The organism is Salmonella sp. SA14318, from assembly GCF_029866905.1.
GTDB lineage: Bacteria > Pseudomonadota > Gammaproteobacteria > Enterobacterales > Enterobacteriaceae > Salmonella > Salmonella enterica.
This window is the reverse complement of record NZ_CP123282.1, coordinates 2,069,719-2,127,389: the sequence shown is the minus strand read 5'-3', so window position 1 is coordinate 2,127,389 and position 57,671 is coordinate 2,069,719. Positions and strand designations below refer to the sequence as shown.

Annotated in this window: 51 protein-coding genes, 2 tRNA genes and 4 other RNA genes (2 of these 57 only partly in view); 35 read left to right on the top strand and 22 right to left on the bottom strand. The window is 51.9% G+C overall.

The genetic code is table 11. The features are described 5' to 3' along the window. Positions 1–260, bottom strand: the beginning of a protein-coding gene (gene oppA, locus QEN32_RS10160) for an oligopeptide ABC transporter substrate-binding protein OppA (protein WP_265322393.1). Its footprint begins 1,372 nt before the window's first position; the window shows 260 of its 1,632 coding nt (coding positions 1–260); it begins with the start codon at positions 258–260; its stop codon lies beyond the left edge, outside the window. 776 nt (positions 261–1,036) lie between these two features. Beyond that, the gene (locus QEN32_RS10155; protein ID WP_000615840.1) at positions 1,037–1,684 is read right to left on the bottom strand and encodes a YchE family NAAT transporter; all 648 of its coding nucleotides are present in this window, start codon (positions 1,682–1,684) and stop codon (positions 1,037–1,039) included. A gap of 476 nt (positions 1,685–2,160) precedes the next feature. Here QEN32_RS10155 and adhE point away from each other — a divergent pair, with 476 nt between their 5' ends. After that, entirely contained in the window at positions 2,161–4,839 is a 2,679-nt protein-coding gene (adhE, locus tag QEN32_RS10150; protein WP_000301678.1) for a bifunctional acetaldehyde-CoA/alcohol dehydrogenase, read from the top strand. Positions 4,840–5,034: 195 nt separating this feature from the next. On the opposite strand, the gene tdk is transcribed toward adhE, so the two are convergent. Continuing rightward, positions 5,035–5,652 (bottom strand): thymidine kinase, encoded by a 618-nt coding sequence (gene tdk / locus QEN32_RS10145; RefSeq protein ID WP_000068097.1) that lies wholly within the window; start codon positions 5,650–5,652, stop codon positions 5,035–5,037. 662 nt (positions 5,653–6,314) lie between these two features. On the opposite strand from tdk, the gene hns reads away from it, so the two are divergent. Further along, positions 6,315–6,728 carry a histone-like nucleoid-structuring protein H-NS gene (hns, locus tag QEN32_RS10140; RefSeq protein WP_001287383.1) on the top strand — a complete coding sequence of 138 codons (414 nt, stop codon included), beginning with the start codon at positions 6,315–6,317 and terminating at the stop codon, positions 6,726–6,728. A gap of 133 nt (positions 6,729–6,861) precedes the next feature. On the opposite strand, the gene galU is transcribed toward hns, so the two are convergent. The 3 genes from galU to rssA form a co-directional block, all read right to left on the bottom strand. After that, positions 6,862–7,770 (bottom strand): UTP--glucose-1-phosphate uridylyltransferase GalU, encoded by a 909-nt coding sequence (gene galU / locus QEN32_RS10135; protein ID WP_000729450.1) that lies wholly within the window; start codon positions 7,768–7,770, stop codon positions 6,862–6,864. A 202-nt stretch (positions 7,771–7,972) separates the two neighbouring features. Next, positions 7,973–8,986, bottom strand: coding sequence for a two-component system response regulator RssB (gene rssB, locus QEN32_RS10130; protein ID WP_000193434.1), 1,014 nt, complete (start codon positions 8,984–8,986; stop codon positions 7,973–7,975). 90 nt (positions 8,987–9,076) lie between these two features. Then, positions 9,077–9,982 carry a patatin-like phospholipase RssA gene (gene rssA, locus QEN32_RS10125; RefSeq protein WP_001230575.1) on the bottom strand — a complete coding sequence of 302 codons (906 nt, stop codon included), beginning with the start codon at positions 9,980–9,982 and terminating at the stop codon, positions 9,077–9,079. A gap of 110 nt (positions 9,983–10,092) precedes the next feature. Here rssA and QEN32_RS10120 point away from each other — a divergent pair, with 110 nt between their 5' ends. The 9 genes from QEN32_RS10120 to QEN32_RS10080 all read left to right on the top strand — a co-directional run bounded on the left by QEN32_RS10120 (position 10,093) and on the right by QEN32_RS10080 (position 13,182). Then, positions 10,093–10,551, top strand: a complete 459-nt coding sequence (locus tag QEN32_RS10120; protein ID WP_001540172.1) for a YchJ family protein — start codon at positions 10,093–10,095, stop codon at positions 10,549–10,551. Positions 10,552–10,601: 50 nt separating this feature from the next. Then, complete coding sequence (gene purU, locus QEN32_RS10115) at positions 10,602–11,444, top strand: formyltetrahydrofolate deformylase (protein WP_001191156.1); 843 nt, start codon at positions 10,602–10,604, stop codon at positions 11,442–11,444. 163 nt (positions 11,445–11,607) lie between these two features. Then, positions 11,608–11,692 (top strand) — tRNA-Tyr (locus QEN32_RS10110). A gap of 44 nt (positions 11,693–11,736) precedes the next feature. After that, positions 11,737–11,868, top strand: a non-coding RNA gene (locus QEN32_RS10105) — RtT sRNA. A gap of 34 nt (positions 11,869–11,902) precedes the next feature. Continuing rightward, positions 11,903–11,987, top strand: a tRNA-Tyr gene (locus tag QEN32_RS10100). 44 nt (positions 11,988–12,031) lie between these two features. Then, a non-coding RNA gene (locus QEN32_RS10095) (RtT sRNA) lies at positions 12,032–12,162 on the top strand. A 43-nt stretch (positions 12,163–12,205) separates the two neighbouring features. Then, positions 12,206–12,337: non-coding RNA, RtT sRNA (locus QEN32_RS10090), on the top strand. A 43-nt stretch (positions 12,338–12,380) separates the two neighbouring features. After that, positions 12,381–12,511, top strand: a non-coding RNA gene (locus QEN32_RS10085) — RtT sRNA. A gap of 116 nt (positions 12,512–12,627) precedes the next feature. Then, a complete protein-coding gene (locus QEN32_RS10080; RefSeq protein WP_058110558.1) occupies positions 12,628–13,182 on the top strand; it encodes an AAA family ATPase in 555 nt (184 codons plus the stop codon). A 166-nt stretch (positions 13,183–13,348) separates the two neighbouring features. On the opposite strand, the gene narI is transcribed toward QEN32_RS10080, so the two are convergent. The 5 genes from narI to narK form a co-directional block, all read right to left on the bottom strand. Next, positions 13,349–14,026, bottom strand: a complete 678-nt coding sequence (gene narI, locus QEN32_RS10075) for a respiratory nitrate reductase subunit gamma (protein ID WP_000545594.1) — start codon at positions 14,024–14,026, stop codon at positions 13,349–13,351. Further along, positions 14,026–14,736 (bottom strand): nitrate reductase molybdenum cofactor assembly chaperone, encoded by a 711-nt coding sequence (gene narJ, locus QEN32_RS10070; RefSeq protein WP_064044442.1) that lies wholly within the window; start codon positions 14,734–14,736, stop codon positions 14,026–14,028. The genes narI and narJ overlap by 1 nt, the downstream gene beginning before the upstream one ends. Beyond that, a complete protein-coding gene (gene narH / locus QEN32_RS10065) occupies positions 14,733–16,268 on the bottom strand; it encodes a nitrate reductase subunit beta (protein ID WP_000702629.1) in 1,536 nt (511 codons plus the stop codon). The genes narJ and narH overlap by 4 nt, the downstream gene beginning before the upstream one ends. Then, the gene (locus QEN32_RS10060; protein ID WP_015405906.1) at positions 16,265–20,008 is read right to left on the bottom strand and encodes a nitrate reductase subunit alpha; all 3,744 of its coding nucleotides are present in this window, start codon (positions 20,006–20,008) and stop codon (positions 16,265–16,267) included. Before QEN32_RS10060 ends, narH begins: the two co-directional genes overlap by 4 nt. Positions 20,009–20,395: 387 nt before the next feature. Next, positions 20,396–21,793: a nitrate transporter NarK gene (gene narK / locus QEN32_RS10055; protein WP_000019848.1), complete on the bottom strand. Its 1,398-nt coding sequence runs from the start codon at positions 21,791–21,793 to the stop codon at positions 20,396–20,398. Between the two features lie 340 nt (positions 21,794–22,133). On the opposite strand from narK, the gene narX reads away from it, so the two are divergent. Together narX and narL are read left to right on the top strand one after the other, a co-directional pair. Next, complete coding sequence (gene narX, locus QEN32_RS10050) at positions 22,134–23,930, top strand: nitrate/nitrite two-component system sensor histidine kinase NarX (protein ID WP_000476244.1); 1,797 nt, start codon at positions 22,134–22,136, stop codon at positions 23,928–23,930. Beyond that, a complete protein-coding gene (narL, locus tag QEN32_RS10045) occupies positions 23,923–24,573 on the top strand; it encodes a two-component system response regulator NarL (protein ID WP_001064598.1) in 651 nt (216 codons plus the stop codon). Before narX ends, narL begins: the two co-directional genes overlap by 8 nt. On the opposite strand, the gene QEN32_RS10040 is transcribed toward narL, so the two are convergent. Beyond that, a complete protein-coding gene (locus QEN32_RS10040; protein ID WP_265322391.1) occupies positions 24,574–25,998 on the bottom strand; it encodes a YchO/YchP family invasin in 1,425 nt (474 codons plus the stop codon). It abuts the gene before it with no gap. Positions 25,999–26,174: 176 nt separating this feature from the next. Between QEN32_RS10040 and QEN32_RS10035 the strand changes: the two genes are divergently transcribed. Further along, a complete protein-coding gene (locus QEN32_RS10035) occupies positions 26,175–26,528 on the top strand; it encodes a DsrE/DsrF/TusD sulfur relay family protein (RefSeq protein WP_001179794.1) in 354 nt (117 codons plus the stop codon). A 79-nt stretch (positions 26,529–26,607) separates the two neighbouring features. Here the strand turns inward: QEN32_RS10035 and chaB are convergent, their stop codons facing one another. After that, positions 26,608–26,838, bottom strand: a complete 231-nt coding sequence (gene chaB, locus QEN32_RS10030) for a putative cation transport regulator ChaB (protein WP_001519701.1) — start codon at positions 26,836–26,838, stop codon at positions 26,608–26,610. Between the two features lie 266 nt (positions 26,839–27,104). Between chaB and chaA the strand changes: the two genes are divergently transcribed. Continuing rightward, positions 27,105–28,205: a sodium-potassium/proton antiporter ChaA gene (gene chaA, locus QEN32_RS10025; protein ID WP_000148418.1), complete on the top strand. Its 1,101-nt coding sequence runs from the start codon at positions 27,105–27,107 to the stop codon at positions 28,203–28,205. 53 nt (positions 28,206–28,258) lie between these two features. Here the strand turns inward: chaA and kdsA are convergent, their stop codons facing one another. The 6 genes from kdsA to hemA are packed head-to-tail and all read right to left on the bottom strand — an operon-like array spanning position 28,259 to position 33,562. Further along, positions 28,259–29,113 carry a 3-deoxy-8-phosphooctulonate synthase gene (gene kdsA, locus QEN32_RS10020; RefSeq protein WP_000811046.1) on the bottom strand — a complete coding sequence of 285 codons (855 nt, stop codon included), beginning with the start codon at positions 29,111–29,113 and terminating at the stop codon, positions 28,259–28,261. A gap of 37 nt (positions 29,114–29,150) precedes the next feature. Then, complete coding sequence (gene sirB1 / locus QEN32_RS10015; protein ID WP_001257065.1) at positions 29,151–29,960, bottom strand: invasion regulator SirB1; 810 nt, start codon at positions 29,958–29,960, stop codon at positions 29,151–29,153. A gap of 3 nt (positions 29,961–29,963) precedes the next feature. Then, positions 29,964–30,353 (bottom strand): invasion regulator SirB2, encoded by a 390-nt coding sequence (gene sirB2, locus QEN32_RS10010; protein WP_000150667.1) that lies wholly within the window; start codon positions 30,351–30,353, stop codon positions 29,964–29,966. Then, positions 30,350–31,183 (bottom strand): peptide chain release factor N(5)-glutamine methyltransferase, encoded by an 834-nt coding sequence (gene prmC / locus QEN32_RS10005; RefSeq protein ID WP_000347312.1) that lies wholly within the window; start codon positions 31,181–31,183, stop codon positions 30,350–30,352. Before prmC ends, sirB2 begins: the two co-directional genes overlap by 4 nt. Next, entirely contained in the window at positions 31,183–32,265 is a 1,083-nt protein-coding gene (gene prfA, locus QEN32_RS10000) for a peptide chain release factor 1 (RefSeq protein ID WP_000804703.1), read from the bottom strand. Before prfA ends, prmC begins: the two co-directional genes overlap by 1 nt. Before the next feature lie 40 nt (positions 32,266–32,305). After that, positions 32,306–33,562 (bottom strand): glutamyl-tRNA reductase, encoded by a 1,257-nt coding sequence (gene hemA / locus QEN32_RS09995; protein WP_000173208.1) that lies wholly within the window; start codon positions 33,560–33,562, stop codon positions 32,306–32,308. A gap of 313 nt (positions 33,563–33,875) precedes the next feature. Between hemA and lolB the strand changes: the two genes are divergently transcribed. The 4 genes from lolB to dauA all read left to right on the top strand — a co-directional run bounded on the left by lolB (position 33,876) and on the right by dauA (position 38,370). Beyond that, positions 33,876–34,499 (top strand): lipoprotein insertase outer membrane protein LolB, encoded by a 624-nt coding sequence (lolB, locus tag QEN32_RS09990; protein WP_000174484.1) that lies wholly within the window; start codon positions 33,876–33,878, stop codon positions 34,497–34,499. Further along, entirely contained in the window at positions 34,496–35,347 is an 852-nt protein-coding gene (gene ispE / locus QEN32_RS09985) for a 4-(cytidine 5'-diphospho)-2-C-methyl-D-erythritol kinase (RefSeq protein WP_000988260.1), read from the top strand. Before lolB ends, ispE begins: the two co-directional genes overlap by 4 nt. Before the next feature lie 265 nt (positions 35,348–35,612). Beyond that, the gene (gene prs, locus QEN32_RS09980) at positions 35,613–36,560 is read left to right on the top strand and encodes a ribose-phosphate diphosphokinase (protein ID WP_001518537.1); all 948 of its coding nucleotides are present in this window, start codon (positions 35,613–35,615) and stop codon (positions 36,558–36,560) included. Between the two features lie 124 nt (positions 36,561–36,684). Then, on the top strand, positions 36,685–38,370 hold the full coding sequence (dauA, locus tag QEN32_RS09975) for a C4-dicarboxylic acid transporter DauA (RefSeq protein WP_001037186.1): 1,686 nt from the start codon (positions 36,685–36,687) through the stop codon (positions 38,368–38,370). A gap of 44 nt (positions 38,371–38,414) precedes the next feature. On the opposite strand, the gene ychH is transcribed toward dauA, so the two are convergent. Continuing rightward, on the bottom strand, positions 38,415–38,693 hold the full coding sequence (gene ychH / locus QEN32_RS09970; RefSeq protein WP_000823878.1) for a stress-induced protein YchH: 279 nt from the start codon (positions 38,691–38,693) through the stop codon (positions 38,415–38,417). A 275-nt stretch (positions 38,694–38,968) separates the two neighbouring features. Between ychH and pth the strand changes: the two genes are divergently transcribed. The 4 genes from pth (at position 38,969) to QEN32_RS09950 (ending at position 42,632) form a co-directional block, all read left to right on the top strand. Beyond that, the gene (gene pth, locus QEN32_RS09965; protein ID WP_000985595.1) at positions 38,969–39,553 is read left to right on the top strand and encodes an aminoacyl-tRNA hydrolase; all 585 of its coding nucleotides are present in this window, start codon (positions 38,969–38,971) and stop codon (positions 39,551–39,553) included. 116 nt (positions 39,554–39,669) lie between these two features. Continuing rightward, positions 39,670–40,761 (top strand): redox-regulated ATPase YchF, encoded by a 1,092-nt coding sequence (gene ychF / locus QEN32_RS09960; RefSeq protein ID WP_000505850.1) that lies wholly within the window; start codon positions 39,670–39,672, stop codon positions 40,759–40,761. 756 nt (positions 40,762–41,517) lie between these two features. Next, positions 41,518–42,138 (top strand): hypothetical protein, encoded by a 621-nt coding sequence (locus QEN32_RS09955; RefSeq protein WP_176452585.1) that lies wholly within the window; start codon positions 41,518–41,520, stop codon positions 42,136–42,138. A 38-nt stretch (positions 42,139–42,176) separates the two neighbouring features. Beyond that, entirely contained in the window at positions 42,177–42,632 is a 456-nt protein-coding gene (locus QEN32_RS09950) for a hypothetical protein (RefSeq protein WP_000487335.1), read from the top strand. A gap of 475 nt (positions 42,633–43,107) precedes the next feature. On the opposite strand, the gene QEN32_RS09945 is transcribed toward QEN32_RS09950, so the two are convergent. Then, positions 43,108–44,373 carry a DUF4427 domain-containing protein gene (locus tag QEN32_RS09945; protein WP_265322390.1) on the bottom strand — a complete coding sequence of 422 codons (1,266 nt, stop codon included), beginning with the start codon at positions 44,371–44,373 and terminating at the stop codon, positions 43,108–43,110. 495 nt (positions 44,374–44,868) lie between these two features. On the opposite strand from QEN32_RS09945, the gene hyaA reads away from it, so the two are divergent. From hyaA to QEN32_RS09890, 11 genes are all read left to right on the top strand, one after another. Then, positions 44,869–45,987 carry a hydrogenase 1 small subunit gene (gene hyaA / locus QEN32_RS09940; protein WP_001058311.1) on the top strand — a complete coding sequence of 373 codons (1,119 nt, stop codon included), beginning with the start codon at positions 44,869–44,871 and terminating at the stop codon, positions 45,985–45,987. Further along, complete coding sequence (gene hyaB, locus QEN32_RS09935) at positions 45,984–47,777, top strand: Ni/Fe-hydrogenase large subunit (protein ID WP_000070982.1); 1,794 nt, start codon at positions 45,984–45,986, stop codon at positions 47,775–47,777. The genes hyaA and hyaB overlap by 4 nt, the downstream gene beginning before the upstream one ends. Before the next feature lie 18 nt (positions 47,778–47,795). After that, positions 47,796–48,527: a Ni/Fe-hydrogenase b-type cytochrome subunit gene (gene hyaC / locus QEN32_RS09930; protein ID WP_000147036.1), complete on the top strand. Its 732-nt coding sequence runs from the start codon at positions 47,796–47,798 to the stop codon at positions 48,525–48,527. After that, on the top strand, positions 48,524–49,120 hold the full coding sequence (gene hyaD, locus QEN32_RS09925) for a hydrogenase 1 maturation protease (RefSeq protein WP_197905840.1): 597 nt from the start codon (positions 48,524–48,526) through the stop codon (positions 49,118–49,120). The genes hyaC and hyaD overlap by 4 nt, the downstream gene beginning before the upstream one ends. Next, complete coding sequence (gene hyaE / locus QEN32_RS09920; protein ID WP_001262580.1) at positions 49,110–49,514, top strand: hydrogenase-1 operon protein HyaE; 405 nt, start codon at positions 49,110–49,112, stop codon at positions 49,512–49,514. The genes hyaD and hyaE overlap by 11 nt, the downstream gene beginning before the upstream one ends. Further along, entirely contained in the window at positions 49,511–50,359 is an 849-nt protein-coding gene (locus tag QEN32_RS09915; protein WP_000063377.1) for a hydrogenase expression/formation protein, read from the top strand. Before hyaE ends, QEN32_RS09915 begins: the two co-directional genes overlap by 4 nt. Positions 50,360–50,433: 74 nt before the next feature. Further along, positions 50,434–51,978, top strand: a complete 1,545-nt coding sequence (gene appC / locus QEN32_RS09910) for a cytochrome bd-II oxidase subunit 1 (RefSeq protein ID WP_000263613.1) — start codon at positions 50,434–50,436, stop codon at positions 51,976–51,978. A gap of 11 nt (positions 51,979–51,989) precedes the next feature. Next, complete coding sequence (appB, locus tag QEN32_RS09905) at positions 51,990–53,126, top strand: cytochrome d ubiquinol oxidase subunit II (RefSeq protein ID WP_000888110.1); 1,137 nt, start codon at positions 51,990–51,992, stop codon at positions 53,124–53,126. Positions 53,127–53,138: 12 nt separating this feature from the next. Then, positions 53,139–53,228, top strand: coding sequence for a cytochrome bd-II oxidase subunit CbdX (cbdX, locus tag QEN32_RS09900; protein WP_000270301.1), 90 nt, complete (start codon positions 53,139–53,141; stop codon positions 53,226–53,228). Between the two features lie 394 nt (positions 53,229–53,622). Continuing rightward, positions 53,623–54,897 carry a Glu/Leu/Phe/Val dehydrogenase gene (locus tag QEN32_RS09895; protein ID WP_001526439.1) on the top strand — a complete coding sequence of 425 codons (1,275 nt, stop codon included), beginning with the start codon at positions 53,623–53,625 and terminating at the stop codon, positions 54,895–54,897. 213 nt (positions 54,898–55,110) lie between these two features. Next, complete coding sequence (locus QEN32_RS09890) at positions 55,111–56,823, top strand: alpha,alpha-trehalase (RefSeq protein ID WP_023206954.1); 1,713 nt, start codon at positions 55,111–55,113, stop codon at positions 56,821–56,823. Positions 56,824–56,885: 62 nt separating this feature from the next. Here QEN32_RS09890 and QEN32_RS09885 read toward each other — a convergent pair whose 3' ends face one another. Beyond that, on the bottom strand, positions 56,886–57,140 hold the full coding sequence (locus QEN32_RS09885) for a GlsB/YeaQ/YmgE family stress response membrane protein (protein WP_000511323.1): 255 nt from the start codon (positions 57,138–57,140) through the stop codon (positions 56,886–56,888). Positions 57,141–57,308: 168 nt separating this feature from the next. Between QEN32_RS09885 and ycgR the strand changes: the two genes are divergently transcribed. Beyond that, positions 57,309–57,671: the 5' portion of a flagellar brake protein YcgR gene (gene ycgR / locus QEN32_RS09880; protein WP_023203199.1), read on the top strand. The gene runs 372 nt beyond the window's last position; the window shows 363 of its 735 coding nt (coding positions 1–363); the start codon lies at positions 57,309–57,311; its stop codon lies off the right edge, out of view.

The window sequence follows — 57,671 nt, the reverse complement described above, 5'->3', positions numbered from 1 at the left end:
GCGACGCCCGGTGAAGGATGCCCCTCGACATCACTAATTAATAAGCCTTCAAAGAGATCACGGCTGACGTTCGATTCCGGCACGCCTTCAATTTTATGCGGGTCGAGAGACTGCACTTCTGATCCATTATTACGTACCAACGTTTGCTTGTCGGCTAACTGAACACCGGCGGGCACGTCTGCCGCAGTCGCGGCGCTGGCGGCGATGAGCGCAGTGAGTATTCCCGCTGCAATTAAACTTTTTTTCGTGATGTTAGACATTGTGTTTGTACTCCACTCATTATAATTACTGGTTTTTACCAGCCTGTTTAATCCCGTCAGGGCTCCTGTACAGCACTGGTGGTGTACTGCCAGGTCTGTCACTGCTTTTGCTATCACCGACTTTATTTATTCTGACGATTCGTTCGATCGCCTTTCGTCGATTCGGTATACGACGTACCTGCCCACGTCGCACGTTATTTCTGACAACCATGTAAATGAAAATAGTTATCAACAATGTGAAATCTTCTGCAAAATGTTTGGCCGAAAAGTATCAAATGCGTTTCTGAACCGCCAATTCATTTTACAATTTTGTTAACCAATTCTCTTTTATGGAAAATTTCCTGCCCAGAAAAACAGTTAAAGAATGTTAAAAATCTTTAATTTATTCTTTATAATCAATAACTTGCAAGAAAATCATCTCTCTGTCATATCGTAGATCATGCCTTCGGCAGAAAACACACACAAATTTAACAAATGCTCATTATTTAGCACATTCATCTACGATGGAGCTGAAACAACTAATAACATTTCAATAATCCTTCATCAAGCCCCAGAGTATGGTGTGAATAAAATAACAGACCTACCGCTTCTCACGGACTCAGTAATGTTCATAATAGTTTGATTAATAAAAATAAATAGCGTTAAATTATATTAGTATTTTTTATCATTTAAACGCTGAATGTTTATCAAAGTAAGAAGTGTTACGTGGGAATGTCACTGGGAATGTCACAAGGCGGCCCCCTTAGGGCGCCGCCTGTAAATCAACAGGTGGGAGTTTAGTTGAGCAAGCCGGGGAAAATGCCTTTTATTCCTGTGACAATAAATTCGATGCCGAGCGCCATTAACAACAACCCCATGATTCGGGTAATAACGTTGATACCGGTTTGCCCCAGCAAACGAACCAGCCACGGCGCCATACGGAACACGCCCCAGCAGCAAAGCGCAAAAAGCGCAATGGCAACTGAAAAACCAAGCAAATGCGCGATGCTGTGATAACGCGTCCCCCAGACGATAGTGGAGCTAATCGCCCCTGGCCCCGCCATTAACGGCAGCGCTAACGGCACAACACCAATGCTCTCGCGTATGGCCGTCTCTGACTTTTCTTGCTTGTTTTGTTTATCTTCCCCCAGCTTCCCGCTGATCATCGACATTGCAATGGTGACAACCAGGATACCGCCCGCAATTCTGAACGAATCAATAGAAATACCAAAGAGTTGCAGGATGCCATCGCCGAGGAATAAGGAACTCCACAAGATAATCGCAACCGACAGATTCGCGGTGAGGTTAGTTTTATTACGCGCCGTGGCCGTCTGGTAGCTGGTCATGCTGATGAAAACGGGGATAATCCCCACCGGGTTAACCAGCGCAAAGAGCCCGATAAAGAACTTAAAGTAAACAGGAAAATCAAAAAGCGGTTGAATCACGGTTAGCTCCGAAGCGTTAGCCGGATGAAGTCAATGTTCGTTAATGATCAAAACGCGCAGAAGATACGCCTTTTATTCGCATAGTTCACCTCTTATCTACACCTAATTTCATCCATTCATCGCTGTTATTTATATGTACTCGTTATGCTAATCCACTTACTCTTCATGACAACGATCTCTTAACAATTTACATAAAAGGCTAAAATGGCCTGCTGAAAGGTGTCAGCTTTGCGTAATCTTGATTTAGATCACACAATCGCTACTCAGAAGTGAGTAATCTTGCTTACGCCACCTGGACGTAACGCGTTAGAGTTAAATGATACTAACGCAGAAGCTCTTTTAGTAAATCAGAGCGAAACGGACGTTAAGTAACCACCTGAATTTCAGGCATTTATACAAAGTATCGTCGATCTGTCTATACTCACGTATCGCGCAGATGATTTACTAAAAAAGTTTAACATTATCAGGAGAGCATTATGGCTGTTACTAATGTCGCTGAACTTAACGCACTCGTAGAGCGTGTAAAAAAAGCCCAGCGTGAATATGCCAGTTTCACTCAAGAACAGGTCGACAAAATCTTCCGCGCCGCCGCTCTGGCAGCCGCTGATGCCCGCATTCCGCTGGCCAAAATGGCCGTCGCCGAATCCGGTATGGGTATTGTGGAAGACAAAGTGATTAAAAACCACTTCGCTTCTGAATATATTTACAATGCCTATAAAGATGAAAAAACCTGCGGCGTGCTGTCTGAAGACGACACCTTCGGGACCATCACCATTGCTGAACCTATCGGCATTATTTGCGGTATCGTTCCAACCACTAACCCGACCTCTACCGCGATCTTCAAATCGCTGATTAGCCTGAAGACCCGTAACGCCATCATCTTTTCTCCGCATCCGCGCGCTAAAGAGGCAACCAACAAAGCGGCAGACATCGTTCTGCAAGCGGCTATCGCTGCCGGCGCGCCGAAAGATCTGATTGGCTGGATCGATCAACCTTCCGTAGAACTGTCTAATGCGCTGATGCACCACCCGGATATTAACCTGATCCTCGCCACTGGCGGTCCAGGCATGGTTAAAGCTGCATACAGCTCCGGTAAACCGGCAATCGGCGTAGGCGCAGGTAACACCCCGGTTGTCATTGATGAAACCGCTGATATCAAACGCGCTGTGGCGTCTGTTCTGATGTCTAAAACCTTTGATAACGGCGTAATCTGTGCTTCTGAACAGTCTGTTGTCGTTGTTGATTCCGTCTATGATGCCGTTCGCGAACGTTTCGCCAGCCACGGCGGCTACATGCTGCAGGGCCAGGAGCTGAAAGCAGTTCAAAACGTTATCCTGAAAAATGGCGCCCTGAACGCCGCTATCGTCGGTCAGCCAGCCTACAAAATTGCTGAACTGGCAGGCTTCTCCGTACCAGAAACCACCAAGATTCTGATCGGTGAAGTTACGGTCGTTGATGAAAGCGAACCGTTCGCACACGAAAAACTGTCTCCGACTCTGGCGATGTACCGTGCGAAAGATTTCGAAGAAGCGGTAGAAAAAGCAGAAAAACTGGTCGCTATGGGCGGTATCGGTCACACCTCCTGCCTGTACACTGACCAGGATAACCAGCCAGAACGCGTTGCTTACTTCGGTCAGATGATGAAAACCGCGCGTATCCTGATCAACACCCCGGCCTCTCAGGGTGGTATCGGTGACCTGTACAACTTCAAACTCGCACCTTCCCTGACGTTGGGTTGTGGTTCCTGGGGTGGTAACTCCATCTCTGAAAACGTTGGTCCGAAACACCTGATCAACAAGAAAACCGTTGCTAAGCGAGCTGAAAACATGTTGTGGCACAAACTTCCGAAATCTATCTACTTCCGCCGCGGCTCTCTGCCCATCGCGCTGGATGAAGTGATTACTGATGGCCACAAACGTGCGCTCATCGTGACTGACCGCTTCCTGTTCAACAACGGCTACGCAGACCAGATCACCTCTGTGCTGAAAGCGGCTGGCGTTGAAACCGAAGTCTTCTTCGAAGTTGAAGCCGACCCGACGCTTTCCGTTGTTCGCAAAGGCGCTGAGCTGGCTAACTCCTTCAAACCGGACGTGATTATCGCGCTGGGCGGTGGTTCCCCGATGGACGCCGCGAAAATCATGTGGGTCATGTACGAACACCCGGAAACTCACTTCGAAGAGCTGGCGCTGCGCTTTATGGACATCCGTAAACGTATCTACAAGTTCCCGAAAATGGGCGTGAAAGCGAAAATGATCGCCGTCACCACCACTTCCGGTACCGGTTCTGAAGTCACACCGTTTGCGGTTGTGACCGACGATGCAACCGGTCAGAAATATCCGCTGGCTGACTACGCCCTGACCCCGGATATGGCGATTGTCGACGCCAACCTGGTGATGGATATGCCGAAGTCCCTGTGTGCGTTCGGTGGTCTGGATGCGGTAACTCACGCACTGGAAGCTTATGTTTCCGTACTGGCTTCTGAGTTCTCTGACGGTCAGGCTCTGCAGGCTCTGAAACTGCTGAAAGAAAACCTGCCGGCGTCTTACCACGAAGGGTCTAAAAACCCGGTTGCGCGTGAACGTGTTCACAGTGCAGCGACTATCGCCGGTATCGCGTTTGCCAACGCCTTCCTCGGTGTATGTCACTCCATGGCGCACAAACTGGGCTCTCAGTTCCACATTCCGCACGGTCTGGCGAACGCCCTGCTGATTTGTAACGTTATCCGCTACAACGCGAATGACAACCCGACCAAGCAGACCGCTTTCAGCCAGTACGATCGTCCGCAGGCACGCCGTCGTTACGCTGAAATTGCTGACCACCTGGGCCTGAGCGCGCCGGGCGACCGTACCGCCGCTAAGATTGAAAAACTGCTGGCATGGCTGGAAAGCATTAAAGCTGAGCTGGGTATTCCTAAGTCTATCCGTGAAGCAGGCGTACAGGAAGCTGACTTCCTGGCACACGTTGACAAACTGTCTGAAGATGCCTTCGATGACCAGTGCACCGGCGCTAACCCGCGTTATCCGCTGATCTCCGAACTGAAACAGATTCTGCTGGATACCTACTACGGTCGTGATTTCACCGAAGGTGAAGTTGCAGCGAAGAAAGACGTCGTTGCCGCACCGAAAGCAGAGAAAAAAGCGAAAAAATCCGCTTAATTCGTTATCTGCTTTAGCATGACAATAACGGCCTCAATTGAGGCCGTTTTTTTGTTTTACCTGTTTATCTGATGCCTGAAGGCGCTATGCTGATCATCTGGCCTACGCGCTCACGGCACGCCCTTCGTCAGGAGGCCTGAATAATGACCTCCAAAGCGCTACAGGGCGTTTTATAAGCCGATCGTTACCTCGGTATCATATGTGCCGATGACGCTCCTGAATCGCCGTCAGTGAGCCCTCCTCCAGCGCGTCCTTATAATGCTTACGGCAAACTGAAACGTAGCGTTCATTCCCGCCAATAACCACCTGTTCGCCTTCGTTATAAGGCCTGCCGTCCTGATCAAGGCGCAGCACCATACTGGCTTTACGACCGCAGAAACAGATAGTTTTTAATTCCACCAGCTTATCTGACCATGCCAGCAAGTATTGACTGCCGACAAAGAGCTCCCCACGAAAGTCTGTTCGTAGCCCATAGCAAAGTACTGGAATATCTAATTTGTCGACAACCTCGGATAATTGATAAACCTGCTGGCGAGTCAAAAACTGGCTTTCGTCGACTAACACGCAATGTATTGTCTGCCGCGCGCTCTCGGCACGAATCTCTTCAAACAAGGATGTATTTTGGTTAAACAATTTTGCCGGCGACGACAAACCGATACGAGAGCTGACTTTGCCTGCGCCGAAACGATCGTCGATTTCCGCCGTATATACGACGGTACGCATCCCGCGTTCCTGATAATTGTATGAAGATTGCAGCAGTGCAGTCGACTTACCCGCATTCATTGCCGAATAGTAGAAATATAGCTGTGCCATTGGTCGCAGGACCTCACCTGAGTGAAATAAAGATTGGCGGGATTGTACCATAATTTACCGACGCGACGGCGCGGCTCGCGCTCCGGTGAGTATTAAGAATTGTACAAACATCGCTCACTATACCCAAAATAATTCGCGTTGCTTAAAGGGGGCAAGGGAGTGAGTCCCCAGGAGCATAGATAACTCTGTGGCTGGGGTGAGCGAGCGTAGCCAACACATAAGCAACTTGAAGTATGAAGGGTATATACACATTCCTTCACAAATTATGCCGTTAAAATTCATCAACAATGCTTATCATCACCCGCCAATATGAAAACCTTGTACTTATTGTTACCGTTACTCATACCCGGTGCAAAGTAATAGGGTTTTCTTGTAAGGAAAGCTAATACAAGAGATTGATATCTCTGCAATGAGATCGTATTTCATCATGATAAAATGTGACCTGACTCCTAAATTTTTAGCGACAGACGGTGAGTATCCCCCCTGCCAATAAGCTCTTTTTTGTGCGGCGCCTCAAGGAAAATTTAAGTTGAGATAATTAAAACGTGTGCTTAATAAAGCGTAATTTTGAATTCCTTACATTCCTGGCTATTGCACAACTGAATTTATCGCTCTATTATTAGCTCAACAAACCACCCCAATATAAGTTTGAGATTACTACAATGAGCGAAGCACTTAAAATTCTGAACAACATCCGTACTCTTCGTGCGCAGGCAAGAGAATGTACTCTGGAAACGCTTGAAGAAATGCTGGAAAAATTAGAAGTTGTCGTTAATGAGCGTCGTGAAGAAGAAAGCGCTGCTGCTGCTGAAGTGGAAGAACGCACTCGTAAACTGCAACAGTATCGTGAAATGTTAATTGCCGACGGCATTGACCCGAATGAACTGCTGAATAGCATGGCTGCCGCTAAATCCGGCACCAAAGCTAAACGCGCAGCTCGTCCGGCTAAATATAGCTACGTTGACGAAAACGGTGAAACTAAAACCTGGACTGGCCAGGGTCGTACACCGGCTGTAATCAAAAAAGCAATGGAAGAACAAGGTAAGCAACTGGAAGATTTCCTGATCAAGGAATAATTTACTTCCTGGATGCTTAAAATCCCGCCGCTGGCGGGATTTTTTTTATGCCTGAGTTCTCCGCTGACGACCCCAGGCATAAAAAAAGCGCCGGATTTACCAGCGCTTCTGTTAAAAAATTTATAACGTATCGTTACTTCTTAATACCCATTTCTTCTTCAAGCCAGGCTTTAAATTCAGCACCCAGCGAATTATGACGGATGCCATATTCAACGAATGCCTGCATATATCCTAACTTATTACCACAGTCATGGCTTTTACCCTTCATGTGGTAGGCTTCAACCGTTTCTTTTTCGATCAGCATATCGATAGCATCGGTCAACTGAATTTCATCCCCGGCGCCCGGAGGGGTTTTCGCCAGCAATGCCCAGATATCCGCGCTCAACACATAACGCCCGACAATCGCAAGGTTAGACGGCGCGACATCCGCTTTTGGTTTTTCAACCACGCCAACCATCGGCACACTTTCGCCCGGCGCCAGCTCAACGCCTTTGCAATCGACCACGCCGTATGCAGTCACATCTTCTACTGGCTCAACCATAATCTGGCTATTGCCGGTTTCGTCGAAGCGGCGGATCATTTCAGCCAGGTTATCCTGAGACAGGTCGGACTCATATTCGTCAAGAATAACGTCTGGCAGAATAACAGCGACAGGTTCGTTTCCGACAACGGGATGCGCGCACAATACGGCATGGCCCAGGCCTTTTGCCAGCCCTTGACGTACCTGCATAATAGTGACATGCGGAGGGCAAATAGACTGAACCTCCTCCAGAAGCTGACGCTTAACGCGTTTTTCCAGCATCGCTTCCAGCTCAAAACTGGTATCAAAGTGGTTTTCAATAGAGTTTTTAGACGAGTGCGTAACAAGCACGATTTCAGTAATGCCAGCAGCGATACATTCGTTCACGACGTACTGAATTAATGGCTTATCAACCAGCGGCAGCATCTCTTTCGGGATAGCTTTGGTCGCTGGCAGCATCCTGGTTCCCAATCCCGCGACCGGGATAACGGCTTTTTTGACTTTCGAATTAAGGGCAGCCATTTAAAATTCTCCTGGACTGTTCATGTATTGAACGTGTTCATTAATCTGTATCGTGTTCCAGTATATCAGTACCAGAACAAGCCTCAGGTCCAAAAAGGACTTATATTGGTATAATTAAGACAAATACTTATAAATCTGCCGCAGATAGTAACACTCGTCGGGAAAGGCCGGTAAAGCAATTTCCGCTCACTCTTCCGTTTGGTCATTCCGCAGACAACATCAATCGCAGACGCCCTCCTGCGCCCCATATTTGACACTGCCACGAGTCGCAACGCTGGCTTAATTGGTTAAGGTAGGCGTTACCCAATGTTCCTAGCGGCACGCCGCTGCTAATTTGAACCTGATGAGCGCCCGTATTTAAGGTGGCGTTCAATCCGGCGGAAACGAGAATCAAATTTTTGAGCTCACTGTGATAGTAGCCGACAAATAGCGGGAATTGCCCAGGTAAATTGGCTTGTCTGAGCAGATGATTTACCTGTTTTAATAGCGCGCCTAACTCCGGTAAACGGTGCTTTTGTTGGCCGAGCTGATCCTGCAATAAGCCGTTAAATAGCGCCCGCAGCAACAATGCGGCTAACACGCCGTTATCGCCCGCCCGGGTGACATCCAGGCAATAAAATGCCAGTTCGTTATCAGATAGCGGCGCAATATCCAGCACCAGTCCTGGCTGATTGGCGGAGACGAGCTGCCGGTAATTAATGCGGCAATGAGAAATCACCTGCTGTACCGGGGGCTGCAATTCCTGCAACAATTGCGCTGCGGCGGTCGGATTACTCACCATTGCATCCCAGTCACGAAACAGGCGTTCTTCTTCTTCAACCCGCGAGTTAAACATATTAGGGTATAAGCAAGCGAATACGGTTTCCCGCAAGCGGTTGAGATCTTTTACCGGCTTCAGCAAGACATCTTCAACCCCAAGGCGTAACGCTTTGGCGATATCCGCCATATTTTCTGTTGCGGAAATAACCAGAATAGGCGTCTGGTCTCCGCGATTACGTAAGTTTTCTACCAGTTTGAGACCGTTCATTCTCGGCATAGCGATATCACATATCATGAGATCAGGGGTAAAACGCCCCATCAACTCCAGGGCATCCACCCCGTCGCCTGCCAATGCCGTTGTCGCTCCCAAAGAGGAAAACCACGAATCCAGAAGCGAGCGAAATACAGGCTCGTCTTCAACAATAAGAATCTGTTTTCCGACCAATGGCTGCGTCATGTTCTCTCCCCTGACTGGCTTTAATCAATAGTGGCATGGTATTGCCGCTTGCGCCTGTCAGAATTTGCTTAAGTGATCGTAAAAGGTACATTAAACGTCGGTACGCACCAAGGGTATAAGTTCGTCCATCTTTTTCTCTACGGCTAACTGACCCGCCGCAATAGCGGCATGGGCGCGATGAAAATCCAGCGTAGAGATTTGCGGACAGAATGGTTGAATGAGAATATCAGGCGGATCGCCAGCCATACGGTTACGTTTAAGACGATTTTCCAACACCTGAATGGAGGTTGTCATGATTTCCATTGCCCCAGGCGAACTCACGCCACGGCGTGAAGTCAGGCTACTGAAACGTTCTTTTAAACGCTTATGCCAGGGCAGCGCATCATCGCTCTCTTCATTGATATTCCCGACATTTACAGAGAGCAAATCTTGCTGCATGAGGTGGGCATCATGTTGCAGGTCTACCGCAATAACGATATCAGCCCCCAGCGCCCTGGTTAACGAAACAGGTACCGGATTAACGACTGCGCCATCTACCAGCCAGTAACCGTTATGCTCAACCGGAGACATCAGCCCTGGCATACTGCACGACGCGCGTACAGCAAGGTGTAGATCGCCTTCAGTAAACCATAGCTCTCGTCCCGTGCTAAGATTCGTCGCGACCGCGCCAAAACGTCTTGAACAGTGGTCAAAATCCGTGACGGGCATAATATCCCGATAGTGATTAAATACGCGTTCGCCGCGAAGCAACCCTCCTCTGCCCCAGGATACATCCATCAGGCGTAAAACATCCCAGTAGCGGAATGAACATACCCACTGTTCAAGCGCCGATAATTTATTACAGGCATACGCGGCGCCGACCAGTGAACCTATTGAGCATCCTGCAACGATATCAATATCAATGCCTGTTTGCTTGAGGGCTTTGATGACCCCAATATGAGACCATCCTCTCGCTGCGCCAGATCCCAGCGCCAGCCCTATTTTCATTTTTCTCATCGTACTTAACGACTTCCCCTGGCTTCAAGACGTAGCAACATCGCCACTGCTCAGTTAACATAATGCCACCCTGGCGTTCAACGCCGTTTTTTATATTCAGGGAGATTATTGTGTCTCAGCCTTGTCCCTGTGGTAGCGCTGACGAGTATAGCCTATGTTGTGGTCGTATTGTGTCCGGAGAACGAGTAGCACCCGATCCGTCACATCTCATGCGCTCTCGTTACTGCGCTTTTGTGATGAAAGACGCAGATTACTTAATTAAGAGCTGGCATCCAACCTGCAATGCGGCCGCGTTTCGTGATGATATCATCGCCGGATTTGCCAATACCAGGTGGCTCGGCCTGACTATTTTTGAACATACCTGGTCAGAAGCAGAAAATACAGGGTATGTTAGTTTTATCGCGCGTTTTTCCGAACAAGGGAAAACCGGGGCGATTATCGAACGTTCTCGTTTTATCAAAGAAAACGGTCAGTGGTATTATATTGACGGTACCCGCCCGCAGTTGGGTCGAAATGATCCCTGCCCGTGCGGTTCAGGCAAAAAATTTAAAAAGTGCTGCGGCCAGTGACGCCTGACAGTATCGATACAGCAAACACTCTCAACAGGATTTTTCCGGCAATGCAATCACTACAACGTAAAGTTCTGCGTACTATTTGTCCCGATCAAAAAGGCCTTATCGCGCGGATTACCAACATTTGCTATAAGCACGAGCTTAATATTGTGCAAAACAATGAATTTGTGGACCATCGCACCGGTCGCTTTTTTATGCGGACCGAGCTGGAAGGCATCTTCAATGATTCCACTCTTCTGGCCGATCTGGACAGCGCCTTACCGGAAGGCTCTGTTCGTGAACTCAATCCCGCCGGACGCCGTCGGGTAGTGATTCTGGTTACCAAAGAGGCGCATTGTCTGGGCGACCTGCTGATGAAAGCCAACTATGGCGGGCTGGATGTTGAAATCGCCGCGGTCATTGGCAACCATGAAACGTTACGCTCGCTGGTTGAACGTTTTGAGATCCCTTTCGAACTGGTCAGCCATGAGGGATTAACGCGTGAAGAGCATGACACGAAGATGGCGGACGCCATTGATGCCCATCAACCGGACTATGTGGTGCTGGCCAAGTATATGCGTGTTTTGACGCCAGGTTTTGTGGCGCGCTTCCCGAACAAAATTATCAATATCCACCACTCATTCCTGCCGGCATTTATCGGCGCGCGCCCTTATCATCAGGCCTATGAGCGCGGCGTGAAAATCATCGGCGCTACCGCGCACTATGTGAATGATAATCTGGATGAAGGCCCAATCATTATGCAGGACGTGATTCACGTCGATCACACCTACACCGCAGAAGATATGATGCGTGCCGGGCGCGACGTTGAGAAAAACGTATTAAGCCGCGCGCTGTATCAGGTGCTGGCGCAACGCGTTTTCGTTTACGGTAATCGCACGATTATTCTTTAATCGTTAGCGAAATGAATTGATTAGCTTTAACCCGTTGCGGATAAAAAGCAGGCAAACAGTTCATTTTCGATAAACGAATGCTTTACAGCGGCGCGTCATTTGATATGATGCGCCCCGCTTCCTGAGAAGGAAGCAGGCCAGTAAAACCAAGCATTCCCCCAGTGGTGGGGTTCCCGAGCGGCCAAAGGGAGCAGACTGTAAATCTGCCGTCATCGACTTCGAAGGTTCGAATCCTTCCCCCACCACCATTATTCACTACAGCGATGTAGTTAACTCGATGAGCAATGCAGAAGTTTGCACTTGTCGGGGAAGGGTGAGAACCTTCGATTAAGGTTCGACTCGAGCGAAAGCGAGAGAACGTTGCCAACGGCAACGGCCCGTAGGGTGAGGAGCGAAGCGACGAATAATCCTTCCCCCACCACCATCTTCAAGCTTTACCTACAATTTGAATTACCCCTGGTGGGGTTCCCGAGCGGCCAAAGGGAGCAGACTGTAAATCTGCCGTCATCGACTTCGAAGGTTCGAATCCTTCCCCCACCACCATCACTCCCGTCGCGTATCTTATCCCCGTTAAGCACAGTGTCTCATATCTCTCCGTACGGGGAAGGATGAGAAGCTTCGACTAAGGTTCGATTCGAGCGCAGCGAGAAAGCGTTGCCGCAGGCAACGACCCGAAGGGCGAAGCGCGCAGCGCTGAGTCATCCTTCCCCCACCACCATCACTTCCGTCGCGTATCTTATCCCCGTTAAGCACACTGTCTCATATCTCTCCGTACGGGAAGGATGAGAAGCTTCGACTAAGGTTCGATTCGAGCGAAAGCGAGAAAGCGTTGCCGCAGGCAACGGCCCGAAGGGCGAAGCGCGCAGCGCTGAGTCATCCTTCCCCCACCACCATCACTCCCGTCGCGTATCTTATCCCCGCTAAGCACAGTGCCTTATATCTCTCTGTACGGGAAGGATGAGAAGCTTCGACTAAGGTTCGATTCGAGCGCAGCGAGAAAGCGTTGCCGCAGGCAACGACCCGAAGGGCGAAGCGCGCAGCGCTGAGTAATCCTTCCCCCCTCATCCTCTGCTAAACACATCTATTCCAAATCACGTTCTTCACATCCGAAAGCCTCTGCCTTCAGATCTTTTTCAACACCTACACCCAATTTCCTCACTACAAATGCATAAAGGTTATTGCTATGAATTCACGCATTATCATTACTGGCGGGCCCGGCGCGGGTAAAACTACGCTGATTACGGCTCTGGAAAAAAGTGGTTTCCACTGTCAGCCCGAATCCGGGCGTGCTGTTATCAAACAACAAATGGACATAAACGGCGATGCGCTGCCGTGGCGTTCTCCGGCGCGATTTGCAGAAGCCATGCAGGCAATGGATATTAATGCCTGGTATCAGGCCGAACAGTCCGATCTTCCCCTCTTCTACGACCGTGCGCTGCCGGATATTGCTGGCTATCTTACGCTTGTGGGCGAACCAATACCCAACCGGTTACATCGTGCTATTAACCAATTTCGCTATGCCACTGACGTTATTATTCTCCCGCCATGGAAAGCGATATATAAGCAGGATAACGAACGAACACAATCGTGGGAGGAAGCGGTACGGACATATGAGGCAATGAGAGAAATATATCCACGTTATGGTTATCGGCTCCACTTGTTGATGCCTGCATCAATTCAGGAGCGCGTAAATCGGCTTCTGGGGCTTATTAACGTCATATTACCCAGCCGAAAATAAGGCGCCGAGCTGTTCAACGTGTGCTTATCCCCGCTCACGCAGGGAAAAATGGGCAAGAAGTGCGAAAAAACGGGCAGGAAGTCAGCCTCCATGCCCGTGCTATTTTTTCTGCTATATTGCTGAATACATCTCAGTATTACAGTAACTTAAGCTTGCCAACGCACAATCAGTGACGCGCACGTACAATCTGGTATTTGCGGGTCAGATACTCGACCGGCACGCTCCAGATATGCACCAGGCGCGAGAATGGGAACAACAGGAACAGCGTCATCCCCAGTACCAGGTGCATACGGAAGATAAAGGCCACACCGTCCAGATGTGCGGATGCGCCACCGTGGAAGGTCACAACTGACTGCGCCCACCCGACCAGCTTCATCATTTCACTCCCGTCCATATGCTGGGCGGAGAACGGAATGGTCAGCAGGCCCAGCGCGCACTGAATCACCAGCAGCGAGAGAATCAAAATATCTGCGCCGGTAGTGGTGGCGCGGACACGTGGGCTAAACAGACGACGCTTGAGCAGTAAAATACCGCCAACCAGCGTCAGCACGCCGCAGGCGCCGCCGGCAATCATCGCCATCTTCTGTTTCACGTCGACCGGCAGAAAAGCTTCATACATCCAGTGCGGCGTTAACATGCCCAGGAAGTGACCGGCGAAAATACCCAGAATCCCAATGTGGAACAGGTTTGACGCCAGGTTCATTCCTTTGCGATCCAGCATCTGACTGGAAGCCGCCCGCCAGGTGTACTGGCCGTAGTCGTAACGTAACCAGCTACCGATCAGAAATACCGATCCGGCAATGTACGGGTAGATATCAAAGAAGAACATATTCAGGAAGTGCATTAGTGCTGTCCTCCGGTGGTGATATTCAGATATTGCGGCGCCACGGCCCCGGCAAAACGACGCTGGTGAGCGGAGATTTCCGACTCGCCACACCCTTGATCGGCGAAGAATTTCACCTGCTCTTCTTCCCAGACCGCATCCAACGCCTGTGGGGTATCATCACGTGCTTCATTCGCAATTTTTTCAGCCACTTTGTCGCTGTCGATAACGGTATTCGCCAGTTTTAACAGCAGATCGAACAGCACCGCATAACGGCTGTCACGCTGTTGCAAACGTGCGCTGAGCAACGCCAGAATCGGCGCGATATCCTGTAACCCCCCTAACGCTTCGCTTTTCGGCAACTGCGCAAGGTATTCCAGATACAGCGGCAGATGATCGGGAAGTTCGCGGCTGTCGAGCTGCAAACCGTGCTGCTCATACTGTGCCATCAGGTCAACCATCGCCTGACCGCGATCGCGGGATTCCCCGTGTACATGTTCAAACAGCAGCAGCGATGTGGCGCGACCACGGTCAAACAGTTCGCTATAAGCGGCCTGTACATCCAGCATGTCCTGCGCGGTTAAATCGCGCAGGAAAACGCCCAGAGTCTGGGCATCCTCTTTATCCAGGTTCTCAGATGACGCGAGCGCATCGAACAACTCCTGCTGATGCTGCCACAGGGCAACATCCGGGTACTCGAGCAGACGCGAAACAATGACGAGTTCAATCATGCGTGCGGCTCCGTTTTGCTGGTCACATCAACAGCGTCGATGCGGCGGCTGTTGAACAGATTGAATTTGGTATCAGACCCGTGGCAACCATCGCCGAAGGTAAAGCCACAACCGCTTTTCTCCGGGAATGCGTCACGCGCCAGTTCACGATGGCTGCTCGGCACCACAAAGCGATCTTCATAATTAGCAATCGCCAGGTAACGATACATTTCCTGCGCCTGGGCTTCGCTTAAACCCACCTCTTCCAGCGCGCGGGTATCCACTTTACCGTCTACGGTTTCCGCACGTTTGTAGTGACGCATCGCCAGCATCCGTTTCAGCGCCAACAGTACCGGCTGAGTGTCGCCAGCGGTCAACAGGTTCGCCAGGTACTGCACCGGGATACGCAGACTGTCTACATCCGGCAGAATACCGTTGCTGCCAAGTTCGCCCGCGTCGGCTGCAGACTGAATCGGTGACAAAGGCGGCACGTACCAGACCATCGGCAGCGTGCGGTATTCCGGATGCAGCGGCAGCGCCAGCTTCCAGTCCATCGCCATTTTGTACACTGGCGATTGCTGCGCCGCATCGATCACGCTCTGCGGTACGCCGTCCTTCAGCGCCTGCTCAATGACAGCCGGATCGTTTGGATCGAGGAACACGTCCAGTTGACGCTGGTACAGATCTTTTTCGTTTTCCGTACTGGCGGCGCTTTCAATGGCATCTGCGTCATACAGCAGTACGCCGAGATAACGGATACGGCCCACGCAGGTTTCGGAGCAAACGGTCGGCTGACCAGCTTCGATACGCGGGTAGCAGAAGATGCACTTCTCGGACTTGCCGCTCTTCCAGTTGAAGTAAATTTTCTTGTACGGGCAACCGGTGATGCACATCCGCCAGCCGCGGCACTTGTCCTGGTCGATCAGCACGATGCCATCTTCTTCACGCTTGTAGATGGCACCGCTTGGGCAGGTCGCCACGCACGCCGGGTTGAGACAGTGCTCGCACAGGCGCGGCAGGTACATCATGAAGGTGTTTTCGAACTGGCCGTACATCGCCTTCTGCATGTTTTCGAAGTTCTGGTCTTTGGCGCGTTTTTCGAACTCACCGCCCAGAATCTCTTCCCAGTTTGGCCCGCTGGTAATTTTGTCCATCCGCTGGCCGGTAATCAGCGAGCGCGGACGCGCGATTGGCTGATGTTTGCTTTCCGGCGCGGTATGCAGGTTCTGGTAGTCGTAATCAAACGGCTCGTAGTAGTCGTCGATGCCCGGCAGATGCGGGTTAGCGAAGATTTTACCCAGCAGCAGCGCCCGGTTGCCCATGCGCGGCTGTAGTTTGCCGTTGATTTTGCGGATCCAGCCGCCTTTCCATTTTTCCTGATTTTCCCAGTCATTCGGAAAACCAACGCCAGGCTTACTTTCTACGTTGTTGAACCACGCGTATTCCATACCTTCGCGACTGGTCCAGACGTTTTTACAGGTCACTGAACAGGTATGACAGCCGATGCACTTATCGAGATTCAGCACCATGCCGACTTGTGAACGAATTTTCATTTTACGCTCTCCTGTACCTGGTCATTGCCTTCGCCATCCAACCAGTTAATGTTCTTCATCTTACGTACCACCACAAACTCATCGCGGTTGGAGCCGACGGTACCGTAGTAGTTAAAGCCGTAGGCTAACTGCGCATAGCCGCCGATCATATGGGTCGGTTTCGGCGTAATGCGCGTCACCGAGTTATGAATACCGCCGCGCTGCTGGGTAATTTCCGACCCCGGCAGGTTTACGATACGTTCCTGCGCGTGGTACATCATGGTCATGCCCGCCGGTACACGCTGGCTGACCACTGCGCGTGCGGTCAATGCGCCGTTGCTGTTAAAGACTTCGATCCAGTCGTTATCTTCAATGCCCAGCTCTTTGGCGTCGGTTTCGCTCATCCATACAATCGGGCCGCCACGCGACAAGGTCAGCATCAACAGGTTATCGCTGTAGGTCGAGTGGATACCCCATTTCTGGTGCGGCGTCAGGAAGTTGAGCGCCTTCTCCGGATTACCGTTGGATTTACGCCCCATCACCGCTTTCACCGAGCGGGTGTCGATCGGTGGACGATACACCAGCAAACTTTCGCCGAAGTCGCGCATCCACTGGTGATCCTGATACAACTGTTGGCGACCAGACAGCGTACGCCACGGGATCAGCTCGTGAACGTTGGTATAACCGGCGTTATAAGAAACGTGCTCATCTTCCAGACCAGACCAGGTCGGGCTGGAGATAATTTTGCGCGGCTGGGCCTGAATATCGCGGAAGCGGATTTTCTCTTCTTCTTTATTGGTCGCCAGATGCGTATGGTCGCGACCGGTAAACTCGCTCAGCGCCGCCCAGGCTTTCACCGCCACCTGACCGTTGGTTTCCGGCGCTAACGTCAGGATCATTTCTGCCGCGTCAATCGCCGTGTTGAGCATCGGCTGGCCTTTCGCCGGACCGTCCGCTTTGGTGTAATTGAGCTTACGCAGCAAGTCCATTTCGCTTTGCGTGTTCCAGGCAATCCCTTTCCCGCCGTTGCCGATTTTCTCCATCAGCGGGCCGATAGAGGTAAAGCGTTCGTAAGTCGCCGGGTAATCGCGCTCGACGGTCATGATGTGCGGCGCGGTTTTCCCTGGAATCAGATCGCATTCGCCTTTTTTCCAGTCTTTCACGTCCAGCGGCTGCGCCAGTTCAGCGGCAGAATCGTGCTGGATCGGCAACGTCACGACGTCAGTCTCTTTACCCAGGTGGCCTACACAGACTTCGGAGAATTTCTTCGCAATGCCTTTGTAGATTTCCCAGTCACTTTTCGATTCCCAGGCCGGATCTACGGCGGCAGACAGCGGATGAATAAACGGATGCATATCCGAGGTATTCATATCGTCTTTTTCATACCAGGTGGCGGTCGGCAGTACGATATCGGAGTACAGGCAGGTGCTCGACAGGCGGAAGTCCAGCGTCACCACCAGATCCAGTTTGCCGTCCAGGCCATTGTCACGCCACTCCACTTCTTCCGGCTTCACACCGCCCTGTTTACCCAGATCCAGCCCCTGAATACCATGCTCAGTACCCAGCAGATATTTCAGCATATACTCGTGACCTTTACCGGAAGACCCAAGCAGGTTAGAACGCCAGATGAACAGGTTACGCGGGTGGTTTTTACCGTTTTCCGGCTGCTCGGCGGCAAAGCGAATCGAACCCTCTTTCAGGGATTTGACGGTATAATCTACCGGTGTCATACCGGCTTTTTCCGCTTCACGCGCAATATACAGCGGGTTAGTGCCTAACTGCGGCGCCGACGGCAACCAGCCCATACGCTCGGCGCGCACATTGAAGTCAATCAGATGACCGCTATAGCGGGATTTGTCCGCCATCGGCGACAGTAACTCCTCGGCGGTCACCGTCTCGTAGCGCCACTGGCTGGAGTGGTTATAGAAGTAAGAGGTGCTATTCATGTGACGCGCCGGACGCTGCCAGTCAAGGGCAAACGCCAGCGGCTGCCAGCCGGTCTGCGGACGCAGTTTTTCCTGGCCGACGTAGTGCGCCCAACCGCCGCCGCTCTGACCAACGCAACCACAGAACACCAACATATTGATCAGCCCGCGATAGTTCATATCGAGGTGATACCAGTGGTTCAGACCGGCGCCAACGATAATCATTGAACGCCCGTGCGTTTTGTCCGCGTTATCGGCGAACTCCCGTGCGATACGGATGATCTGCGCCCGCGGCACGCCGGTGATCTGCTCGGCCCATGCTGGCGTATATGCTTTGGTATCATCATAACTGGCGGCACAATTTTCATCGTTGAGGCCGCGTTCCAGACCATAGTTCGCCATGGTCAGGTCATACACGGTGGTGACTAACGCGGTAGAACCATCGGCCAGTTGCAGACGTTTAACCGGCAGTTTATGCAGCAGGACGTTATCCAGCGCCACATGATTAAAGTACTCTGAACCTTCGCCGCCGAAATACGGGAAGCCCACGTCAGCAATCTCATCCTGGCTGCCCAGCAAGCTGAGCTGCAATTCAGTTTCTGCACCGGTAGTCCCGTCGCGCTGTTCGAGGTTCCATTTGCCTTTTTCGCCCCAGCGGAAACCAATTGAACCGTTTGGCGCCACCATTTCACCGTTGCTGTTAATGGCGACGGTTTTCCATTCCGGGTTATTTTCCTGCCCCAGCGAATCAACGAGATCGGCAGCGCGCAGCATACGACCTGCGGCATAATAACCATCACGCTCTTCAAGCATCACCAGCATTGGCATGTCGGTATAGCGACGGACATAATCGGTGAAGTACTGGCGCGGGTTGTCGAGGTGGAATTCGCGCAGCATGACGTGGCCCATCGCCAGCGCCATCGCCGCATCGGTCCCCTGCTTCGGCGCCAGCCACAGATCGCACAGTTTGGCGATTTCGGCATAGTCCGGCGTCACCGCGACGGTTTTAGTGCCTTTGTAACGTACTTCGGTAAAGAAGTGGGCGTCCGGCGTACGGGTTTGCGGCACGTTAGAGCCCCAGGCGATAATATAGCTGGAGTTGTACCAGTCAGCGGATTCCGGCACGTCGGTCTGCTCGCCCCAGGTTTGCGGGGAGGCTGGCGGCAGGTCGCAGTACCAGTCGTAGAAGCTCAGGCAGGTACCGCCAATCAGCGAAAGATAACGTGCGCCGGAAGCGTAGGAAACCATCGACATCGCCGGAATGGGTGAGAAGCCCGCGACGCGGTCAGGGCCATAGGTTTTCACGGTGTACACGTTGGAAGCGGCGATCAGCTCGTTCACTTCCTGCCATGAGGAGCGAACAAAGCCGCCACGACCACGCGCCTGTTTGAAGCTTTTGGCTTTATCGGCATCTTCAATGATGGAGGCCCATGCCTCTACCGGATCGCGATGCAGTTTTTTCGCCTCGCGCCACATCTTCATCAGACGTTTGCGCATTAGCGGATATTTCAGTCGGTTAGCGCTGTAGAGATACCAGGAGTAACTTGCCCCGCGCGGGCAGCCGCGAGGTTCATGGTTTGGCATATCAGGACGGGTGCGCGGGTAATCGGTTTGCTGTGTTTCCCAGGTCACCAGACCATTTTTGACATAAATTTTCCAGCTACAAGAACCGGTGCAGTTCACCCCATGGGTTGAGCGCACAATTTTGTCATGCTGCCAACGTTGGCGGTATCCGTCCTCCCAGTCCCGGTTTGTTTCGAGAAGCTGGCCGTGCCCATCGGCAAAGGTTTCGCCCTTCTGCTTGAAGTAGCGAAACCGGTCCAGGAATTTACTCATCGGGTTTCTCCTGTGTGGAACCTTACGGCTCTCTGATAAATCGACATTGCTTAACTAAGGGCGAAGGTAACGCGCTGAATGGGCGTGAGAATTGATAACGATCAAGGCGGACAGGGATGCAAATGGCGCGCAAACCTTCTGCATACTCCTTTAGGAGGAGTGTGTTTATTTGTATATCTTACTGATTTAAATGCATAAAATTAAATTTACGCACAACATGAATGTTAAATTTTCAACAAGTGGGTATTAAGGGGTATCCCCCTGGATGACCGATAAAGATGTGCGTGGTCAGCCCTGTCGCGCCTCTCTTCTTGACTATAAGTATGTTGTAACTAAATGCGGGTAAAAAAAAGCGCGGTCTAACGCCGCGCAAAGGATAATCAAAAGTTACTTTTTATTTTTAGAATGACGTCCATATACCGCCCAGGTAATAACGACGCAGGCGATATAGAAAATAAGAAAGACCTTCATCGCGCCGACTGGAGAACCGGTTAATGCTAAAGATGAACCAAACGCTTTCGGAATAAAAAAGCCGCCAATCGCGCCAATCGCGGAAATAAAGCCCAGCGCCGCCGCCGTATCGGTCGCCGCTTCACGCATGGCTCTTTCGTCCGACCCGCCTTCCGCTTTAACCCGGTCCATCGTCAGTTTACGGAAGATAACGGAGATCATCTGGAAGGTAGAACCACTCCCCAGCCCCGCCGTCAGGAATAGCGCCAGAAATACCCCGTAGAACGCGATAAAGCTACCGCCAACGCCGCCAGTAGGTAATGTCAGGAACAGCAGACCGCTGAAAATCGCCATCAGGACAAAGTTGATAAGCGTGACGCGGGTCCCCCCCAGACGGTCAGAAATTGCGCCGCCTGCCGAACGCGCCAGCGCGCCGATAAACGGACCGAAAAACGCATAATGCAGGATCTGCACATCCGGGAATTGCGTTTTAGACAGCATAGCGAACCCCGCGGAGAAACCGATAAACGATCCGAAGGTTGCCAGATACAGCAGACTCATGATCCACAGGTGACCACGTTTGAGCACCGGCAGTTGCTCTTTTAGCGAGGCCTTAGACGTCGCCAGTTCGTTCATGCCGAACCACGCCGCCAGCGTAAAAATGGCCAGGAAAGGCACCCAAATCCAGGCTGCGTTCGCCAGATAGAGCTGAGAACCGTCCGGCTGCTCTACACCGTGGCTGCCAAAGGCGGCAAAGATAGAGAGCGAAACCACCAGCGGCGCAACCAGCTGCATCACGCTCACGCCCATATTGCCCAGACCGCCGTTCAGACCCAGCGCGCCGCCCTGCTTTTGTTTAGGAAAGAAAAAGCTGATGTTCGCCATACTGGAGGCAAAGTTCGCGCCGGCAAAACCACACAGCAAGGAAATAATAATGAAAGTGCTAAAGGGCGTACTGGTATCCTGAACGGCAAAGCCTAACCATACGCAAGGCACGATGAGGATACCGGTACTGAACGCTGTCCAGCGACGTCCGCCAAATAGCGGCACCATAAAGGAGTAAGGCACCCGTAGCAGCGCGCCGGAAACAGATGGCAGCGCAGTCAACATAAAGAGCTGATCGGTCGTAAAATTAAATCCCACTTTCGGCAGGTTCACCGCCACTGCGCTGAATAGCATCCAGACGCAAAACGCCAGCAGTAAACACGGGACAGAAATCCACAAATTACGGCTGGCGACACGATGGCCGCGCTGCTGCCAGAACGCCGGATCTTCCGGACGCCATTCCGTGATAACAGCGCCAGTTGCCCTTTCCGGGGCGGATGAGTGACTCATAGACACCTCTGATTCTTGATTTGATGTCTGCCACATTAGGGTTTACTGCCGAAGGTAAGTTGATATAAATCAAAGGAAAAGTCGTCATCACCGGCGACTAAAAAGCGTTATTACCCTTAATGAGTAGGCTATTTTGGTAAAAAAGCTGTGGTTTTTCACCATGCTGTGTCTGTCTACTCCTTCCCGTCGCAGATACCTCTCTACGGCGGCAATTAAGGAGTAACTCGTTATAGGTATGGGTATACTCCGCTGTATCGTTGAGAATAGCGGCACAGCCGATTGACGCCCCTCTTTTTTGCTACGTTTTTTCGGCGACATTACCCCGAAAAAAGAAGGTAACATGTTTAAACGGTGTTTCTCTCCTCTTACGCTGGTTAACCAACTGGCGCTGATTGTCATGCTCTCTACCGCTATCGGCGTGGCGGGGATGGCGGTTTCCGGCTGGCTGGTTCAGGGCGTGCAGGGTAGCGCTCATGCGATTAATAAAGCGGGCTCATTGCGTATGCAAAGCTATCGACTACTGGCCGCTGTCCCGCTGGATGCTAAAGATCAAAAGCTGCTGGATGAGATGGAGCAAACGGCATTCAGCCCGGAACTGACCCGCGCCGCTGAGCGAGACGGGCAGCAGAAACAGCTTAAAGCGTTGCAGGATTACTGGCATAACGAACTCTCGCCAGGGCTACAGCACGCGCAAAACGCGCACGCGGTCGCAGAAGATGTCACGCGCTTTGTGGCGGGCCTGGATCGCCTGGTGACGTCGTTCGACCATACTACTGAATTGCGTATCGAACGCGTGGTATTAGTTCACCGGGTAATGGCGATCTTTATGGCGCTATTGCTGGTATTTACGATTATCTGGCTACGTGTTCGCCTTTTGCAGCCCTGGAAACAGTTATTATCAATGGCGCGCGCCGTCAGTCAGCGCGACTTTACCCAACGTGCCAATATCAGTGGACGCAATGAGATGGCCGCGTTGGGTTCTGCACTCAATAATATGTCTGAAGAGCTGGCCGAAAGTTATGCGGTACTGGAACAGCGCGTACAGGAAAAAACAGCCGGTCTGGAACATAAAAACCAGATTCTCTCGTTTTTGTGGCAAGCCAACCGCCGACTGCATTCACAGGCTCCGCTATGTGAGCGTCTTTCACCGGTACTGAATGGCCTGCAAAATTTAACCCAGTTGCATGATATTGAGCTGCGAGTCTATGACCTGGAAGATGAAGATAATCACCAGGAATTTACCTGTCAGTCGGACATCAGTTGCGATGATAAAGGCTGCCACCTTTGCCCACGTAGCGCCCTGCCGATGATTAACGGCGGTACCACCTTAAAATGGCGGCTCACCGACTCTCACACCCAATACGGTATTTTGCTGGCGACGCTGCCCTATGGACGCCATCTCAGCCACGATCAGCAACAGTTGGTGGACACGCTGGTTGAACAGCTTACCGCGACTCTGGCGCTCGACAGGCATCAGGAGCGCCAGCAGCAGTTGATTGTCATGGAAGAGCGTGCCACCATTGCCCGCGAACTGCATGATTCTATTGCCCAGTCGCTCTCTTGTATGAAGATGCAGGTGAGCTGCCTGCAAATGCAGGGCGACGTGTTACCGGAAAGCAGCCGTGAGTTACTCAGCCAAATTCGCAATGAGCTAAACTGCTCCTGGGCGCAACTGCGCGAACTGTTAACCACTTTCCGGTTACAGTTGACGGAACCCGGGCTACGTCCGGCGCTGGAGGCAAGCTGCCAGGAGTTCAGCGCCCGGTTTGGCTTTACGGTAAAACTGGATTATCAGCTTCCCCCCCGCCTGGTGCCTTCACACCAGGCGATACACCTGTTGCAAATTGCCAGGGAAGCCCTCAGCAACGCCCTTAAACACTCTCATGCCGACGATGTGGTGGTGACAGTGACGCAATGTGGCAAACAGGTCAAACTAAAAGTGCAGGATAATGGCTGCGGCGTCCCGGAAAACGCCGAACGCAGTAATCACTACGGCATGATCATCATGCGCGATCGGGCGCAAAGTTTGCGCGGCGATTGCCAGGTACGCCGACGCGAGACTGGCGGAACAGAGGTCACTGTTACTTTTATTCCAGAAACAAACTTCACAGAAACCCAGGGAGATACCCATGAATAATCAGGAACCGGCAACTATCCTGTTAATTGACGACCATCCGATGCTACGCACGGGTGTAAAGCAGCTTGTGAGTATGGCGCCCGATATCAGCGTGGTCGGAGAAGCCAGCAACGGTGAGCAGGGTATTGACCTGGCGGAATCGCTCGATCCCGATCTGATCCTCCTTGATTTGAATATGCCGGGAATGAATGGTCTCGAAACGCTGGATAAATTACGCGAAAAAGCGCTGTCAGGACGTATTGTCGTTTTCAGCGTATCCAACCATGAAGAAGATGTCGTCACGGCGCTAAAGCGCGGCGCGGACGGTTATCTGTTGAAAGACATGGAGCCGGAGGACTTGCTCAAAGCGTTACAACAGGCCGCCGCCGGCGAAATGGTATTAAGTGAAGCGTTAACGCCGGTACTGGCGGCCAGCCTGCGGGCCAACCGCGCCACCACCGATCGCGATGTAACGCAACTCACCCCGCGTGAGCGCGATATTCTGAAGCTCATCGCGCAGGGATTGCCAAATAAGATGATTGCCCGACGTCTGGATATCACCGAAAGTACGGTCAAAGTGCACGTGAAACATATGCTCAAGAAAATGAAGCTGAAATCGCGCGTGGAGGCCGCCGTCTGGGTACATCAGGAACGCATCTTTTAATTATTGCTCCTGGAACGGTTGCCAATGCGGATTATCGTCCGGCATCGTGATAAACGGTTCAGTCAGCGCGAGCGTGATCTCATTGGAAGAGACACGCTGACCTTTTTCATCCTCAACTACCACCGATAAACGCCAGCGATTTGCCGCGCCTTCGCGGTGATCCCAGGCCGGCATAATGATTGTCCAGCCCTCGGTACTGCGGGTGTCCGTTCCTGCCGTCAAACTTAAGGCCTGTGTATCGCCCTGCCAGCTCAAATGACGAATACCGTGCACGCTGCGCACCTGCAATTTTAACGCAACCGTCTCACCAGGCGTAAGATCCCAGGGCGGCGTCGCCAGAAAAACCGTTAACGTTTTACGCTGCCGATACTCCATTGTCGGCAGCGAGTTACGTTGCGGCGTATCATAGCGGCTACCGCGTAATGACTGGCTTTGCGCCACTTCACTGGCGGCAAGCTGCTTTTTGAGCGGCACGCCGAAGCGGTAGTTAAGCGTCAGCCCCAGGTTGTTCTGACTGACCCCGCTCTCGCCCTGTTTGTGCTGGGCGGTCATGGTAAGCAAAGGTACTGGCGTATAGTTGAGACCCAGTTTTAACGCGATAGGATTGTGATACCCCGTTCCGGAGTCAAACAGATCCACGCTATCGCCAAAGTACTGCTCCAGACTAACGCTGGTATTGATATGCTGGTAAAACGGCAGCCGCACTTGCGCGTTGATATCATATCCGCGCGCCATTCGCTGTTCTAAGGTCGCCGTATGCGTCTGCCAGTCGGCAAAAGGCTGATAATAGTTGGCGGATAAACGCAAATATTCTCCCCACGCCTCCGCGCCAAAGCCGGCGCGCTGCAGATTTTCATCCAGCAGATTATCGTAAAAGGTATTATAGCCAAGAAGCCAGCCATCCTGCGCCCAGCGCTGTCCTACGCCAATGTTGCTTACCAGTCCGTCAGTCTGTTGCGTAAGACCAAACTGGCTCCAGGTCAGATAGCGCTGTTTATCCTGTAAAGGGATAAACCAGCTTCCGCGACTGCCGTTAAAATGACCTTCGTTATCGACGTTAATATCCACGCTGGCGCTGCCCCAGGCTGATAGCCAGCTTTCAAGCTGCTGGTTAACCTGCTCGCTGACCACATCGCGTACCTGTCCGAAAGCAAATTGCCGCGCCTGTTCACCGGTATCCAGATCGTTATTTTTCATGCTGGCTTCGCCAAACGCTTTGGCCATCTCGGCAAAATGCTTTTCCCCTTCGTGGGATTCCGGCATCATGCCTAAATCCGGCAGACGGTTTTGCGTGAAAGGGTCTTGCGCCTGCGCACGGATCGTACCGCTGGTAGCCAGCAAGAGAAGCGAGAGTGAGAATGAACGAAAAACAATACGGCTCAACGTGTCGGCAACTTCTACAACAAAAGATAAGAGGAATGGCATCAGAGTAAACCATAACGTGTCCGGACAGGTTTTGCAGCCTTTTCTCGTGCTTCCAGGAATATCCTTATTTTTTCCGCAGAGCGTCCCGGGATTTTATCCACGCATTTGGCGGTACCCGGTTCCCGAGGTAACATAACGCCATTGCCGACAAAATTTCTCAAGGAGAAGGGTTATCCATGCAAAATATCGTCATTATCGCTAACGGCGCCGCCTACGGCAGCGAATCATTATTTAATAGCCTGCGTCTGGCCATTGCGCTGCGCGAGCAGGAAAGCCATCTCGATTTACGCCTGTTTTTGATGTCAGATGCCGTAACCGCAGGGTTACGCGGTCAAAAACCAGCCGAAGGCTACAATATTCAGCAAATGCTGGAAATTCTGACCGCGCAAAACGTACCGGTAAAATTATGCAAAACCTGTGCGGACGGACGTGGTATCACTCCCCTGCCGCTGATTGACGGTGTGGAAATCGGAACGCTGGTCGAGCTGGCGCAATGGACGCTGGCGGCGGACAAAGTGCTGACATTTTGAATCTGTACGCGGGAAAAGCTCCCGCGTCAGGATAGACTTCCGGCAAGAAAATCAGGCTAACACGCGAGTAATACCGCGTTTATTTTTTCTTATGCCATTTATCATCCTCGCCTTTTTCATAATCGTTTTTAACCGCCGCCCAGGCGACTTTGTGTGCGGTTTCCTCGCGGCTGGCGTCATCACGACGATCGGCTTTATCTTTATATTGCTCCCAGGCGCTATTAAAGGCTTCTTTGTAAATGTCCTGGGCATGGGTTGGAAGAACATTCCGCACATTATCGGGTAAATCACTTTTGGCTTTATACGGCATCAGCGCCTCCGTCTTCAGGGAAAACATTAAGTGTGGTAAACAATGCGTTATTACGCCAGTCGAGGAGGATTTTTGCTTTTTACGGAAATTAACTTTTTGTTATTTAAACACTGTTAAAACAAGATGCTTGTTTTACTGACCTTGAAAGAAAAAAATCGTCTACGCCGTAAAACTACGTAAAAAACCACTAAAAAAATACAAATTTCTGCTATTTTTACCTTCTTTACTCTTTCCAAAATATTAACACCTGCACAAGGGAGACCCTCATGACACATGCCTGTGAGGCGGTGAAAACCCGCCATAAGGAGACTTCGCTTATTTTCCCGGTTCTTGCGCTGGTAGTGCTGTTCCTTTGGGGAAGCAGCCAGTCACTACCAGTGGTTATTGGCATCAATATCCTTGCACTTATTGGTATTTTAAGCAGCGCATTTAGCGTGGTCCGTCATGCCGATGTATTAGCGCATCGACTCGGCGAACCCTATGGATCGCTTATTTTAAGCCTGTCCGTCGTTATTCTTGAGGTGAGTTTAATTTCCGCGCTGATGGCTACCGGCGATGCTGCGCCAACGCTTATGCGCGATACGCTCTACTCTATTATTATGATTGTCACCGGGGGACTGGTCGGTTTCTCGTTGTTGTTGGGCGGGCGTAAATTCGCAACGCAATATATGAATTTATTTGGGATTAAGCAGTATCTTATCGCGCTGTTTCCGCTGGCGATTATTGTGCTGGTTTTTCCAATGGCATTGCCGCAAGCCAATTTCTCTACCGGTCAGGCATTATTGGTCGCGTTAATTTCCGCCGCGATGTACGGCGTATTTTTGTTGATTCAAACCAAAACGCACCAGAGCTTATTTATCTATGAACATGAAGATGAAGGCGATGATGACAATCCACACCACGGTAAACCCTCCGCGCACAGTAGCGGCTGGCATACGGTCTGGTTACTCATTCATTTAATTGCGGTCATTGCCGTTACCAAAATGAATGCCAGCCCGCTGGAGGCGTTGCTGACCAGCATGAATGCCCCGGTCGCCTTTACCGGTTTCCTGGTCGCGTTGTTAATTCTCTCGCCGGAAGGACTGGGCGCGCTGAAGGCGGTACTGAATAATCAGGTTCAGCGGGCAATGAATCTGTTCTTCGGATCGGTGTTGGCGACGATTTCATTAACCGTGCCGGTCGTCACGCTCATCGCCTGGGCGACAGGTAATGATCTGGTGTTTGGTTTAGGCGCGCCGGAAATGGTAGTGATGGTGGCCTCGTTAGTACTGTGCCATATTTCGTTCTCTACCGGACGCACCAACGTGCTAAACGGCGCGGCGCATCTGGCTTTATTTGCCGCCTATCTGATGACGATTTTTGCCTGATATAAAAAAGCCGGATAGTATCTTATCCGGCCTACACAAGCTAAAAACCGCAATCAGTTCTCGGTATCCAGCTCGTCGAAGCTTTTCACCAAATCATCAATCGCTTTTATCTGGGTCAGGAACTGCTCCAGTTTCGCCAGCGGCAGCGCGGAAGGACCGTCGCACTTCGCGTTAGCCGGGTCCGGATGCGACTCCAGGAACAGGCCCGCCAGACCGACAGCCATACCGGCGCGCGCCAGCTCGGTCACCTGACCACGACGACCGCCCGAGGCGGCGCCAAATGGGTCGCGGCATTGCAACGCATGGGTAACGTCGAAAATCACCGGCGAGTTGCCGGAGACCTTTTTCATCACGCTAAAGCCCAGCATATCTACCACCAGGTTGTCATAACCGAAGTTCGCGCCGCGATCGCACAGAATCACCTTATCGTTACCGCCCTCATGGAACTTATCCACGATATTGCCCATCTGACCCGGGCTTACGAACTGCGGCTTTTTCACGTTAATCACAGCGCCGGTTTTCGCCATCGCTTCCACCAGGTCGGTCTGGCGCGCCAGAAACGCCGGGAGCTGAATCACGTCAACCACATCAGCCACAGGCTGCGCCTGGCTGGCTTCATGGACGTCAGTGATCACTTTTACGCCAAATGTCTGTTTGAGTTCCTGGAAGATTTTCATCCCTTCTTCCAGACCCGGCCCACGGTAAGAGTGAATAGAGGAACGGTTGGCTTTATCAAAAGAGGCCTTGAACACGTAAGGAATACCCAGCTTCTGGGTAACGGTTACGTAGTGCTCACAAATGCGCATTGCCAGATCGCGTGACTCCAGCACGTTCATACCGCCAAACAGCACAAACGGCAGGTCATTTGCCACCTTAATGTCGCCAATGTTAACCACTTTTTGTTTCATAGGATCGCCTTACACTTATAGGTAAAATGTCGGTTAATTAATGTAGAACAATTTGCTTGTGCGCAATGGTGTTGATCTGCGCACGAATCATTTCGCTGATCGGGTCTTCCGGACACTGTTCAACGAAGTAGCTTAAATCAGTCAGCGCAACGTGTTCACACTCAAGCTGCGCGTAGATCAACCCGCGGTCACGGATTTCGTAAGGATCTTCCGGGTTAAATTGCAACAATGCTTCGCTAACGCGCAGCGCCAGCTCCATTTGCCGTTCCTCCATCAGCGAGGATTTCAGCGTATCCAGTAGCTTACGAATCACTTCGGCGTTATCCGCTTCGTCCAAATCTTCATTAAACAACTCGGCGACCGGACTAATATTGCCTTTTAACCAGACTTCCAGAGTATGTTCATCAAGCGTTTCACCGTTGAACGGGTTAATCAGCCACATTTCCCCTTCCAGCGATTCAATACGCAAAATCAACTGCGTTGGGAAGATAACGGGCACCAACGGCAAATCAAGACGGTTTGCTATCCATAATAAAATAGCGCCCAACGATACCGCGCTCCCCTGGCGTTTTTTCAGGACTTTATCGAGCCATAAAGCATCAGAAAGACGGTAGACGCCGCGGGAATCCGTGAACCCCCACTCGCCGTAAAAAAGTGCCAGCAATTTTTCCAGTTGCTCATCCTGAGACAGGAGCTGGCTAATTTCTTCCTGCGCCAGACTGACCAGACGTTCCAGTTCGTCGTAGACAAACTGCGTGGGAAAATCCAGGCGAATCATCTCTGATGCCAGGATCATGCCATCACACAGCGGCGCATTGTTAAATTCGAAATCAGCTAACGACCTCATGACTTACCCCAGTAACGGTATTTTTGTGGTGGCGAGTTTAATGATGATGTACAGCACCACCAGCGCCAGCGGGAAAGCGATAAAACGCGCCTGCTGGCTGCGCGCCTGACGATAATCAAGCGCAATAAAACCCAAAACGATGTAGATGATAACGCCAAACAGTTTTTCAGTCAGCCATGAGCCCGACTCCGTGAATGGCAGGATGTGCGTTTTAACGATTAACCCAATACCGCTAAGCAGTAACAGGGTATCTATGACGGGAGGCACGATTCGTGTCCAGCGCGCGGCGGCCAACGCATGGCCGCAATAGCGCCACCAGTAACGAGCGACAAACAAACTGACGGAGAGCGCAACACAGATAAGATGAAGCGTGAGCAGCATCGCAATTGTCATGGCGTAAAACGTCCGCAGGTCACGCGTTCATTACCGCCATAATCACGACACGTTTCTACATCCGTGTAACCAGACCGCCTGAAAACCGCTCTTACCGCTTCGCCCTGCTGCCAACCGTGTTCCAGCAGCAGGAAGCCGCCGGGCGTTAACATCTGGCGGGCGTTATCGATAATATGCGTAAGATCCGCCATACCGTTTTCGTCCGCCACCAACGCTGAGCGCGGTTCAAAGCGTACATCGCCTTCGCTAAGGTGCGGGTCCTGCGCGTCAATGTAGGGCGGATTGCTGACAATCATGTCGAACTGCTGCCCCGATAGCGCGCTGAACCAACAACTTTGCAGTATACGCACATTCCGGATAGCCAAATGTTCCGCGTTGCGTATCGCCAGCGCAACCGCATCAGGCATACGATCGACGGCAGTCACCTCGCAATCCGGTCGCTCGCAGGCCAGCGCCAGCGCAATCGCGCCGGTTCCGGTGCCTAAATCCAGAATACGACAGGTTTTTACCGGCAATCGCGCCAACGCCTGTTCAACCAGACATTCGGTATCCGGGCGCGGGATTAGCGTGGCGGGAGAAACGAAGAGCGGCAGCGACCAGAATTCGCGTAAGCCCGTCAGGTACGCAATAGGTTCGCCCTGTTTACGCCGCTGCAGCAGGTCCGCGAGCTGTTGTTGCTGGACGTCGGTAAGCGGCGTTTCGCCAAAGGCCATGATATACGTCCGCCCCTTGCCCGTAACGTACTCTAGCAGGATCTCGGCGTCGCGCCGGGGGCTGTCGCTGTCCCGGAGCTGGTTTACAGCCTCATGCAGCCAGTGCTGAAAATCCATTATTCCTGCTCGGATAAGGCGGCCAGCAGGTCAGCCTGGTGTTCCTGAACAATCGGCTCAATCAGCATATCCAGCTTACCTTCCATCGTTTCATCAAGGCGATATAACGTCAGATTAATACGATGATCGGTCACGCGCCCCTGCGGGAAATTATAGGTCCGGTTACGATCGCTGCGATCGCCGCTGCCAAGCAGATTGCGGCGCGTTGACGCCTCGGCCTGCTGGCGTTTTGCCGTTTCGGCGGCGTGAATGCGCGCCCCGAGCACCGAGAGCGCTTTCGCTTTGTTTTTATGCTGCGAACGTTCGTCCTGGCATTCCACCACGATGCCGGTCGGCAAGTGGGTAATACGGATAGCGGAGTCGGTGGTGTTAACGTGCTGACCGCCCGCGCCGGAAGAACGAAACGTATCAATGCGCAGATCCGCCGGGTTAATATCCGGCAGCTCGGCTTCCGGCAGCTCCGGCATCACGGCGACGGTACAGGCGGAGGTATGGATACGCCCCTGCGACTCGGTCGCCGGAACACGCTGTACGCGGTGTCCGCCGGACTCAAATTTCAGTCGGCCATACACGCCGTCGCCGCTGATTTTGGCGATGATCTCTTTATAACCGCCATGCTCGCCTTCGCTCATGCTCATGATCTCCACACGCCAGCGGCGCGCTTCGGCATAACGGCTGTACATGCGGAACAGATCGCCGGCAAACAGCGCGGCTTCGTCGCCGCCGGTACCGGCGCGAACCTCAAGGAACGCGTTTCGTTCATCGTCCGGATCTTTCGGCAGCAGCAGTACCTGTAACTGTTGCTCCAGTTGTTCGCTTTTTTCTTTCGCTTCGCGCAGTTCTTCCTGCGCCATTTCTCGCATTTCAGGATCGTCGAGCATCATCTGAGCCGTCTCGATATCGTCCTGAACCTGTTGCCAGTCCGTAAAACAGCGAGAAACGTCGCTTAATTGCGCATATTCGCGCGACAATGCGCGAAAGCGGTCCTGGTCGGCGATAATTCCCGCATCGCCCAGCAACGCCTGAACTTCCTCATGGCGTTCGTGCAGGGCTTCCAGTTTGGCAACGATAGAAGGCTTCATAGGCGTAAATTCACCCTGTAAAAAAGTGTGGTGTGTGCTGCTACTCCAGCCCGAGGCTGTCGCGCAGAATATTCAGGCGTTCGTCATCCCCGTCACGGGCAGCCTGTTGAAGTGATTTCGTTGGCGCATGAATCAGGCGGTTGGTCAGTTTCCATGCCAGATCCTGCAAGATGGCTTGCGCATCACCGCCCTGTTGAAGGGCCGACAGCGCTTTGGTAGTCAGTTCGTCACGAATCTGCTCCGACTGACTACGGTATTCCCGAATGGTCTCGCTGGCCCCCTGGGCGCGTAGCCAGGCCATAAACTCGCTGGCTTCCTGCTCAACAATCGTTTCCGCTTCCACCGCCGCAGCCTGACGCTGCGCCAGATTATGCGAAATGATGCTCTGTAAATCATCGACGCTATAAAGATAAGCGTTCGCCAGTTTGCCGACTTCCGGCTCAACGTCGCGCGGTACGGCGATATCCACCAGCAGCATCGGCTGGTTGCGACGGCTTTTTAATGCGCGCTCCACCATGCCTTTACCGATAATCGGCAGCGGGCTGGCGGTCGAACTGATGATAATATCGGCATCCTGCAAACGGGCGTCGATATCGCTGAGCGAGATAACCTCAGCGCCTACTTCATCCGCCAGGGCTTGCGCGCGCTCGCGGGTTCGGTTGGCGATAATCATCTTTTGTACTTTATGCTCGCGAAGGTGACGCGCCACCAGTTCAATGGTTTCGCCCGCGCCAACTAACAGTACGGTGACCGTCGAGAGCGATTCAAAGATTTGGCGGGCGAGCGTACAGGCGGCAAACGCGACGGAGACGGCGCTGGCGCCGATATCGGTTTCAGTCCGCACTCGCTTGGCGACGGAAAAAGACTTCTGAAACATTCGCTCCAGCGCGCTGGCGTTAAGGTGGCCTTTTTGCGAATCCGCAAACGCTTTTTTCACCTGACCGAGGATTTGCGGTTCGCCCAGCACCAGTGAATCCAGACCGCTGGCGACGCGCATCAGGTGGCTGACGGCGTCATTGTCCTGATGCCAGTACAGACTGTTGCGCAGATCGTCCTCGTTCAGGTTATGGTAATCGCATAACCACCGGATCAGCGCTTCTTGCAGGTTATCCTGCTCTTCCACGCTCAGATACAGCTCTGTACGGTTACAGGTTGACAGCACGACCCCGCCCTGCACCATTGGCTGCGCAAGCAGGCTGTCCAGCGCCTGATCAAGCGTGTCCGGCGAAAACGTTACGCGTTCTCGCAGCGATACAGGTGCCGTTTTATGGTTAATACCGAGCGCTAAAAGGGTCATGTCTGCGGGAATAGTACCAGCGTTGATATGGTTAGTCTGCTTGCATCATACAGGATGCGCGTGGTCAATAAAAGAGAGAGCCCCCTTTTGGAGTAATTGGCAGCGCTCGCTAATTTGATGATTTAAGACAACTTGAAAGTAGACGATGTCACCAGGCGGCGCTAGCATTAAAGGCTATAACTGTAACCGATAGCAAAAATTTGCCGAATCGTGGCGCGAACGTTTTTACAGCCTGCAGGTTCAGTTTTCAGGCCTGATAAGCGTAACGCCATCAGGCAATTATTGCACCGTATCACAAGGATTCGTCATCACTATGACCCTGCCCGATTTTCGCCTGATTCGTCTACTGCCGTTAGCAAGCCTGGTTCTCACCGCCTGTACGCTTCCTGGGCATAAAGGCCCGGGCAAGAGCCCGGATTCCCCTCAGTGGCGCCAGCATCAGCAAGAGGTGCGTCATCTGAATCAATACCAGACGCGCGGCGCCTTTGCTTACATCTCAGATGATCAGAAAGTCTATGCGCGTTTCTTCTGGCAACAGACCGGACAGGATCGCTATCGCCTGCTGCTCACCAATCCGCTGGGCAGCACCGAGCTGGAGCTTAACGCCCAGCCGGGCAACGTCCAGTTGGTGGATAACAAAGGCCAGCGTTATACCGCCGATGACGCCGAAGAGATGATCGGCAAACTCACCGGGATGCCGATTCCGTTAAACAGCCTGCGGCAGTGGATCCTCGGTCTGCCTGGCGATGCCACCGACTACAAACTGGACGACCAGTACCGCCTGAGCGAAGTGAACTACCGCCAGGATGGTAAAAACTGGAAAGTGGTTTACGGTGGCTATGACAGCAAAACGCAGCCTGCCATGCCTGCCAATATGGAGCTTTCAGACGGCAGTCAGCGCATTAAGCTGAAAATGGATAACTGGATTGTGAAATGATGACCCATTGGCCTTCTCCGGCAAAATTAAATCTGTTTTTATATATCACCGGACAGCGAGCAGACGGCTACCACACGCTGCAGACGCTGTTTCAGTTTCTGGATTATGGCGACACACTCCACATCGAACCGCGTCGCGATGGCGAAATCCATTTATTAACGCCGGTAACCGGCGTTGAAAATGAAGACAACCTGATCGTCCGCGCCGCGCGGCTGTTGATGAAAGTCGCCTCGGAGAGTGGACGCCTGCCCGCCGGAAGCGGCGCGGATATCAGCATTGAGAAGCGCCTTCCCATGGGCGGCGGTCTGGGCGGCGGCTCGTCTAACGCCGCGACCGTTCTGGTGGCGCTCAATCATCTTTGGCAATGCGGGCTTTCCATTGATGAACTGGCGACGCTCGGCCTGACGCTCGGCGCCGACGTCCCGGTCTTTGTTCGTGGCCACGCCGCGTTTGCCGAAGGCGTAGGCGAAATATTAACGCCGGTGAATCCGCCGGAAAAATGGTATCTGGTCGCGCACCCTGGCGTAAGCATTCCGACGCCGGTTATCTTTAAAGATCCTCAATTGCCGCGTAATACGCCAAAAAGGTCAATAGATACGTTACTAAAATGTGAATTCAGCAATGATTGCGAGGTTATCGCAAGAAAACGTTTTCGCGAGGTTGATGCGGCGCTTTCCTGGCTGTTAGAATACGCGCCGTCGCGCCTGACTGGGACAGGGGCCTGTGTCTTTGCTGAATTCGATACAGAGTCTTGTGCTCGCCAGGTGCTTGAGCAAGCCCCGGAATGGCTCAATGCTTTTGTGGCGAAGGGTGTCAACCTTTCCCCATTGCATCGAGAGTTACTCTAACGCATTCGGGTTTCAGGAAGATGGCGAAATGACGAGTCGCCGGTCATATATGCCGTATTTGACCGGTGTGAGGCATTGATACCAGCGCACATGAAACGTGAATGAAGACGAGTAAGCCGGGCAAGCTGAGCTTCGGTGACAACGTCACCTTGTTCCAGACGTTGCATCGCGCTCTTTAATACACCGCCTGGATAGGATTTTGCCTGGCCCGCACAGTTTTCGGCAGATTCTTTCCACCAATGGACGCATGCCTGAGGTTCTTCTCGTGCCTGATATGAAGCTTTTTGCTGGTAACGCCACCCCGGAACTAGCACAACGTATTGCCAACCGCCTGTACACTTCTCTCGGCGACGCCGCCGTAGGTCGCTTTAGCGACGGCGAAGTCAGCGTACAAATCAACGAAAATGTACGCGGTGGTGATATTTTCATCATCCAGTCCACTTGTGCCCCAACCAACGACAACCTGATGGAATTGGTCGTTATGGTTGATGCCCTGCGTCGTGCTTCCGCAGGTCGTATCACCGCCGTTATCCCCTACTTTGGCTATGCACGTCAGGACCGTCGCGTACGTTCCGCCCGTGTGCCGATTACCGCAAAAGTTGTCGCTGACTTCCTGTCCAGCGTCGGCGTTGACCGCGTTCTCACCGTAGATCTGCATGCTGAACAGATCCAGGGCTTCTTTGACGTTCCGGTTGATAACGTGTTCGGTAGCCCAATCCTGCTCGAAGATATGCTGCAACTGAATCTGGATAACCCGATCGTGGTTTCCCCGGATATTGGCGGCGTGGTTCGTGCCCGCGCTATCGCTAAGCTGCTGAACGATACCGATATGGCTATCATTGATAAACGTCGTCCGCGCGCGAACGTTTCTCAGGTGATGCACATCATCGGCGACGTCGCTGGCCGTGACTGCGTGCTGGTTGATGATATGATCGATACCGGCGGTACTCTGTGCAAAGCAGCAGAAGCATTGAAAGAACGTGGCGCTAAACGCGTGTTTGCCTACGCGACGCACCCGATCTTCTCAGGCAATGCGGCAAACAACCTGCGCAACTCCGTCATTGATGAAGTCGTTGTCTGCGACACCATTCCGCTGACCGACGAAATCAAAGCGCTGCCGAACGTGCGTACTTTGACCCTGTCAGGTATGCTGGCCGAAGCGATTCGCCGTATCAGCAACGAAGAATCGATTTCCGCCATGTTCGAGCATTGATCGAACCCGGATCTGAAACCCGCTGCGGCGGGTTTTTTTGTCTGTAACACCCTTTTGTATGACTTATGCCTCCTTCACCTGCCATTTAGTTGACAGATGATGCGCTCATGGATGAAACATTATTGTGAACAAATTATTTTCCTCACATGTGATGCCTTTCCGCGCTCTCATCGATGCTTGCTGGAAAGAAAAATATACCGCCTCCCGGTTCACCCGTGATGTGATAGCCGGGATCACCGTCGGGATTATTGCTATCCCGCTGGCGATGGCGCTGGCAATTGGCAGTGGCGTTGCGCCGCAGTATGGCCTCTATACCTCCGCTGTCGCCGGGATCGTGATCGCGCTAACCGGCGGCTCGCGCTTTAGCGTTTCCGGCCCTACCGCCGCGTTTGTGGTGATTTTGTATCCGGTATCGCAACAGTTTGGTCTGGCGGGCCTACTGGTCGCCACGCTGATGTCGGGCTTCTTCCTGATCCTTTTCGGCCTGGCGAGACTGGGGCGATTGATTGAATATATCCCGGTGTCGGTCACGTTGGGTTTTACCTCAGGGATTGGTATTACCATCGGTACCATGCAGATTAAAGATTTTCTTGGTCTGCAGATGGCCCATGTGCCAGAGCACTATTTGCAGAAAGTCGGCGCGCTGTTTATGGCGTTGCCCACCGTCAATATTGGCGATGCCGCCATTGGCGTGGTAACGCTGGGAACGTTGATTTTCTGGCCGCGTCTCGGTATTCGTCTGCCAGGACATCTTCCCGCGCTGCTGGCCGGTTGCGCCGTGATGGGGATCGTTAATCTGCTGGGCGGCAATGTGGCGACTATCGGCTCACAGTTCCATTATGTTCTGGCTGACGGCACTCAGGGCAACGGCATCCCGCAGCTCCTGCCGCAACTGATGCTGCCGTGGAGTCTTCCTGGCTCCGATTTCACGCTAAGCTGGGATTCACTGCGCGCGCTGCTGCCAGCGGCCTTCTCGATGGCAATGCTGGGGGCAATCGAATCATTGCTCTGCGCCGTCGTGCTGGACGGCATGACCGGCACCAAACATAAAGCTAACAGCGAACTTATCGGCCAGGGGCTGGGGAATATGGTCGCGCCGTTCTTTGGCGGCATCACCGCCACCGCCGCGATTGCCCGCTCTGCCGCCAACGTCCGCGCTGGCGCGACCTCTCCCGTCTCAGCGGTAATTCACGCTATCCTGGTTATTCTGGCGCTACTGGTCTTAGCCCCGCTACTCTCCTGGCTGCCGCTTTCCGCGATGGCGGCGCTACTGCTGATGGTGGCATGGAATATGAGTGAAGCCCATAAAGTGGTAGATCTGTTACGCCATGCGCCGAAAGACGACATCATCGTTATGCTGCTGTGCATGTCATTAACGGTTCTGTTTGATATGGTCATCGCCATCAGCGTGGGGATTGTCCTTGCTTCCCTGCTGTTTATGCGCCGTATTGCGCGAATGACTCGACTTGCGCCGGTCAATGTCGATGTGCCTGATGATGTGCTGGTGCTGCGTGTTATCGGTCCGCTCTTTTTCGCCGCGGCGGAAGGGCTGTTTACTGACCTTGAGTCACGTATTAAGGGCAAACGTATCGTCGTTCTGAAATGGGACGCAGTACCAGTGCTGGATGCAGGCGGGCTTGATGCTTTTCAGCGTTTTGTGAAGCGTCTGCCGGAGGGTTGCGAATTGCGTATCAGTAATCTGGAGTTCCAACCGCTGCGCACAATGGCGCGTGCCGGTATCAAACCTATTCCTGGGCGTCTGACCTTCTTCCCGAACAGGACGGAGGCGTTAGCGGATTTACTCAGTTAATGGACAATGCCCGGTGGCGATAACGCTTACCGGGCCTGAACCGGTTAGCTATGACGACGATTGTCGTTACGGCGGCAACGTTTGTCATAGTGACGTACCCACCAATATTTGTCGCTCACCTGCTCATGCCCCCCTACACGAGCCCCCGCCAGCCAAAGAACTGCACCGACAAAAATGCTCAGTATTGCGCCATGCGCAAAAAATTGCGGCAAATTAAACTGCGGCAGTTGGTTTAAAATAGAGTAACCCACGCCGACAACCATCACGACCAGCCCCAACCCCATCAGCACGTTACCGAATAACGAAGCGTTTTTGCGTTTCATATGTCACCTCCGGAACTTTTGGGTTGTTTTTAGGAAATCCCCCTAAACTTTATGTGTAAAGTATAGACAACACTTCCATTTGTAAGTGCGGGTGTGATCACAAATGTAAAGTTTCATTTAACAAAACTTTACAAATAACACTCTGAACAGTTTACATTTTTAATAATCAATGCTGGCAATTATTTAATTTACTTCAGAGTGTCGCTGTGTTTTGTCAAGCGGGCAGACAGACAGTAAACTACGCGCCAGTTATGGATCTACTCAGGACAAAAAACGTGGCAATTAAATTGATTGTTGGTCTGGCGAATCCCGGCGCGGAATATGCCGCGACGCGACACAATGCAGGCGCATGGTACGTCGATTTACTGGCGGAGCGCCTGCGCGCGCCGTTGCGTGAAGAGCCTAAATTCTTTGGTTATACCTCACGCATCACGCTGGAAGGGGAAGATGTTCGCCTGCTGGTACCCACCACGTTCATGAACCTCAGTGGTAAAGCAGTTGGCGCAATGGCCAGTTTTTACCGTATTCAGCCGGACGAAATTCTGGTCGCTCACGACGAGCTGGATCTCCCTCCGGGCGTCGCGAAATTTAAACTTGGCGGCGGCCACGGCGGCCACAATGGTCTGAAAGACATCATCAGCAAGCTGGGCAATAATCCCAACTTTCACCGCTTACGCGTTGGAATTGGTCATCCAGGCGATAAAAATAAAGTTGTTGGTTTCGTGCTGGGTAAACCCCCTGTTTCTGAACAAAAATTAATTGATGAGGCCATTGACGAAGCGGCACGCTGTACGGAATTGTGGTTCAAAGAGGGTCTGGCCAAAGCAACAAGCCGTTTGCATACCTTTAAGGCGCAATAACCAGTGATGTGCGGCATTTTTGCCGCACGCCGTGTATAATAGGCGAAGTTATTTCCATTTCTGCAATCTGTTTTGTATAACAGGTTGATTATTAAGATATTAAGGTGAGTTAAATCATGGGATTCAAATGCGGTATCGTCGGTCTGCCCAACGTCGGGAAATCCACCCTGTTCAACGCGCTGACAAAAGCCGGTATTGAAGCGGCAAACTTTCCGTTCTGCACTATCGAACCGAATACCGGTGTCGTGCCGATGCCCGATCCGCGTCTGGACCAGTTGGCTGAGATTGTTAAACCACAACGCATTCTACCAACCACGATGGAGTTCGTGGATATCGCCGGTCTGGTAAAAGGCGCATCCAAAGGCGAAGGGTTGGGTAACCAGTTCCTGACCAATATCCGTGAAACCGAAGCTATCGGTCACGTGGTTCGCTGCTTTGAGAACGACAATATCATCCACGTGGCGGGTAAAGTAAATCCGGCAGAAGATATTGATGTTATCAATACCGAACTGGCGCTGGCTGACCTCGATACCTGCGAGCGCGCTATCCATCGCGTACAGAAGAAAGCCAAAGGCGGCGATAAAGACGCCAAAGCGGAACTGGCCGCACTGGAAAAATGCCTGCCGCACCTGGCCGAAGCGGGGATGCTGCGTTCGCTGGACCTGACGGACGAAGATAAAGCGGCTATCCGTTATTTAAGCTTCCTGACGCTGAAGCCGACAATGTATATCGCTAACGTCAATGAAGACGGTTTTGAAAATAACCCGTATCTGGACCAGGTTCGCGAAATCGCCGCGAAAGAAGGTTCGGTCGTGGTTCCGGTGTGTGCCGCCGTCGAAGCTGATATTGCTGAGCTGGATGATGACGAGCGTGACGAATTTATGGCTGAACTGGGTCTGGAAGAACCGGGGCTGAACCGCGTTATTCGCGCGGGTTATCGTCTGCTGAACCTCCAGACCTACTTTACCGCCGGGGTGAAAGAAGTTCGCGCATGGACCATTCCGGTTGGCGCAACCGCGCCGCAGGCAGCAGGTAAAATCCATACCGACTTCGAAAAAGGCTTTATCCGCGCCCAAACTATCGCCTTTGACGACTTTATTACCTATAAAGGTGAACAAGGCGCGAAAGAAGCCGGTAAGATGCGAGCGGAAGGCAAAGATTACATCGTTAAAGATGGCGATATAATGAACTTCCTGTTCAACGTCTAAATAACATTTGTTGTCTTATGAGGTTTCATTGAATCTCATGACAGCGGTAAAACCCTATAAAATCCACGCCATTGCGTGGATTTTTCATTTCATAATGTCTCAACTCATCTCGTAACAATGCTGTCAAAATGAGTACAACATTCTTCCATCTTCATTTTAAGTAAGTACAAGAACGGTATAATAAATAAACAAGGCCCCGTTATGCTCACCGATACGCAATGCCGCACTGCCCGGGCCATAGTGTGAATGTTGTTTCGTCTAAGGTTTTGACTCTATACCAGCGAAAAGCTTTTTAGAAAGGTATAGATACCGTATGGCCTGTTTGGGTTAACTCATATCACAGTATCGCACATAGCCTCAGATCTTGTTCAGGCGTTCCCCCTACACTCGCCACCGAGGATCTTAGGCCAACTGCATGAACTACAAAATTATAATCATTTTGCAATTCTGAAACTAAATATAATTTGCGATTGCACTGCCATTAATTTAATACGTATAATGAATGAATAAAAAATCATTAAAATCGTAGACTGTAATACTCCAGAATCGCGTGAAGGAATTCATATTAAAATATTGAGATGATTTTTTAACAAAGAATCAACCCTGTTTGCTCTGTGACTATAGAGAAATACCGAAAGTTTTATTTTAGATCAAATCCAACCGGCTGGACGCACCATCATCAATTTTAGATTGACATTCATTAATAATAGTAGAATAGTGACCATAGAAATTTCGGTAGATATACAGGATGATGCCGTGGATAGTTTTATTTCTAATTTAATCATTTTCTTATTTATTGCCTTTTTGATAACGTTTTTTATATTCACACAAAGAATAAAAGCTAAAGCAATAGATAAAATTGACAATAGTTTGACGCTTTACAGCATTATCTTTAACAAGGGCGTTCAGGACCATGTCACATCTCCTCAGAATATCATATCACATTTAAAAATCGATCGTTTTTACCCGTTGGTCACTTACCTCCCTGCAATCCCACTCTTTTTTCTTATTTTATATTGCCAGGAAGGCTTGTCATTAGCAATATTAACAATTTCCATCATAGCATTACTTTCATTTGCTGCATTGAGTCTTACAATGTCACTTGATATATATGAAAATGCTATTGTTCATAATACTTTGCTAAGGAAAAGAGTCTTTTTATTTAGCCAACTTGACTCTATTGATGAAAAAATAGACTATGACGGTGTTCCAAACACAAAAGAAGAAGCGCTAATGTATCCAAGATATTATGCCATAGTAAAAAATGGGCGAGTCATCTTTTGCATACCGAAAACACTTAGCAATTACTCCAGTTTCAAAAAAAATTTCAATGAATCGTCTATGTTTATAAAAGAAATAATAGGCAACGAATATTAACCAGATAATTAACCCATTATTTATCAGGAAGGTATAAAATGTTTCAGAATTCAGGCGAAGTGATTATGTACTTCGGTTGTTTTTTATTTTCCTTACCATTTATCCTTGTTTTAATTAGAAAAGTACTTTTTTTTGTGGGGCTACCATATAATTTCCTTCATAGCCACAAAGCAGGTGTCTCTTTTGGATTGCTACTTATATATGGACTTATCATCGCATACATAGGGCAGTCGTATAAAGACAGGATCTGCAATGATGTGATGCTTTCTTATTATGAACAAGGTATAAATTATTCTGAGCTAACGCCATCGCAGAGGATAAATATATTATATGCGAGTATTCATATGCCTATAGATTTCAAAAAAGGTAACGACGTCTCTAAGTACTTACCTGCGTTAGAAAAATACACATACCAATCAAAAATATATAAACATAAATCAATAGAAAAGGCCAAAGAAGAGACAAATCAATTTATGAAAACATTTACACAATAATTATACATACTGCATACCAAGCCACAAGTGCGGTAAACACATCGACCTTTGGTGTACATTAACACTAAGAGCCTATCCCACCAGGCGTTATTAGCGCAGCCAGTTTGGACACGGACAGCGCGCAAAAACCGGAGCGTACACGTAGTACGTGAGGTTTGACTCGCTACGCTCGCCCTTCGGGCCGCCGCTAGCGGCGTTCAAAACGCTAACGCGTTTTGGCGAGCACTGCCCAGGTCCAAAATGGCAAGTAAAATAGCCCTAATGGGATAGGCTCTAAGCGTCAATCCCTCTTACACAGTTATAGCAGCGCACCAGGTACAATGCATTGATACTTAAAGACTGGTGTAGAAATTCATAATTGGAAACATCGAAGATTCAGAGTTTTCGTCAGAGATCGGGCCAGAGTCAATCTGGCCGGGATCTCAAAAATGCATGGAGCTAAAACGAGTCTATTTACAGTAAGTTCTTTTCTTAATTACCAGTCGACATTCACTGTATGGTTATAAAAAGGATGCTGATCCTTTAGCGGCGTCTCATAACTTGGGATCGCATCATAATCATCTTTTCCCCGAACGGAATACCTTCCCGCTTCGATATCAAAACGATGTTTGAGCCATCCCGCAACATGACTTGCGAAAGCCTCTTTTCTTCTTAATGGCCAATCGACAGAAGCCAAATTAACATCTAATAAGTACCGCCCTTCTTTATTAACCTTGATCATTCCAGCCTGCAGTAACGCCCGTACCACCTGGGATTGGTTATCATGAATCCAGACCCAGGCATTTCCAAATTCCATTGCATAGCTATCATTTAAAAAATCTTTTTTTGAAAATAATTCACTTACATAATCATTGATAGAGTCAGCATAATTTTTTACTTTAGATGCAGATAAATCAAAAAAAGATTCAAATTCGAAAGTATTGTCATTAATACAGGACAGTAACGCGCCCGGTTCCGAGAGCTGGGTCCATGATTGTAAACTCTCTACAGCTATAATGAATTTGAAAGTATTTCTTCCAATGTCACCCCGGTCAATTAAAGTTAAAATATCGTGAGCTACGGTAGAGATATCTTCTGCAAACGGGACTATTATTCCCGCACCATTTATTTCGCTTGATTTAAAATCAAACCCTGGGGTGCTTTCAATGTTTTCCGGAATACCATACTCTTCAATATGATTAAGGAAATTTTTAATATCGCCACGATATGGCCATCGCCATTCGCGTTCATGTGTCCAGTCAATCTTACCTGGAACATAAGTAACATATCTATATTGTTCAATCAAAGGAAGAGCCGTTTCATCAAGAATACGTTCCCCGTTTCTGCCTTGCGAGCATCGAGCATTGTTATGCTCATCCAACCCATATATGACTGGCCTTGCCCCATAATTAAACATTTGCTCTTTAGGTAAAACGATTGCATATAAACCGATTTTTTCATTTCGTTCTAATCGGCGAACACCAGTTTCTAAATAAGCTGCAATCGGCATATCTGTAAAGCATACCACCGGGGAGTCACCATATACGGTTCGTTGCCCATTTCGGTATGACCAGGACGAGAAAATTTTATGACTGCGTAAAGATAATCGAAGTAAATATTTAGCATCAATGAAACATGCGTGGTGCTGATTATTAAAACCACAGTGTTCAGGCAAATAAATATGGCTACCGGTCTCTAAATCAACGTCCCGAAAAAAATGAATCAAATAATCGGATAAGTCAAATCTGATGTTATTTTTCATGGGACGCCCTCTTTCAAATGGTCTCTTTTTTGCATTCCTTTAAAACCAGCACCATCATTTTATATAAAAATCATCACGAAGTATGCTTCTTTTAACGATGACATCAAACCCTCCCTCCTTTTGTGTCAACTTACGTATCCCTGAAATGGCGAGACCAGGCTAAATCTACCCGAGGTTGCTCACTGAAAACCTCATCCTGGAACAAGCTCAACCGCCCTTCCCCGCCACGGCTCTTTCGCCGGAAAAACCGATAATGGGTATAAATATACCGCTATAAGCTATACCCACACACTTCACATTGTTTCTTATCGTTAATCCGATACGCTTTTTTCACATTATTTCTGGCGATATACGCCGGTGCAAAGTGAATCGGGCTCGTTTCCGCGCTCGCGCGTAACCCAATGATTTGCCTTGCTGGCGGAACGTCAACGGACCCGCAAAAGCGCCTTATGCCCCTGGCGGAGCGTGGTGCAAAAAGGAGAAAAAATACGCGTTATGAATAACGAGGAGACCTTTTATCAAGCCATGCGTCGTAAGGGAGTGACCCGACGCAGCTTTCTCAAATTCTGTAGCCTTGCTGCCACATCGCTGGGGCTGGGCGCCGGAATGACGCCAAAGATAGCCTGGGCGCTGGAGAATAAACCGCGGATTCCGGTGGTCTGGATTCATGGACTGGAATGCACCTGCTGTACCGAATCCTTTATCCGTTCCTCGCACCCGCTAGCCAAAGATGTGATCCTCTCGCTGATTTCCCTCGATTATGACGACACCCTGATGGCCGCCGCCGGCGCACAGGCCGAAGAAGTCTTTGACGATATTACCACTCGCTACGCCGGGAAATACATTCTGGCGGTGGAAGGCAATCCGCCGCTAGGAGAGCAAGGAATGTTCTGTATCAGCGGCGGCCGCCCGTTTATTGAAAAACTGAAGAAAGCCGCCGCGGGCGCCAGCGCTATTATTGCCTGGGGAAACTGCGCTTCCTGGGGTTGCGTCCAGGCCGCCCGCCCCAATCCAACCCAGGCAACGCCTATCGATAAAGTGATCACCGACAAGCCGATCGTGAAAGTCCCTGGATGTCCGCCAATCCCGGATGTCATGAGCGCCATTATCACCTATATGGTGACGTTTGATCGTCTGCCGGAACTCGATCGCATGGGCCGTCCACTGATGTTCTACGGTCAGCGTATCCACGATAAATGCTACCGCCGCGCCCATTTTGACGCCGGTGAATTTGTCGAGAGCTGGGATGATGACGCCGCCCGCAAGGGATACTGTCTGTACAAGATGGGCTGTAAAGGGCCAACCACCTATAACGCCTGCTCCTCCACACGCTGGAATGACGGCGTCTCCTTTCCTATCCAGTCCGGTCACGGATGTCTGGGATGTTCAGAAAATGGTTTCTGGGATCGCGGCTCGTTTTATAGCCGCGTGGTGGATATTCCCCAGATGGGTACCCATTCAACCGCCGATACGGTGGGGCTGACCGCGCTGGGCGTGGTCGCGGCGGGCGTTGGCGGTCACGCTATCGCCAGCGCACTCAACCAACGTAAACGCCACAAACAACAGTTAGCGCAAGCCGAACAACAGCCGGACAATGAGGATAAACAGGCATGAGTAACCAGTATCAAACCCAGGGTTATACCGTTAACGACGCCGGCCGTCGTCTGATCGTGGACCCGATTACCCGCATCGAAGGGCATATGCGCTGCGAAGTGAACATTGATGAGCAAAACGTCATTACCAATGCCGTTTCCTGCGGCACAATGTTCCGCGGGCTGGAGATCATTCTGCAAGGCCGTGACCCGCGTGACGCCTGGGCGTTTGTTGAACGTATTTGTGGTGTATGTACCGGGGTACATGCTCTGGCATCGGTGTACGCTATCGAAGATGCGATTGGTATCCAGGTGCCGGATAACGCCAATATTATACGTAACATCATGCTGGCTACGTTGTGGTGTCACGATCATCTGGTCCATTTTTATCAGTTAGCCGGTATGGACTGGATTGATGTTCTGAATGCGCTGAAAGCCGATCCGCGCGCCACCTCGCAGTTGGCGCAAAGCCTTTCCGCCTGGCCGATGTCATCGCCGGGCTACTTCTTTGACGTACAAAATCGATTGAAGAAATTTGTCGATGGCGGCCAGCTTGGGATATTCCGTAACGGCTATTGGGGACATCCACAGTACAAACTGTCGCCAGAGGCTAATCTGATGGGTTTTGCCCACTATCTTGAAGCCCTCGACTTCCAGCGCGAGATCGTCAAAATCCATACCATATTTGGCGGTAAGAACCCCCATCCTAACTGGATCGTCGGCGGGATGCCGTGCGCGATCAATCTCGATCAAAGCGGCGCGGTCGGGGCTATCAATATGGAGCGCCTCAACCTGGTGCAGTCGATCATCACCCGCACCGCCGACTTCATTAACAACGTGATGGTTCCGGACGCGCTGGCTATCGGCCAGTTCAATAAAGCATGGAGTCAAATTGGCACCGGTCTGTCGGATAAATGCGTGCTGAGTTACGGCGCATTTCCGGACATTGCCAACGACTTCAGCCAGCAAAGCCTGTTAATGCCGGGCGGCGCGGTGGTCAATGGCGATTTTAAAAATGTCATGCCGGTAGATTTGGCCGATCCGCAGCAGATACAGGAGTTTGTGGATCACGCCTGGTACCGCTATCCGGACGATCGGCTGGGTCGTCATCCTTTTGACGGCATTACCGATCCCTGGTACAACCCGGGTGATGTCAAAGGCAGCGATACGCATATCCAGCAGCTCAACGAGCAGGAACGTTACTCCTGGATTAAAGCGCCGCGCTGGCGGGGTCATGCCATGGAAGTCGGCCCGCTTGCCCGAACGCTTATCGCGTACCACAAAGGGGACGCCGCCACCATAGAGTCGGTAGATCGCATGATGTCCGCCCTTAAACTGCCGCTCTCCGGTATCCAGTCTACGCTTGGCCGTATTTTATGCCGCGCGCACGAAGCGCAATGGGCCGTCGGTAAGCTGCAGTATTTTTTCGACAGGCTTATGACCAACCTGAAAAACGGCGACCTGGCCACCGCCAATACCGAGAAATGGGAACCGGCCAGTTGGCCGCAGCACTGCCGCGGCATCGGTTTTACCGAAGCGCCTCGCGGAGCGTTGGGACACTGGGCGTCAATACGCGATCAGAAGATTGAACTCTATCAGTGCGTGGTTCCCACCACCTGGAACGCCAGCCCGCGCGATCCTAAAAAACAGATCGGCGCCTATGAAGCGGCATTGATGGGAACGCAAATGGCGATTCCCGACCAACCGTTAGAAATCCTGAGGACGCTGCACAGCTTCGACCCCTGCCTCGCCTGTTCAACCCACGTGCTCGGCGACGACGGCAGCGAACTGATTGCCGTCCAGGTACGCTAAGCGTTAAGGAAAAGAACGATGACTGGAAAGCTATCTCCACGCGTCGGGGAGGCGCGTGATACTGCCGTCAGCCACTATGTGTTTGAAGCGCCGGTACGCCTGTGGCACTGGCTAACGGTGGCCTGCATGTTGGTACTGATGGTAACAGGCTACTTCATTGGCCGGCCCTTGCCGTCGGTGAGTGGCGAGGCGACCTATCTGTTTTACATGGGCTATATCCGGCTGATCCACTTTGCCGCCGCGATGATCTTTACCGTGTTACTGCTGGGGCGGATTTATTGGGCCTGTGTCGGCAACCGCTATTCGCGAGAGCTGTTTATCGTCCCGGTCTGGCGTCGCAGTTGGTGGCAAGGCGCTTTCACCGTGGTCCGCTGGTATCTTTTTCTGGAGAAAAAACCGGGGAGCGACATCGGACATAACCCTGTCGCGCAGGCCGCGATGTTCGGCTATTTCCTGTTGTCGGTATTTATGATCCTCACCGGTTTCGCTCTGTTTGGCGAGCATAGCCAGTACGCCATCTTTGCGCCGTTCCGCTATGTGGTTGAATTTTTCTACTGGACCGGCGGCAACTCCATCGATATTCACAGCTGGCACCGACTGGGCATGTGGCTGATCGCCGCCTTCATCGTCGGGCACGTTTACCTCGCTATCCGGGAAGACATTATGTCCGACGATACGGTGATCTCCACCATGATCAATGGCTATCGCAGCCATAAATTCCCCAAACCGCACGACAAGGAGCCCTCATGAATGCGCAACGCATAGTGGTGATGGGGTTAGGAAACCTGCTGTGGGCCGATGAAGGATTCGGTATCCGGGTCGCGGAGCGTTTGTATGCCCGATATCACTGGCCTGAAGAGGTGGAAATTGTGGACGGCGGTACGCAAGGGCTAAACCTGTTAGGTTATGTTGAGCAAGCCAGCCATCTCCTGCTCCTTGACGCGATCGATTACGGCCTGGCGCCGGGCAGCCTGCGAACCTATGCCGGCGAGAAAATCCCCGCGTATCTCAGCGCCAAAAAAATGAGCCTGCATCAAAACAGTTTTTCCGAAGTTCTGGCGCTGGCCGACATCCGCGGGCATCTGCCCTGTCACATAGCGCTGGTCGGTCTGCAACCGGCGCACCTGGACGACTATGGCGGTAGCCTGAGCGAAATAGCTCGCGACCAGCTACCGGCGGCGGAACAGGCCGCCCTGGCGCAACTGGCCGCCTGGGGGATCGTACCGCAGGCAAACGAGGTCGCACGCTGCCTGAACTATAAATGCCTGTCGATGGAAAATTATGAGGGAGTGCGCATACGTCAGTATCAGACACGTCTGGAGGGCAAAAGAAGTGGCGAATGACACCCCGTTCTCTGCGCTATGGCAACGCCTGTTAACCCGTGGATGGCAACCGGTAGAGGCTTCCACGGTAGACGACTGGATCAAACGGGTTGGAGATGGCGTCATCCTGTTAAGTAGCGATCCGCGGCGTACGCCGGAAGTCAGCGATAACCCGGTGATGATTGCCGAACTCTTGCGTGAGTTCCCGCAGTTTGACTGGCAGGTGGCGGTGGCCGACCTTGAACAAAGCGAAGCTATCGGCGATCGCTTTAATGTTCGTCGGTTTCCGGCGACGTTAGTTTTTACAGACGGCGAGCTACGCGGCGCGCTCAGCGGCATTCATCCCTGGGCTGAACTGCTCACGCTGATGCGTTCGATGGTTGACACTCCCGCAGCGCAGGAGACAGTACAATGAGCAACGCCTTTTTTCATCTGCTGGGGCCAGGTACGCAGCCTGATGACGCCAGTTTCTCGATGAATCCCTTACCGCTCACCTGTCAGGTCAATGGCGACCCAAGTATGGCGGCGCTGGAGCGCTGCGCTCACAGCCCGGCGGTGATGGCATTGTTGACCGATCTGCGAGGTCAGCTTGCCCGGCGCATCCCGGAAGTCGGCGACGTGCTGGGATGGGAGTTATCTCCCCTGAATGCCGATGATCTCTCATTCCTCAATACGCTATTGGGCGAAGGCGAAGTCTCGGTACGCATTCAGCATCCGGACGGGAGTGAAAGCGAGATCCAGGAGACCATCTTCTGCGGCCTGTGGCGGGTACGCCATCTGCATAACCGACGTCTGCTGACGGATCGTCTGGAAGCGGGTAGCGCGCCCCTGACATTATGGCAAGCGGCGACTGCCGATACGCTGCCTGACGACTCTCTGCTGCCTCCGCCTGTCGCTGGCCTGATGAATGGACTGCCGCTGGCCCATGAGTTATTGGCGCACGTACGCGATCCGGCGTTGCAACCTCACAGCATCAATTTGACCCAACTGCCGCTCAGCGAGGCCGATCGTCTTTTTCTGGCGCGTTTATGCGGACACGGGAATATTCAGATTCGCATCTCCGGGTATGGCGAAAGCCAAATCAACGCCACAGCATTGCGCCATCTCTGGCATGTGCGCTGTCTGGACGCCCTTAAAGGGCCGTTGCTCGATAGCTATGAGATTTGTCCTTTGCCGGAGCTGGTACTGGCGGCCCCGGAAGATCTGGCCGATTCGCGCCAGCGCCTGGATGAAGTCTGCCGATGGCTGGAGACGCGCTAGCGCTCTCAACAGGAACGTCACCGGTGTCCGGTACTGATTAGCTTTTTACTCTCTTTCTGCCTACAGGAGTTAGCATGTGGGATGTCATTGACTTATCGCGCTGGCAGTTTGCGCTGACCGCGCTGTATCACTTTTTATTTGTTCCTCTTACGCTTGGGCTGATTTTTTTGCTGGCCGTCATGGAGACGATCTATGTGGTGACGGGGAAAACCGTCTACCGCGATATGACGCGTTTCTGGGGCAAGCTCTTCGGGATCAATTTTGCTCTCGGTGTGGCTACCGGCCTGACCATGGAGTTTCAGTTCGGGACTAACTGGTCGCTCTATTCCAACTATGTGGGCGATATCTTCGGCGCGCCGCTGGCGATGGAAGCATTACTGGCCTTTTTTCTCGAATCCACTTTTGTCGGTCTGTTCTTTTTCGGCTGGCAGCGGCTGAATAAATACCAACACCTGCTGGTCACCTGGCTGGTGGCCTTCGGCTCCAATATTTCAGCATTATGGATTCTGAATGCCAATGGCTGGATGCAGTATCCTACCGGCGCTCATTTCAACATCGATACATTACGGATGGAAATGAGCAGCTTCAGCGATCTGGTCTTTAACCCGGTGAGCCAGGTGAAATTCGTCCATACCGTCATGTCCGGTTATGTCACCGGCGCCATGTTTATTATGTCCATTAGCGCCTGGTATCTGCTACGTGGCCGCGAGCGTGAGGTGGCCTTGCGCTCATTTGCTATCGGCTCAGTATTCGGCACCCTGGCCATTCTGGGAACCCTGCAACTGGGCGACAGTTCGGCCTACGAGGTCGCCCAAATTCAGCCGGTGAAACTGGCGGCGATGGAAGGCGAATGGCAAACCGAACCCGCGCCCGCGCCGTTTCATCTGATTGCCTGGCCGCAGCAGGAACAGGAGCGTAATGCATTTGCCGTGAAGATCCCTGCTCTGCTGGGTATTCTGGCCACCCATTCGCTGGATACGCCGGTTCCGGGGTTAAAAAACCTGATGGACGACGCGCTGCCGCGCCTGAAGCGTGGCCGGGAGGCCTGGCTGCTCATGCAGGAGATAGCGCAAGGCAATCGCTCGCCGCAGGTACTGAATGCGTTTCACGCCGTTGAGGGCGATCTGGGGTACGGCATTCTGCTGGCGAAATATGCCCCGGATATGAACCATGTGACGCCGGAGCAGTATCGTGCGGCCCAGCGTGGCGCTATTCCTCAGGTGGCGCCGGTGTTCTGGAGTTTCCGTATTATGGTCGGCTGCGGTTCGCTGCTGTTAGTGGTGATGTTGATTGCGTTGATACAGACGCTGCGAATGCGTATCGACCAGCATCGCTGGGTATTGCGTATGACGCTCTGGAGCCTGCCGTTACCGTGGATTGCCATTGAAGCCGGTTGGTTTATGACGGAGTTTGGCCGTCAGCCCTGGGCGATTCAGGACATTCTGCCGACCTGGTACGCTCACTCCGCGCTGACGCCGGGCCAGTTGGCCTTCTCAATGGGGCTTATCCTCGGACTTTACACCCTGTTTTTAATCGCGGAAGTCTATCTGATGCAGAAGTACGCGCGTCTTGGGCCGAGCGCCATGCAACATCAACAACAAGCGCAACAACAGGGATAAAGGAGACAATCATGTTGGATTATGAAACGTTGCGGTTCATTTGGTGGCTGCTGATCGGCGTCATCCTGGTGGCATTTATGGTAACTGACGGGTTTGATATGGGTGTCGGTTGCCTGCTCCCGCTGATAGCGCGCAACGATGACGAACGCCGGGTATTGATCAATAGCGTCGGCGCCCACTGGGAAGGAAACCAGGTATGGTTGATTCTCGCGGGCGGGGCATTATTCGCCGCCTGGCCACGGGTCTATGCCGCCGCGTTTTCCGGTTTTTATGTGGCGATGATCCTGGTGCTGTGTGCCCTCTTCTTTCGCCCGCTGGCCTTTGATTATCGGGGTAAAATCGCCAATGCTCGCTGGCGCGCGCTGTGGGATACCGGTCTGGTTATCGGCAGCCTGGTTCCCCCAGTTGTATTCGGCATCGCGTTCGGCAACCTGTTTTTAGGCGTGCCGTTTGCCTTCACGCCGCAGCTTCATGTTGACTATTTTGGCACCTTCTGGCAGTTACTCTCGCCCTTTGCCCTACTGTGTGGATTATTGAGTCTGTCGTTGGTGATTATGCAAGGAGGCGTCTGGTTACAGTTGAAAACGGAGGGCGTTATTCGTCAACGGGCTCTGTCGGCCACCCGCCACAGCGCGCTGCTGATCGTGATCTGCTTCCTGCTGGCCGGTTACTGGCTGTGGGCCGGCGTTGATGGCTTTGTCTTGCTCACGCAGGATGCCAACGGCCCTTCCAATCCGCTCTTAAAAGGCGTGGCGATACTCCCTGGCGCATGGATGAACCACTTTATACGCTCGCCGCTACTGCTCATCATCCCGTTGCTCGGTATGATCCTGCCGATTCTGGCTTTCTATGCCTGCCTTCGCGGTCAGACTATTCGTGGATTTCTGTTCGCTTCCCTGACCCAGGCCTGCGTCATCTTTACCGCCGGCATAACGCTATTTCCTTTTGTGATGCCGTCGAGTGTTAGTCCTCTCTCCAGCCTGACGGTGTGGGACAGCACCTCCAGCCAGATGACGCTCGAAATCATGCTGGTGATTGTGCTGATTTTTCTGCCGATCGTACTGCTCTATACGCTATGGAGCTATTACAAAATGTTGGGGCGTATCAACCTGGAGACCCTCCGCCGCAACGATCATGAACTTTATTAGGGAGCGGGAGCGATGTGGTATTTACTGTGGTTTGTCGGCATTCTGCTGATGTGCTCACTGTCGACACTGGCGCTGGTATGGCTTGAGTCGCGTCAACAATAAAGAGGTAAACCGGGGCCAGCGCCGTCTGACTCCGGTTATTTTTATCTTTTTACGCGCCTGGCGAAGACGTTTCCCCGCCGACAGGACGACATAACATTGATACATGTCGTTATCATAACGTTTACTTTTAGAGGTGCGTCATAATTATGACAAATAGCCGCCTTGCACATATTGCGCATATTTAAGCAAATAATTGCATAATTAGCGATATATCACCTCTTATAACGGATAGTTAACCACTTCTCATCCAAAAACATAACGAAAATCCAACTGCCTGCCATTTTTGATCTGAGTTAATTGTTTAAAAAAGTGTTAAATTTATCGCTACATGGTGTGATCTACTATGTACCACGGTCAATTAAAGAACATATTACTTTTATCACTAAGGTTTATCATGGATAAGTTATCTTACGCTTCAGATAGCAGCACATCTGCCTGGAATACCTACCTGCAACAAATCGAGCGTGTGGCCCCTTATCTGGGCGAGTTATCCCCCTGGGTGGATACTCTGCGCCACCCAAAACGCGCTCTGATCGTCGATATTCCGGTACAAATGGATGATGGCACTATTCGTCATTTCGAAGGATATCGCGTGCAGCACAACCTCTCCCGAGGTCCGGGTAAAGGCGGTGTTCGCTACCATCCTGACGTTGATCTCAATGAAGTGATGGCCCTGTCAGCATGGATGACCATCAAATGTGCCGCGCTGAATCTGCCGTACGGCGGCGCCAAAGGCGGCATCCGCGTCGATCCGTTCTCGCTGTCGGAAGGTGAACTGGAGCGTTTGACCCGCCGCTATACCAGCGAGATCGGCATTATCATCGGGCCGCAGAAAGATATTCCTGCGCCGGATGTCGGCACCAACGGTAAAGTGATGGCCTGGATGATGGATACGTATTCCATGAATCATGGCACGACGGTCACTGGCGTCGTCACCGGTAAGCCTATCCATCTTGGCGGTTCGCTGGGTCGTGAAAAAGCGACGGGGCGCGGCGTTTTCGTCAGCGGGCTGGAAGCCGCGCGTCGGGCGAATATCGCCGTTGAAGGCGCTCGCGTTGCGGTTCAGGGTTTTGGTAACGTCGGCAGCGAAGCCGCGCGTCTGTTTGCAGGCGCTGGCGCCCGTGTCGTGGCGATTCAGGATCATACCGCGACGCTGTTTAACGCCACCGGTATTGACATGAAAGCGCTCACGGCATGGCAGACAGAACACAAACAGATAGCCGGTTTCCCGGGCGCGGAAACTATCGCCAGCGATGCGTTCTGGCGTCTGGAGATGGATATTCTGATCCCGGCGGCGCTTGAAGGCCAGATAACTCGTCAGCGCGCGGAAGCCCTGACGTGTAAGCTGGTGCTGGAAGGGGCTAACGGCCCGACCTATCCGGATGCTGATGATGTTCTGGCCAGCCGTGGTATCCTTGTGGTGCCTGACGTGGTCTGTAACGCAGGCGGCGTAACCGTCAGCTACTTCGAATGGGTACAAGATATGGCCAGCTTCTTCTGGAGCGAAGAAGAGATCAACGCGCGCATGGACAAAATCATGACCGACGCGATCGTCCATGTCTGGGAGAAAGCGGCTGAGAAATCCTGTTCTCTGCGCACCGCAGCCTATATTGTCGCCTGTGAGCGCATTCTGTTGGCCCGTAAAGATCGCGGTATCTATCCGGGTTAAGGCTACAAGTTATTGCGCTAAAATCCACGTCCCGGCGTGGATTTTTTGTCTGTATTCCCCGTTTTCCACGCGCGCGCCGATAAATTCTGTCTCAATAAAATGTCTGTTTGTTCGCAAAATAGCGGTTCAATCACGCGTATCTGGTCATCGTAGACTAAGGTTTTGTCATGGTAAATGCCGTTGGCTTTGGCTCACCGCTAAGGAGATAACTTGATGATACCCCCAGAGATTCGCCGTTCTGTTCTACTGCAGAAAGCCATAAAACTGGCGCTGGCAGGGACGCTGCTGACGTTTGCATCGTTTTCGGCGACTGCCGCAGACCCGTCTTCCGACACTGAAACTCCGCAGCCGCCGGATATTTTGCTTGGCCCGCTCTTTAATGATGTCCAGAATGCAAAACTCTTCCCCGATCAGAAAACCTTTGCTGACGCCATACCTAATAGCGATCCGCTCATGATTCTTGCGGATTATCGTATGCAGCGGAACCAGTCCGGCTTCGATTTGCGTCATTTTGTTGATGTTAACTTCACCCTGCCGAAAGCGGGTGAAAAATATGTCCCGCCGGCCGGACAGTCATTGCGTGAACATATTGATGGCCTGTGGCCGGTGCTGACCCGTTCAACTAAAAACGTCGAAAAGTGGGACTCGCTCTTGCCGTTGCCTGAATCCTATGTCGTACCGGGTGGGCGATTCAGAGAGATTTACTACTGGGACAGCTACTTTACGATGCTGGGGCTGGCGGAAAGCGGGCACTGGGATAAGGTGGCGGATATGGTGGCGAACTTTGGTTACGAAATTGACGCCTGGGGGCATATTCCCAACGGCAACCGTACCTACTACCTGAGTCGTTCGCAGCCGCCTTTCTTTGCGTTTATGGTTGAGTTACTGGCGGAACATGAAGGTGACGATGCGCTGAAAGAATACCTGCCGCAACTGCAAAAAGAGTACGCCTACTGGATGGAGGGCGTTGAGACATTGCAGCCAGGGCAACAAAACCAACGCGTCGTCAAACTGGAAGACGGCAGCGTTCTCAACCGCTACTGGGACGATCGGGATACGCCCCGCCCTGAATCCTGGGTTGAAGATATCGCTACCGCCAAAAGCAACCCCAACCGCCCGGCAACGGAGATCTATCGGGACCTCCGATCTGCCGCCGCCTCCGGCTGGGATTTCAGCTCCCGCTGGATGGATAATCCGCAGCAGCTCAGTACCATTCGTACCACCACGATTGTCCCTGTCGATCTTAACGCTCTGCTGTATCAGCTGGAGAAAACCCTCGCCCGCGCCAGCGCTGCGGCGGGCGATCGGGCCAAAGCCTCGCAATATGACGCGCTGGCCAACGCGCGGCAAAAAGCCATTGAAATGCATCTGTGGAATAACAAAGAGGGTTGGTATGCCGACTACGATCTGCAGAACAATAAAATCCGTGACCAACTCACCGCTGCCGCGCTGTTCCCGCTCTATGTAAACGCCGCCGCGAAAGATCGCGCCGCGAAAGTGGCAGCGGCGGCCCAGGCGCATCTGCTACAGCCTGGCGGGCTGGCTACCACCTCGGTTAAAAGCGGACAGCAGTGGGATGCGCCAAATGGCTGGGCGCCGTTACAATGGGTCGCTGCCGAAGGATTGCAAAATTATGGGCAGGATGACGTGGCAATGGAAGTCACCTGGCGCTTTTTAACCAATGTGCAGCACACCTACGATCGCGAGAAAAAACTGGTCGAAAAATATGACGTCAGCAGTACCGGAACCGGCGGTGGCGGCGGCGAATATCCCCTTCAGGACGGCTTTGGCTGGACCAACGGCGTGACGCTGAAAATGCTCGATCTGATTTGTCCGCAGGAAAAACCGTGCGATAGCGTACCGTCTACTCGTCCGGCATCGTTAAGCGCAACGCCGACAAAAACGCCGTCTGCAGCGACGCAGTAACGCGTGTTTATAGTAGGTTGACCCGGCGCTGACCGGGTCAACGCTTACACGTTCTGCAGCGGTTAGCCGCGTCGCAGAAGGCGGAAAATCACCAGCACCACAATCGCGCCCACCACGGCGACCAGGAAACTGTGCAGATTAAAGCCGCTGATACTGCCGCCAATACCAAACATCGTCGCCAGCCATCCGCCAACGACCGCCCCGACAATACCGAGAATACAGGTCAGGATAAATCCCCCGCCATCGCGCCCCGGCATAAGCAATTTGGCGATAACGCCGGCAATCAAACCAAAAACAATCCAGGCGATAATTCCCATTTGCGAACCCTCTTTCCAGTAAAAACGTTTTAAGTATAGGCAAAGTCGAGCGTCGCATTTCTGAACACTGATTTATCTCGCGGACATAAAATTTTATTTATCGCTATTAAGTTCTTTCTACTGATGCCGATAACCCAACGATAGTCTGCGTATCAGGGGTTATTTCGTGTGAGTGGTTACAATGAGCAGTTCCTGAAAAAAAATCCATTAGCGATATTAGGCGTGCTACGGGATTTAAATAAAAATCAGGTTCCACTGCGTATTTCATGGGCGCATGGTCAATTCATTAGTAAAATTTTGGCGGTAGCCCCGGAAAAACTCATCGTGGATTACGGCAGCCAGGAATATGAAAATAGCGCCGTATTACGCGCCGGGCAGGTAGCCATTATCGCAGAAACACAAGGCGCAAAAGTCGAGTTCACGTTGCCGCAACTCGTTACAGGTGAATATCAGCGGCTGCCGGCCTTTATCACGCCCCTGCCGTCATCACTGTGGTTTGTCCAGCGCCGGGAGTATTTTCGCATTGGCGCG

What these genes read in the sequence shown, in the direction of transcription:
- narJ (WP_064044442.1), bottom strand. Translation starts at nt 14,736, where the DNA reads ATGATTGAACTCGTCATTGTTTCGCGTCTGCTCGAGTACCCGGATGTT.
- QEN32_RS10040 (WP_265322391.1), bottom strand. Translation starts at nt 25,998, where the DNA reads ATGCCATTCCTCTTATCTTTTGTTGTAGAAGTTGCCGACACGTTGAGC.
- sirB1 (WP_001257065.1), bottom strand. Translation starts at nt 29,960, where the DNA reads ATGAGGTCGTTAGCTGATTTCGAATTTAACAATGCGCCGCTGTGTGAT.
- QEN32_RS09915 (WP_000063377.1), top strand. Translation starts at nt 49,511, where the DNA reads ATGAGCAACGCCTTTTTTCATCTGCTGGGGCCAGGTACGCAGCCTGAT.
- ispE (WP_000988260.1), top strand. Translation starts at nt 34,496, where the DNA reads ATGATGACCCATTGGCCTTCTCCGGCAAAATTAAATCTGTTTTTATAT.
- prmC (WP_000347312.1), bottom strand. Translation starts at nt 31,183, where the DNA reads ATGGATTTTCAGCACTGGCTGCATGAGGCTGTAAACCAGCTCCGGGAC.
- chaB (WP_001519701.1), bottom strand. Translation starts at nt 26,838, where the DNA reads ATGCCGTATAAAGCCAAAAGTGATTTACCCGATAATGTGCGGAATGTT.
- QEN32_RS09890 (WP_023206954.1), top strand. Translation starts at nt 55,111, where the DNA reads ATGATACCCCCAGAGATTCGCCGTTCTGTTCTACTGCAGAAAGCCATA.
- galU (WP_000729450.1), bottom strand. Translation starts at nt 7,770, where the DNA reads ATGGCTGCCCTTAATTCGAAAGTCAAAAAAGCCGTTATCCCGGTCGCG.
- sirB2 (WP_000150667.1), bottom strand. Translation starts at nt 30,353, where the DNA reads ATGACAATTGCGATGCTGCTCACGCTTCATCTTATCTGTGTTGCGCTC.
- cbdX (WP_000270301.1), top strand. Translation starts at nt 53,139, where the DNA reads ATGTGGTATTTACTGTGGTTTGTCGGCATTCTGCTGATGTGCTCACTG.
- QEN32_RS10035 (WP_001179794.1), top strand. Translation starts at nt 26,175, where the DNA reads ATGCAAAATATCGTCATTATCGCTAACGGCGCCGCCTACGGCAGCGAA.
- narI (WP_000545594.1), bottom strand. Translation starts at nt 14,026, where the DNA reads ATGCACTTCCTGAATATGTTCTTCTTTGATATCTACCCGTACATTGCC.
- QEN32_RS09885 (WP_000511323.1), bottom strand. Translation starts at nt 57,140, where the DNA reads ATGGGAATTATCGCCTGGATTGTTTTTGGTTTGATTGCCGGCGTTATC.
- hyaB (WP_000070982.1), top strand. Translation starts at nt 45,984, where the DNA reads ATGAGTAACCAGTATCAAACCCAGGGTTATACCGTTAACGACGCCGGC.
- QEN32_RS09945 (WP_265322390.1), bottom strand. Translation starts at nt 44,373, where the DNA reads ATGAAAAATAACATCAGATTTGACTTATCCGATTATTTGATTCATTTT.
- lolB (WP_000174484.1), top strand. Translation starts at nt 33,876, where the DNA reads ATGACCCTGCCCGATTTTCGCCTGATTCGTCTACTGCCGTTAGCAAGC.
- hemA (WP_000173208.1), bottom strand. Translation starts at nt 33,562, where the DNA reads ATGACCCTTTTAGCGCTCGGTATTAACCATAAAACGGCACCTGTATCG.
- narK (WP_000019848.1), bottom strand. Translation starts at nt 21,793, where the DNA reads ATGAGTCACTCATCCGCCCCGGAAAGGGCAACTGGCGCTGTTATCACG.
- ychH (WP_000823878.1), bottom strand. Translation starts at nt 38,693, where the DNA reads ATGAAACGCAAAAACGCTTCGTTATTCGGTAACGTGCTGATGGGGTTG.
- narL (WP_001064598.1), top strand. Translation starts at nt 23,923, where the DNA reads ATGAATAATCAGGAACCGGCAACTATCCTGTTAATTGACGACCATCCG.
- QEN32_RS10080 (WP_058110558.1), top strand. Translation starts at nt 12,628, where the DNA reads ATGAATTCACGCATTATCATTACTGGCGGGCCCGGCGCGGGTAAAACT.
- QEN32_RS10060 (WP_015405906.1), bottom strand. Translation starts at nt 20,008, where the DNA reads ATGAGTAAATTCCTGGACCGGTTTCGCTACTTCAAGCAGAAGGGCGAA.
- narX (WP_000476244.1), top strand. Translation starts at nt 22,134, where the DNA reads ATGTTTAAACGGTGTTTCTCTCCTCTTACGCTGGTTAACCAACTGGCG.
- ychF (WP_000505850.1), top strand. Translation starts at nt 39,670, where the DNA reads ATGGGATTCAAATGCGGTATCGTCGGTCTGCCCAACGTCGGGAAATCC.
- adhE (WP_000301678.1), top strand. Translation starts at nt 2,161, where the DNA reads ATGGCTGTTACTAATGTCGCTGAACTTAACGCACTCGTAGAGCGTGTA.
- QEN32_RS09895 (WP_001526439.1), top strand. Translation starts at nt 53,623, where the DNA reads ATGGATAAGTTATCTTACGCTTCAGATAGCAGCACATCTGCCTGGAAT.
- narH (WP_000702629.1), bottom strand. Translation starts at nt 16,268, where the DNA reads ATGAAAATTCGTTCACAAGTCGGCATGGTGCTGAATCTCGATAAGTGC.
- chaA (WP_000148418.1), top strand. Translation starts at nt 27,105, where the DNA reads ATGACACATGCCTGTGAGGCGGTGAAAACCCGCCATAAGGAGACTTCG.
- prfA (WP_000804703.1), bottom strand. Translation starts at nt 32,265, where the DNA reads ATGAAGCCTTCTATCGTTGCCAAACTGGAAGCCCTGCACGAACGCCAT.
- QEN32_RS09950 (WP_000487335.1), top strand. Translation starts at nt 42,177, where the DNA reads ATGTTTCAGAATTCAGGCGAAGTGATTATGTACTTCGGTTGTTTTTTA.
- tdk (WP_000068097.1), bottom strand. Translation starts at nt 5,652, where the DNA reads ATGGCACAGCTATATTTCTACTATTCGGCAATGAATGCGGGTAAGTCG.
- rssB (WP_000193434.1), bottom strand. Translation starts at nt 8,986, where the DNA reads ATGACGCAGCCATTGGTCGGAAAACAGATTCTTATTGTTGAAGACGAG.
- rssA (WP_001230575.1), bottom strand. Translation starts at nt 9,982, where the DNA reads ATGAGAAAAATGAAAATAGGGCTGGCGCTGGGATCTGGCGCAGCGAGA.
- hyaD (WP_197905840.1), top strand. Translation starts at nt 48,524, where the DNA reads ATGAATGCGCAACGCATAGTGGTGATGGGGTTAGGAAACCTGCTGTGG.
- kdsA (WP_000811046.1), bottom strand. Translation starts at nt 29,113, where the DNA reads ATGAAACAAAAAGTGGTTAACATTGGCGACATTAAGGTGGCAAATGAC.
- purU (WP_001191156.1), top strand. Translation starts at nt 10,602, where the DNA reads ATGCAATCACTACAACGTAAAGTTCTGCGTACTATTTGTCCCGATCAA.
- appC (WP_000263613.1), top strand. Translation starts at nt 50,434, where the DNA reads ATGTGGGATGTCATTGACTTATCGCGCTGGCAGTTTGCGCTGACCGCG.
- appB (WP_000888110.1), top strand. Translation starts at nt 51,990, where the DNA reads ATGTTGGATTATGAAACGTTGCGGTTCATTTGGTGGCTGCTGATCGGC.
- hyaA (WP_001058311.1), top strand. Translation starts at nt 44,869, where the DNA reads ATGAATAACGAGGAGACCTTTTATCAAGCCATGCGTCGTAAGGGAGTG.
- hns (WP_001287383.1), top strand. Translation starts at nt 6,315, where the DNA reads ATGAGCGAAGCACTTAAAATTCTGAACAACATCCGTACTCTTCGTGCG.
- hyaC (WP_000147036.1), top strand. Translation starts at nt 47,796, where the DNA reads ATGACTGGAAAGCTATCTCCACGCGTCGGGGAGGCGCGTGATACTGCC.